Annotated in this window: 45 protein-coding genes and 1 tRNA gene (2 of these 46 only partly in view); 41 read left to right on the forward strand and 5 right to left on the reverse strand. The window is 44.1% G+C overall.

Features of this window, described 5'->3' with window-relative positions:
* A protein-coding gene (gene tamL / locus H9626_RS12110) for a translocation and assembly module lipoprotein TamL (protein WP_191710619.1) crosses the window boundary here: on the forward strand, positions 1-1,518 show its 3' portion. It extends 807 nt beyond the left edge of the window; only the last 1,518 of its 2,325 coding nucleotides appear in the window; the start codon falls outside the window, past its left edge; it ends in the stop codon at positions 1,516-1,518.
* Between the two features lie 328 nt (positions 1,519-1,846).
* Here the strand turns inward: tamL and H9626_RS12115 are convergent, their stop codons facing one another.
* Both H9626_RS12115 and H9626_RS12120 read right to left on the reverse strand, forming a co-directional pair.
* The gene (locus H9626_RS12115) at positions 1,847-3,865 is read right to left on the reverse strand and encodes a RagB/SusD family nutrient uptake outer membrane protein (RefSeq protein WP_191710620.1); all 2,019 of its coding nucleotides are present in this window, start codon (positions 3,863-3,865) and stop codon (positions 1,847-1,849) included.
* Positions 3,866-3,882: 17 nt separating this feature from the next.
* Positions 3,883-7,191, reverse strand: coding sequence for a SusC/RagA family TonB-linked outer membrane protein (locus H9626_RS12120; protein ID WP_178255825.1), 3,309 nt, complete (start codon positions 7,189-7,191; stop codon positions 3,883-3,885).
* 373 nt (positions 7,192-7,564) lie between these two features.
* Between H9626_RS12120 and H9626_RS12125 the strand changes: the two genes are divergently transcribed.
* The 25 genes from H9626_RS12125 to H9626_RS12245 all read left to right on the forward strand — a co-directional run bounded on the left by H9626_RS12125 (position 7,565) and on the right by H9626_RS12245 (position 38,504).
* Complete coding sequence (locus tag H9626_RS12125; protein WP_178256231.1) at positions 7,565-8,365, forward strand: peptidylprolyl isomerase; 801 nt, start codon at positions 7,565-7,567, stop codon at positions 8,363-8,365.
* The gene (locus H9626_RS12130) at positions 8,362-9,600 is read left to right on the forward strand and encodes a M16 family metallopeptidase (protein WP_191710622.1); all 1,239 of its coding nucleotides are present in this window, start codon (positions 8,362-8,364) and stop codon (positions 9,598-9,600) included. The genes H9626_RS12125 and H9626_RS12130 overlap by 4 nt, the downstream gene beginning before the upstream one ends.
* A 23-nt stretch (positions 9,601-9,623) precedes the next feature.
* The gene (locus H9626_RS12135) at positions 9,624-10,949 is read left to right on the forward strand and encodes an MATE family efflux transporter (protein ID WP_191710623.1); all 1,326 of its coding nucleotides are present in this window, start codon (positions 9,624-9,626) and stop codon (positions 10,947-10,949) included.
* Positions 10,950-10,952: 3 nt separating this feature from the next.
* Positions 10,953-13,487, forward strand: coding sequence for a hybrid sensor histidine kinase/response regulator (locus H9626_RS12140; RefSeq protein ID WP_191710624.1), 2,535 nt, complete (start codon positions 10,953-10,955; stop codon positions 13,485-13,487).
* 169 nt (positions 13,488-13,656) lie between these two features.
* Positions 13,657-13,729: transfer RNA gene (locus tag H9626_RS12145), tRNA-Pro, on the forward strand.
* Positions 13,730-13,945: 216 nt separating this feature from the next.
* Positions 13,946-15,292, forward strand: coding sequence for a trigger factor (gene tig, locus H9626_RS12150; RefSeq protein ID WP_191710625.1), 1,347 nt, complete (start codon positions 13,946-13,948; stop codon positions 15,290-15,292).
* 140 nt (positions 15,293-15,432) lie between these two features.
* A complete protein-coding gene (gene clpP / locus H9626_RS12155; protein ID WP_191710626.1) occupies positions 15,433-16,104 on the forward strand; it encodes an ATP-dependent Clp endopeptidase proteolytic subunit ClpP in 672 nt (223 codons plus the stop codon).
* 50 nt (positions 16,105-16,154) lie between these two features.
* Complete coding sequence (gene clpX / locus H9626_RS12160) at positions 16,155-17,405, forward strand: ATP-dependent Clp protease ATP-binding subunit ClpX (RefSeq protein ID WP_191710627.1); 1,251 nt, start codon at positions 16,155-16,157, stop codon at positions 17,403-17,405.
* Between the two features lie 129 nt (positions 17,406-17,534).
* Entirely contained in the window at positions 17,535-19,718 is a 2,184-nt protein-coding gene (gene recQ, locus H9626_RS12165; protein ID WP_191710628.1) for a DNA helicase RecQ, read from the forward strand.
* Positions 19,719-20,229: 511 nt separating this feature from the next.
* A complete protein-coding gene (locus H9626_RS12170; RefSeq protein ID WP_191710629.1) occupies positions 20,230-21,042 on the forward strand; it encodes a MotA/TolQ/ExbB proton channel family protein in 813 nt (270 codons plus the stop codon).
* A gap of 69 nt (positions 21,043-21,111) precedes the next feature.
* A complete protein-coding gene (locus tag H9626_RS12175; protein WP_191710630.1) occupies positions 21,112-21,717 on the forward strand; it encodes an ExbD/TolR family protein in 606 nt (201 codons plus the stop codon).
* Positions 21,718-21,737: 20 nt separating this feature from the next.
* The gene (locus H9626_RS12180; protein ID WP_191710631.1) at positions 21,738-22,391 is read left to right on the forward strand and encodes an ExbD/TolR family protein; all 654 of its coding nucleotides are present in this window, start codon (positions 21,738-21,740) and stop codon (positions 22,389-22,391) included.
* Between the two features lie 27 nt (positions 22,392-22,418).
* The gene (locus H9626_RS12185) at positions 22,419-23,234 is read left to right on the forward strand and encodes an energy transducer TonB (protein WP_191710632.1); all 816 of its coding nucleotides are present in this window, start codon (positions 22,419-22,421) and stop codon (positions 23,232-23,234) included.
* A gap of 15 nt (positions 23,235-23,249) precedes the next feature.
* Complete coding sequence (locus H9626_RS12190) at positions 23,250-24,203, forward strand: PstS family phosphate ABC transporter substrate-binding protein (RefSeq protein ID WP_191710633.1); 954 nt, start codon at positions 23,250-23,252, stop codon at positions 24,201-24,203.
* Positions 24,204-24,219: 16 nt separating this feature from the next.
* Entirely contained in the window at positions 24,220-25,704 is a 1,485-nt protein-coding gene (locus tag H9626_RS12195; RefSeq protein WP_191710634.1) for a tetratricopeptide repeat protein, read from the forward strand.
* Between the two features lie 219 nt (positions 25,705-25,923).
* Entirely contained in the window at positions 25,924-27,858 is a 1,935-nt protein-coding gene (locus tag H9626_RS12200) for an ABC-F family ATP-binding cassette domain-containing protein (protein ID WP_191710635.1), read from the forward strand.
* Positions 27,859-27,884: 26 nt separating this feature from the next.
* Positions 27,885-29,924, forward strand: coding sequence for a M13 family metallopeptidase (locus H9626_RS12205; RefSeq protein ID WP_191710636.1), 2,040 nt, complete (start codon positions 27,885-27,887; stop codon positions 29,922-29,924).
* Between the two features lie 198 nt (positions 29,925-30,122).
* Complete coding sequence (gene xseB / locus H9626_RS12210) at positions 30,123-30,338, forward strand: exodeoxyribonuclease VII small subunit (RefSeq protein ID WP_191710637.1); 216 nt, start codon at positions 30,123-30,125, stop codon at positions 30,336-30,338.
* 120 nt (positions 30,339-30,458) lie between these two features.
* The gene (locus tag H9626_RS12215; RefSeq protein ID WP_191710638.1) at positions 30,459-31,478 is read left to right on the forward strand and encodes a branched-chain amino acid aminotransferase; all 1,020 of its coding nucleotides are present in this window, start codon (positions 30,459-30,461) and stop codon (positions 31,476-31,478) included.
* A gap of 39 nt (positions 31,479-31,517) precedes the next feature.
* Positions 31,518-32,129, forward strand: a complete 612-nt coding sequence (locus H9626_RS12220; protein WP_191710639.1) for a DUF975 family protein — start codon at positions 31,518-31,520, stop codon at positions 32,127-32,129.
* 470 nt (positions 32,130-32,599) lie between these two features.
* On the forward strand, positions 32,600-33,187 hold the full coding sequence (locus tag H9626_RS12225) for a DUF3575 domain-containing protein (protein WP_191710640.1): 588 nt from the start codon (positions 32,600-32,602) through the stop codon (positions 33,185-33,187).
* A gap of 25 nt (positions 33,188-33,212) precedes the next feature.
* Positions 33,213-34,679, forward strand: coding sequence for a DUF3868 domain-containing protein (locus tag H9626_RS12230; protein WP_191710641.1), 1,467 nt, complete (start codon positions 33,213-33,215; stop codon positions 34,677-34,679).
* Positions 34,658-35,815 (forward strand): hypothetical protein, encoded by a 1,158-nt coding sequence (locus H9626_RS12235; RefSeq protein ID WP_191710642.1) that lies wholly within the window; start codon positions 34,658-34,660, stop codon positions 35,813-35,815. Before H9626_RS12230 ends, H9626_RS12235 begins: the two co-directional genes overlap by 22 nt.
* Before the next feature lie 56 nt (positions 35,816-35,871).
* On the forward strand, positions 35,872-37,425 hold the full coding sequence (locus tag H9626_RS12240; RefSeq protein WP_191710643.1) for a hypothetical protein: 1,554 nt from the start codon (positions 35,872-35,874) through the stop codon (positions 37,423-37,425).
* Between the two features lie 62 nt (positions 37,426-37,487).
* Positions 37,488-38,504, forward strand: a complete 1,017-nt coding sequence (locus H9626_RS12245) for a FimB/Mfa2 family fimbrial subunit (protein ID WP_191710644.1) — start codon at positions 37,488-37,490, stop codon at positions 38,502-38,504.
* Positions 38,505-38,567: 63 nt separating this feature from the next.
* Here H9626_RS12245 and H9626_RS12250 read toward each other — a convergent pair whose 3' ends face one another.
* Positions 38,568-38,750, reverse strand: a complete 183-nt coding sequence (locus H9626_RS12250; RefSeq protein ID WP_191710645.1) for a hypothetical protein — start codon at positions 38,748-38,750, stop codon at positions 38,568-38,570.
* A gap of 106 nt (positions 38,751-38,856) precedes the next feature.
* Entirely contained in the window at positions 38,857-39,816 is a 960-nt protein-coding gene (locus tag H9626_RS12255; RefSeq protein ID WP_191710646.1) for a hypothetical protein, read from the reverse strand.
* 220 nt (positions 39,817-40,036) lie between these two features.
* On the opposite strand from H9626_RS12255, the gene trmB reads away from it, so the two are divergent.
* Together trmB and H9626_RS12265 are read left to right on the forward strand one after the other, a co-directional pair.
* The gene (gene trmB / locus H9626_RS12260) at positions 40,037-40,795 is read left to right on the forward strand and encodes a tRNA (guanosine(46)-N7)-methyltransferase TrmB (protein ID WP_191710647.1); all 759 of its coding nucleotides are present in this window, start codon (positions 40,037-40,039) and stop codon (positions 40,793-40,795) included.
* A gap of 19 nt (positions 40,796-40,814) precedes the next feature.
* Positions 40,815-41,915 (forward strand): Mrp/NBP35 family ATP-binding protein, encoded by a 1,101-nt coding sequence (locus H9626_RS12265; protein ID WP_191710648.1) that lies wholly within the window; start codon positions 40,815-40,817, stop codon positions 41,913-41,915.
* A 100-nt stretch (positions 41,916-42,015) separates the two neighbouring features.
* Here H9626_RS12265 and H9626_RS12270 read toward each other — a convergent pair whose 3' ends face one another.
* Positions 42,016-44,220 carry a sodium-translocating pyrophosphatase gene (locus tag H9626_RS12270; RefSeq protein ID WP_191710649.1) on the reverse strand — a complete coding sequence of 735 codons (2,205 nt, stop codon included), beginning with the start codon at positions 44,218-44,220 and terminating at the stop codon, positions 42,016-42,018.
* 921 nt (positions 44,221-45,141) lie between these two features.
* Between H9626_RS12270 and H9626_RS12275 the strand changes: the two genes are divergently transcribed.
* From H9626_RS12275 to H9626_RS12335, 13 genes are all read left to right on the forward strand, one after another.
* A complete protein-coding gene (locus tag H9626_RS12275) occupies positions 45,142-45,678 on the forward strand; it encodes a UpxY family transcription antiterminator (protein WP_191710650.1) in 537 nt (178 codons plus the stop codon).
* A 26-nt stretch (positions 45,679-45,704) separates the two neighbouring features.
* Positions 45,705-47,606, forward strand: coding sequence for a polysaccharide biosynthesis protein (locus tag H9626_RS12280; RefSeq protein WP_191710651.1), 1,902 nt, complete (start codon positions 45,705-45,707; stop codon positions 47,604-47,606).
* Positions 47,607-47,639: 33 nt separating this feature from the next.
* Positions 47,640-48,815, forward strand: coding sequence for an outer membrane protein (locus H9626_RS12285; protein ID WP_191710652.1), 1,176 nt, complete (start codon positions 47,640-47,642; stop codon positions 48,813-48,815).
* A 17-nt stretch (positions 48,816-48,832) separates the two neighbouring features.
* Entirely contained in the window at positions 48,833-50,032 is a 1,200-nt protein-coding gene (locus tag H9626_RS12290) for an OmpA family protein (protein ID WP_191710653.1), read from the forward strand.
* 15 nt (positions 50,033-50,047) lie between these two features.
* The gene (locus tag H9626_RS12295; RefSeq protein ID WP_191710677.1) at positions 50,048-51,190 is read left to right on the forward strand and encodes a DegT/DnrJ/EryC1/StrS family aminotransferase; all 1,143 of its coding nucleotides are present in this window, start codon (positions 50,048-50,050) and stop codon (positions 51,188-51,190) included.
* Between the two features lie 256 nt (positions 51,191-51,446).
* The gene (locus H9626_RS12300; RefSeq protein WP_225230987.1) at positions 51,447-51,872 is read left to right on the forward strand and encodes a hypothetical protein; all 426 of its coding nucleotides are present in this window, start codon (positions 51,447-51,449) and stop codon (positions 51,870-51,872) included.
* Positions 51,873-52,215: 343 nt separating this feature from the next.
* Positions 52,216-52,608 (forward strand): hypothetical protein, encoded by a 393-nt coding sequence (locus H9626_RS12305; RefSeq protein WP_191710654.1) that lies wholly within the window; start codon positions 52,216-52,218, stop codon positions 52,606-52,608.
* A 424-nt stretch (positions 52,609-53,032) separates the two neighbouring features.
* Entirely contained in the window at positions 53,033-53,443 is a 411-nt protein-coding gene (locus H9626_RS12310) for a hypothetical protein (RefSeq protein ID WP_191710655.1), read from the forward strand.
* Positions 53,444-53,564: 121 nt separating this feature from the next.
* Positions 53,565-53,954, forward strand: a complete 390-nt coding sequence (locus H9626_RS12315) for a hypothetical protein (RefSeq protein ID WP_191710656.1) — start codon at positions 53,565-53,567, stop codon at positions 53,952-53,954.
* Between the two features lie 407 nt (positions 53,955-54,361).
* A complete protein-coding gene (locus H9626_RS12320) occupies positions 54,362-55,528 on the forward strand; it encodes an AAA family ATPase (RefSeq protein ID WP_191710657.1) in 1,167 nt (388 codons plus the stop codon).
* Positions 55,525-56,148: a hypothetical protein gene (locus tag H9626_RS12325; RefSeq protein ID WP_191710658.1), complete on the forward strand. Its 624-nt coding sequence runs from the start codon at positions 55,525-55,527 to the stop codon at positions 56,146-56,148. Before H9626_RS12320 ends, H9626_RS12325 begins: the two co-directional genes overlap by 4 nt.
* Before the next feature lie 14 nt (positions 56,149-56,162).
* On the forward strand, positions 56,163-57,032 hold the full coding sequence (locus H9626_RS12330) for a hypothetical protein (RefSeq protein WP_191710659.1): 870 nt from the start codon (positions 56,163-56,165) through the stop codon (positions 57,030-57,032).
* Positions 57,020-57,671, forward strand: partial view of a radical SAM protein gene (locus H9626_RS12335; protein WP_191710660.1) — the 5' portion only. 455 nt of this gene lie beyond the right edge of the window; only the first 652 of its 1,107 coding nucleotides appear in the window; it begins with the start codon at positions 57,020-57,022; its stop codon lies beyond the right edge, outside the window. Before H9626_RS12330 ends, H9626_RS12335 begins: the two co-directional genes overlap by 13 nt.

The raw sequence follows: 57,671 nt of genomic DNA on the forward strand, positions 1-57,671 counted from the left end.
GAGCAACCTGTCGACTCGTTGAAGCGGCGTAACTTTACCGTGTATTACGCCGGAAAGAAACCGGGCATTCGGTATGGCGTATTGCGCAAACGCTTTCTTTACCGTAAGGGCGAGTTGTATTCGCAGACACGTCAAGACTATACGCAAGAGGCTTTGGCACGTTTGGGCATATTTAAGTTCAATGAATTTCAATACACACCTCGGCACGACGGCTCGGATACGCTGGATATCCGGGTAAATTCGGTGTTCGACCTTCCTTACGACAGCGAGCTGGAGTTTAATGTCACTACCAAAAGTACCAAACAAACCGGACCCGGAGCTATATTTAAGCTATCTCGCAAGAATTTCCGGCGTATGGGAGCTTCATTGAATTTGGAATTGAAAGGTTCGTATGAGTGGCAGACCAGCTCTACGGTGGATGGCGAAAGCTCTGTCATGAATTCGTATGAACTGGGGGCGGCATTGTCGCTGAACTTTCCTCGCCTTGTCCTTCCGTGGGTACGTAATCGGGTTAATCCTTTCTTGTATCCTTCGGAAACGAACTTCAAGATTTATGTCGACCAAGTAAACCGTGCGCGTTATTTCAAGATGCTTTCTTTTGGTGGAGAAGTGTCGTACAGTTTTCAGCGGTCGCGCAGTGTGAAACACACCGTTACGCCGCTTCATTTGGCGTTCAACAAGTTACAGCATCGCACGGCACGTTTCGATTCCATCGCTGCGCAGAACCCGATGTTGTTCAACAGTCTCGACGACCAGTTTATTCCTTCCGTATCTTATACCATTACTTACGATAACAGTTACCGGAAAAAGAAGAACCGTATATGGTGGGAGAACTCTGTGACTTCTGCCGGAAATGTTACCTCGCTGATTTACGCGGCTTTCGGTAAGAAGTTCAGTGAGCGCGACAAGAAGTTCCTCGGAACGCCTTTTGCCCAATTCCTGAAGTATTCTTCCGAGCTACGTTACCTGCATGAGTTTAACGAGTATCATCAGCTTGCCGCCCGCGTGATGGGAGGTGTGATTTGGGCTTACGGAAACAAAACCATCGCTCCGTATAGCGAACAGTTTTACGTAGGGGGTGCCAACAGTATCCGTGCGTTCACCATCCGTTCCATTGGTCCGGGACGTTTCCATCCGGCGGAGAATGCGAACTATTCGTATGTCGATGAGACGGGCGATATCAAGTTGGAAGCAAACTTGGAGTACCGTTTCCGCATCCTGTCGAACTTCTTGGGCGGTAACCTGAACGGGGCTGTCTTTCTTGATGCCGGAAACGTTTGGCTGATGCGTAAGGATGAGGCTCGTCCGGGAGCAGAGTTCACGCTGAACCCTTTTTTCGACAGCATAGCAGTGGGTACGGGTATCGGTATCCGTTACGACCTTTCTTTCCTTGTGCTTCGTCTTGACTGGGGTATAGCCCTTCACGTTCCGTACGATACGGAAAAGTCCGGTTATTATAATATTCCCAAGTTTAAAGACGGTATGGGAATACACTTTGCCATCGGTTATCCGTTCTGAGGTTGAACCGTTACCTTCGGAACATCGCTGGGCGGAAGATTTGCTTGGATCGTTAACGTTGGTCAGTGTATTGTTTTTGAGCGAGCAATATATGCCGTGGGGCTGGGCAGCCTTGATTTCTATTGTGTTAAACCTCGTATTGTTTGCACGATTTTGGACTCCCCGCCGCAAGAAATAATTCCTTTTCAAAGAACTGAAAAAACGCATCCGCATGTGTCGGCTGACACATACGGATGCGTTACTTGTTTCTACCGCATGTGTATCTCAACACTTGCGGTAGAATTTTGAGCCTGTCACTTGTCTGTAAAACAGGCTCTTAGGTGAAGTGTTATTGTTCGGCAGCCATATCAGTCGTAGTAGGCCAGTAAGGATTCTGATACAACGATGACAAGTCAACCGATGCATTGTCTGAAGCGGTCAGCAAGAACTGACGGATGGGTAACGGGCGGAGGTAGTGAGCCAGATGCCATACGTATCCGTTGCGGAACACGTTGTTGTTCGTCATGTTCTTTTCATACGGGCGAAGGTATTCGCTCAGGCTGCGGTTGGATACGTTTGCCGATACGCTTCCGTCATCAACGAATGTTCCTCCGTAATTCCAGCTTTCCATTGGCGTGTTCCACAGGTGGAAACCTTCTACGTGGTAAGGTTCGTTCTTCATTTGGTCGAGCGCGCGCCAGCGGGTCAAGTCCATCCAGCGTAATCCTTCAGCCATCAGTTCACAACGGCGTTCGCGGCGGATATTGTAAAGAATCGGGTCGGTCAGTTGTACGCCGGCTGAGTAAGAACCCCAGTCCAAGCGTTCGTTTGCCATGTTGGTAGCATCAATCGTAACCTGCGGGTCGACAGCATTTCCTGTAAATCCGGCAGCCGTACGGATAGCTCTCCAGTAAGTCAGAATCTTGTCGGATAATGTCTGTGTACGCTCGTATTCAGCTTCCATATAGTTGAGCAGTGCTTCGGTAGCGCGGAAAGTAATAGAACCTACGTAACCACCGTTTCCAGCAGTCAAAGCGCGGTCGAATGTTCCACCCTTGCGAATCGCATATCCCGTAGAGTATCCCCATTCTCCGTCACCACGCAGGATAGACGGTACGGGTTCGGTAGTAACTCCCTGATCGCCCGACGTATCATCCATGTTTTTGAACAAGTTGGTTTGTCCCGGTTCTTTCAGGAATATCTTCAGGCGCGGGTCGGCGTGTTGTCTTACCTCGCTGATGGTTTGGTCGGAATACGCAAATCCGTCGTGCGAAGCATAAATCGGTCTGCCGTCTTCCATTACGAAACTTTCTACCATGCTGCGTGTCAAGCCGATGGCATAGTTACCACGTGTTACGGCAACTTCTACGTTATTTGTAACACCCAGACCCTTGCTGTATTCTCGCCACAGCAATACATCGGCAAAGCCCGACATGTCTGTGCTTCCGAACATGCTGAAGTAAGGATTGTCAGGGTCAGATTCCGATTGAGGTACTGTTCCGGTGTTTTGCGTAAGGCTTCCGATGTATTTGTCGGCAACCTCCTCTGCACTTTCCGATGCTATCTGATAGAAGTATTCGATTTCGTTATCAATACTTCCCGACGGATATTCATAATTGGCATTATAGTCTTTCTCCTTGCCGGGCCATCCTTCGCCGTTGGGGACGAACGGAGTTCCTTTGAAGTATTTCAACCATGAAGCCTCGAACAGGGCGACACGTGATTTGACAAGCGTGGCAACATCGGGCGACAAGCGGTTTTTACGGGTATCGAAGTTGTCGGTCATGCAGATGCGTGCGCTATCCAGATCGTTGATGATGAAGCGTGCCACCTCGTTACGCGGACTGCGTGTTGAGGCTGCCACCAAGATGGCATTATCGTCGGGCAAAGCCTCCTTGATAATCGGCAGGTCGCCCCACTTTTGGAGCATGGTGAAATAGCTGTAAGCGCGGAAGAAATAAAGTTCTCCGATGTACTGAAGGATATTCTGTTCTGAGCCGGATATTTCGCCGTTATAATAATGTCCGAGTATCGTGTTGATAGAATAGTTGATATTCCGGATATTGGTCCAGCTCCAGTTGTCGCTATCATCCAAACCTACCAGCCACTGACCGGTGGCATATTTTCCATCGGCAGAAAGCCCCGTTTGGTTATCCGTATTATTGTCATTACCAAATGTCCCGTAGCTCCAAGAACCGTGTGAAGGAAGAACATCAGCATAAAACTTGTTACAAACAGCCTGAAGTTGGTCTTCCGTCTGATAATAATCTTCGGGAATTACATAAGAAGGCGGCTGCTTGTCTAAGAAATCTTCACAAGAAACAAGCGTGGTCGCTAATAAAGCGATAGATATATATTTTAGTTTCATAATCGTATTCCTCTTAATTAAAATGTAATGTTTAAGCCACATGATAAAGTTTTTGACAACGGATAGGCGTTACCGTTACCACCGTTACCTCCGGCAATGGTTTCAGGGTCAAACTGAGAGGCAAGGCTGGTGCCTGTCCACAAGTTTTCACCGGAGAAGTAAACGCGAAGATTCTGGATTCCCCAGCGGTTTGTGAGGCGTGCCGGGAATGTATAACCAATCTGTAAGTTTTTCAGACGGATATAAGCTGCGCTTTGCAGGTAACCCGTTTGACATTGCTGGTTCTTGTCGCTATACAGCGGACGCGGCAGATAAGAGTCGAGGTTTACGTCTTGGTAACCGTTTTGTACTGACCAGCTGTTTTCATCACGGAAATAATCAGAAACGGCTTCCAGTCCGGTAGCCCACCACTGTCCGTTGCTTGCCGCACCAAACAAGTAAGTACTTCCCTGCCAGTAATCACGTTTACCTACACCTTGGAAGAATACGCGGACATCAAATCCTTTCCAGCTTGCATTCAGGTCGAGACCGAAGAGATAACGCGGCGTGCTGTTTCCAATCACCGTACGGTCTCCCGTATCACCCAATGTTCCCGAACCTCCTGAGATTCTTCCATCGCCGTTGGTATCTGCATACATGATATCACCCGCAGCCCATGATGAACCTAAGGCATCTTGTCCTCCGTTAGGCAGAGTAGCCAAGTGGTCCGCCATTTCTTGGTCTGTCTTGGCAATTCCAATCGTGGTATATCCCCAGATTTCGTTGATGTAACGTCCCGCGATGTAAGTATCAACGGCATTGGTCGGGTTATTCGGATAGCGCAGAATCTTGGTACGTGCATCTGCTACGTTGAATTTGATTCCGTAAGAAAGTCCGTTATCCAAGCGGTCGTTCCAACCGATAGAAAGTTCCCAACCCGAAGTACGCAAGTCGGTATTGTTGGTTACCGGGACATCAGTACCCAAGATAGCCGGAAGTTCGGGAGCGTTACCCACCATGTCTTTGGTATTACGAACGTAGTAATCGAACGAACCGGTCAGACGGTTATCAAACAATCCCCAGTCAAGACCAACGTTATACGATTCGATGGTTTCCCATGTCAGTACCGTAGAAACAAGTCCCGGAGCCGTTGCCGTATTCGGTTTCACCCCATTCATCAGCCATGAACCGTCAGAAGCACCTACTGTCATGGTTTGGAATGTCTGATACCAGTTCGTTGTATTTTGGTTACCTAACGAACCGTAAGAAGCACGCAGTTTCAGTGTACCAACGATATTGTTAATCGGTTCGAAGAAGTTTTCGCGTGCGATATTCCATCCCAAAGATACAGACGGGAATGCCTTCCACTGATTTCCCTTACGGAAGCGTGAAGTACCATCGGCACGCAGGTTGGCTTCAATCAGATATTTGCCGTCGAAGTCATAGTTTACACGGGCGAAGAAACCGGCGGTAGTCCATTCATTGCGCGAACCGTTTACGTCCGGCGTAATGGGATTTCCGTTCACATCCAGTCCGGTAGTCAAGTCCACTTCCGATTTATCGGGGAACATCACACCGTTGTTCTGCAATCCGAATTGAGTTTGTTTCAAATCCTCGGCTTGGAAACCACCCATTACATGCAAGTTATGCTTGTCGTTAAATGAATGCGTGTATTCCGTATAGGCTTGGAAGTTGTAATAATTCTCTTTGTAGTAATCTTCGTGAACGTTCGAACTATCTGTATAGCGGTAAGGATTACCATTGATGTCGTGGTTATATTGCATCTGGCTGTCCCAGTGACGGTTTGCCGAATTAATATGATAGTTGAAATCAATGTGTGTAATCCAGTTCTTGATCGGTTCGATTTGGAAACTGATTTGGTGGTACGTATCATCGGTCTGTGTTTTATCTACACCACCTTCTGCCAAGCCCAAAGCCGGAGACGGAGCCGAGAAGTAATACCCGTTGCGGTCGTACAGCGGAAGAATCGGCCATCCCTGACGTGCCATATCGTTATACAGACTTTCAGTCAATGTAGCCGGACGCTTGTAATCCTCGCGAGTAAAACGCATGGTATAGTTAAACCGTAACCATTCGGTGATTTCCGAGCCAATCTTAGCCGTTGCGTTGAAACGTTTCAAGCCTTCTTCTCCCAGCTCCATGAAGCCGCCCTGATCAAGGTAGTTGAACGAAGCATAATAATTCAGCTTTTTCGTTCCGCCGTTTACGCTGAAGTTATGTTCTTGAGAGAACGTCCATTTTTTATATATAGCGTCATACCAGTCTACATCATCGATACCGTTGGCATATCCATCCAGCCACTGTCCGTTTTCGTTAGCTCCGATGCTGTATAAGATAGTTCCGTCTTCTGTGATGCGTTGTCCCGGTCCGTAAGGCTGTGCATTGTGGTAAGCTACGATTTGATCCATACGTTCCGGAGTGAAATATACGCCGTTACCTCCGTTGGCAAACGTATCGTTCATCCAGCTGGCGAAATTCACCGAGTTCATCATGTGATTCATGTTTACCGGCGTACCCCAGCGGAAACTGTTGTTATAGTTCACGGTTGTTTTTCCTTCCGTGCTGCCCGATTTGGTTGTAATTAAAATCACACCGAAGGGCGCACGCGAACCGTAAATTGACGAAGCTGCCGCGTCTTTCAAAACCGAAATGCTGGCAATATCCTGCGGGTTGATGGTATTCAGGTCGCCTTCCATACCGTCGATCAATACCAGCGGGTCTCCGCTTGTTCCTTGTCCGATGGTGGTTGTACCACGTACGTTAATGCTCGGCGTGTTTTCCAAGCTACCGTTGGTTTGTGTAATCTGCAATCCCGGAACCACACCTTGAAGGGCTTGAGTAACGTTGGTAACCGGACGCTGAGCGATTTCTTCCTGCGTAACCACACCTACCGCACCGGTAAGGTTTACTTTCTTTTGCGTACCGAAACCCACTACTACCACTTCGTCCAATACTTCAGTATCTTCTTTTAAGGTAACATTGATGGCTTTTCCCGGTTCTACTTTAATTTCTTGTGTTTTAAAGCCGATGAAAGAAATCTCCAACGTAGCGCCCGAAGATACGGATAGAGAAAAGTTTCCGTCTAAGTCTGTAACCGTTCCGTTTGTAGTACCTTTCTCAACTACGCTGGCTCCGATAACAGGTTCGCCCATAGCGTCTCTTACTGTTCCGCTGATTGAAACTTTGTTTTGGAGGGATGATTGCGTAACGGGAAATGATTCCGACGCAGCAAATACAGATGCTGGGCTTGCTATGAAACCCGCAGACAGCAACAGGGAATAAAGGACAGCCCGTTGCCGCTTGTTCATCAATACATCGTTTCTCATGTTTTTCAAGTTTAAGATATGTGATTGTTAATTCGACGCAAAGCTATTAAATTTTTGTATAATTGGATAAATAAAAATCAAGCAGAATTAGTCGAAAATCGTTCAAAGAAGAAGGGCTGGCAATCATTTTAATAGGGTGAAAATTGTGCATTACAACCCCTGAAAAGTTTGTCGGGATGAAATTTTATTTCTATTCGAAACGTTGGCAAACGCTATGGGATAGACTTGGTAACACATGCGGATGCGTTTTGGGCATGTAAAAAGGAAGGCAGACATGCTGATTCTTCGCGGTAAAAAACGTATTTTTGCAGGCAAACAACCGTAGAATATGAAAAAGGTATTTTTTTTATTATTAACCCTGACGGCTTGGAGCATGGCGGTATGCACGGGCTGTCAACAAAAAAGCAATTCCATGAACAAGGGAGATGAAACGTTGGTAAAGTTTGAAACCACAGAAGGAAACATTACGATTAAACTGTATAATGAAACGCCGAAACATCGCGATAACTTTATTAAGTTAGTAAAAAACGGTACGTATGACAGCACTTTATTCCATCGCGTGATTAAGAATTTCATGATTCAGGCAGGCGACCCGAAGAGTAAGGATGCGGCTGATACGGCAATGTTGGGAAACGGTGACGTGGGTTACACGATTCCGGCAGAAATCAATCCGAAATTTTTCCATCGCAGGGGAGTGCTGGCGGCTGCTCGTCAGAGCGATGAAGTGAACCCGAAACGCGAATCATCGGGATGCCAGTTCTATATCGTGACCGGAAGAAAGTTCAGCGAGGCGCAGTTGATTGACTTGGAAAACCAGTTGAATGAATCTCGCGTAGGCGAAGTATTCAATGAGCTGGCTCGTAAGCACATGAAAGAAATCTACAAGATGCGTCGTGCGGGCGATAACGACGGTTTGCTGGAACTGCAAGACAAACTTGAGGCAGAAGCACGTGCCCAAGTGGATAAAGAGCCGGCGTTGCAGTTCAGCAAAGAGCAAGTTCAAGCCTACACCACGGTAGGAGGTGCGCCCCATTTGGATGGAGCTTATACCGTATTCGGTGAAGTGACAGAGGGCATGGACGTGGTTGATAAAATAGGAAACGCGAAGACCGGCCGTGCCGACCGCCCGGTGACAAATATTCGAATACTTAAAGCAGAGGTGTTGGAAAAATGATTCAAGTAAACCGACATACGCTTGCCAACGGGTTGCGCATCGTACATAATGAAGATAACTCGACACAGATGGTTGCTCTGAACATACTTTACGATGTAGGTGCCCGCGATGAAGACCCTGCACATACAGGCTTTGCCCATCTGTTCGAACACCTGATGTTCGGTGGCTCGGTAAACGTGCCCGATTATGATACGCCCGTGCAGAATGCAGGAGGCGAGAATAACGCATGGACGAACAACGACATTACGAATTATTATATAACCTTGCCTTACCAAAATGTGGAAACAGGTTTTTGGCTGGAAAGCGACCGTATGTTGAGTCTTGATTTCTCTCCCCGCAGTTTGGAGGTACAGCGTCAGGTAGTTATCGAAGAGTTTAAGCAGCGAAACCTGAACCAACCCTACGGAGATGCTTCCCATTTGCTTCGGGAAATGGCGTATCAGACTCATCCTTACCGCTGGCCCACCATCGGGAAAGAGATTAGCCATATAGCGAATGCCACACTTGAGGAAGTGAAAGATTTTTTTTTCCGCTTTTATGCGCCTAATAACGCGATTCTTGCTGTGACAGGACATATTTCGTTTGACGAAACAGTCCGGCTGGCTGAGAAATGGTTTGGCAGCATACCGTCGAGAGATGTCCGTGTACGTAAGTTGCCCGAAGAAACACTCCAGACCTCGATACGCCGCATGACGGTAGAGCGTCCTGTTCCGGTTGATGCTTTGTACATGGCGTTTCACATGTGTAACCGCCATCACGCCGATTATTATGTCTATGATATGATAACCGATGTGTTGTCGAGCGGACGTTCCTCCCGTTTCATCCGCTCGCTTGTACACGACCGGAAACTGTTTACTTCCATCGATGCCTATATATCGGGCAGTTTGGACGAAGGGTTGATATTCGTTACCGGGAAACCGTCGGAAGGGGTGACGCTGGAACAGGCGGAACATGCTGTTTGGGAAGAACTGGAACGCTTGAAAACCGTGCCCGTAGCCGAAGTGGAATTAGAGAAAGTAAAAAACCGCTATGAGAGCGAACAGATATTCAATAATATGAATTATCTGAATCTGGCTACCAATCTGGCATACTTTGAGCTGGTTAATCGGGCAGAAGATATAAATGATGAAGTAGGCAAGTATCGGTCGGTAACAGCCGCTCAGATTCAGGAGGTGGCAACTCGGTGTTTCGTACCGGAAAATTGCAGTGTACTTTATTATAAGAAGCAATCATGAACTTATACCAAAAAGTGTAACAAATGAAACAATCTCATTATCGGGCGTTGCTTGAATTGGGCCTGCCTATCGTTGTGGGGCAAATAGGAGTGATAATCTTGGGTTTTGCCGATACGCTGATGGTAGGTCATCATAGTTCAAACGAACTTGCTGCGGCAAGTTTTGTGAACAACATGTTTACGCTTGCCATTATCTTCAGTACCGGATTTTCGTACGGGCTGACTCCCGTTGTGGGAAGCCTGTTCGGTCAAGGTAAGAAAGAAGAGGCGGGGAATGCTTTGAAAAACAGTCTCGCCGCAAATACGCTGTTGGCAGTTATTGTTTGCATGGTAATGTTTGCCCTTTATCAGAATATAGGCCGCTTGGGGCAGCCGGAAGAACTGTTGCCCTTTATGCGTCCTTATTATCTGGTATTGCTCGTTTCGTTGCCTTTTGTATTGTGGTTTAACGGGTTTAAGCAATTTACTGATGGCATTACCGATACGAAAGTGTCTATGTGGATTTTATTGGGCGGAAACCTTTTGAACATTATCGGCAACTATATTCTGATTTACGGTAAATTGGGGATGCCTGAAATGGGGCTGACGGGTGCCGGTGTGTCCACGCTCGTATCCCGTATCCTGATGGTACTTGCCTATCTTGCACTGTTTTTCGGCACGTCGCGTTACGACGTGTTCAAACGCGGATTCCATCGTGGTAAAGTAAACCGTAAGGATTTTATGTTGCTGAACAAATTGGGACTTCCCATTGCCGGACAAATGGGGATGGAGACGGCTTCTTTCAGTTTGAGTGCCATTATGGTAGGATGGCTGGGTAGTACGGAGTTGGCGGCTCACCAAGTTATGATTGCCGTATCTCAGGTCTGTTTCATGATGTATTACGGAATGGGTGCGGCCGTTTCTGTACGTATCAGTAATTTTTACGGTCAGAAAGACATTACATCGGTAAAGCAAATAGCCAATAATGGATTCCACCTGATGTTATGCCTGTTGGTGCTAACCTGCATTCCTATTTTTTGTCTGCGCCATTATATCGGAGGATGGTTTACCGACGATGCAGCCGTCAGTGTAATGGTTGTCCAGTTGATAATTCCCTTCCTTATCTACCAGTTCGGTGATGGATTGCAAATCAATTTTGCGAATGCTTTGCGAGGTATCGCTGATGTACGCCCGATGATGTGGTGCTCGTTTATTGCCTATTTTATCATATCATTGCCTGCGGGCTATCTGTTTGCCTTTGTCTGCGGGTGGGGAATTACCGGAATCTGGATGGCTTTTCCCTTCGGTTTAACCTCGGCAGGCATTATGTATTACCTGCGTTTCAGGTATAAAACAAAGAAAGGAGTCTGAGTTATGCTTTCTACTTCCTCGAAAATCGCTTGTGGATATATATTGCTCATAGCCCTGCTTTTGGGCGCTATCGTGTATATCTATCGCCAGATGAATTTGCTGATAGAGCCTGCCGGTGTGGAAGAAAACATCAACAACCGCAGGCATACTACCCACCATCTGATCAGCAAGCTGTATGAGGCAGAAATCATAGGGCAGACGCTTCACGTGGGACGAATTTATGAGTATCCGCGTTACAAAAAAGCAATGAAGGAAGTAGGCATTGCTCTTGATAGCCTTCAGGCACAGTTGACCGACACGTTGCAACAAGCCCGTTTGGATACGGTGCGTACGCTGCTTCACAATAAAGAGCAGAATATGAGGCTGGTGCTGGAGGCATTGCGTCAAAGTCCACCCGACGAACTTTACCGGCAGCAATTGGATAGTCTGATTGCTCAGCAAGACTCTATATTGAAAAATGCAACTCATTTAAGAAGAAAGGTTATCACTCACCAAAACACTTACACGATTCATCATCGGCGGAAGCCTTTTTTCAAACGTGTAAAAGATGTGTTTGCTCCGGGAAAGGCGGATTCAACTTTGGTGAATAACGTGATAGAGGAAGTTTATACCGATACGATAGACGAAGTGTTTAACCCGATAGACACCATCGCTAACATGCTGACCGGAATACACGATAAGGTGTTCCAGACTCGGCAGGAGCAACAACGCATGTTGACCAATCGCACAAACCGTTTGCATATTGCCGGCACTAATTTGAGCAAACGAGTAAACCAGTTGCTCGAAAGTATTGAGCAGGATGAATTGTCTGCTGCCTACCACCGTTTGCAGCAAGATCGGTCAATTCGTCAACAGGCAGCTCAAACAATGGGCATTATAGCTACACTGGCAGTTATTTTGGTATTGGTGTTTTTTATCATTATCTGGCGCGACCTGACACGCAGTAACCATTATCGCCGTGAGCTGGAAAAATCGAAACTATATGCCGAAAACCTGCTTGTAGCCCGCGAGAAGTTAATGTTGACCATAACTCATGATATCAAAGCTCCGGCAGGGTCTATCATAGGATATATAGACTTGCTTGTCCGGCTTGTGAAAGACAAGCGCCAGTTGTTCTATTTGTCGAACATGAAAAGTTCGGCTAAGCATCTGCTTGATTTGGTAACTTCGCTGCTTGATTATCACCGCTTGGAAGCGGGAAAAATGGACTTACACTCCGTCGTGTTTAATCCTCATGAATTGTTTGGAGACATTTATAACAGCTTTTTGCCGCTTGTAGAGAAAAAAGGTTTGGAATTAAACCTGAAAGAAAATCTTCCGGCATCGCTGAATGTAGAAGGTGACCCTTTCCGTATTCGGCAGATAGCCGAAAACCTGCTTTCTAATGCTTTGAAGTTTACAGCAGCGGGCAGCATAACGCTGACGTTCGGTTATCGGACCGGATGTCTTGTTTTTAGCGTAGCCGATACCGGATGCGGAATGAACCGTCAGGAACAAGAACGCATATTCCAAGAATTTACCCGGTTAAGCAGTGCGCAAGGGCAAGAAGGCTTTGGGCTGGGATTGTCTATTACTAATAAGTTAGTAGACCTGTTGAAAGGAAACATAGAGGTGGAAAGTTCACCCGGTGAGGGCAGTACCTTTAAAATATCCATTCCGTTGCCGCTTTCGGATAACGCTCCCCTATCAGAGCCGAAAGCATTTGTTCCTATCCGTGCAAGTAGAGCGCTCCGGATTCTTTTGATAGATGATGATAGAATTCAGATGAATCTTACAGAAGCCTTATTAAATAATGTGCTTGCGGCGCGTGATTCGGGGAATAAACCGGAGATATACTGTTGTGAACAGCCCGCAGAGGTTTTCGATTTATTGCATGAACACGTTTTCGATGTTATATTTACAGATATTCAAATGCCGGCAATGAACGGATTTGAGTTGTTGCGTAGCTTGCGCTACATGAATATACCTCAGGCAAAAAATGTTCCGGTGGTAGCTATTACGGCGCGTGGCGATTTGACTGAAGCCGATTTCCGGGAGAAAGGTTTTTCCGGCATGTTACAGAAACCGTTTAATCGCTCCGATTTGCAGCAGGTGCTGACGGAGGTCCTTTCGGGAATAACATTGGCTGAAAAACAGACTGCAACTTCGGCTGCGGATGAAATCTCCTCCGATGCTTCCCAACCTGCGGAAAAAACTCCGTTTAATTTTTCATCTTTGACAGCCTTTTCTGAAGATGATGCTGATGCTGCCGGTGAAATCCTTCGGACATTTGTTCTGGAGACAATGAAAAATGTAAATCAGATGAAAAAGGCTATTGAAGAAAAGAATATGGAAATGCTTTGCGGGATAGCCCACAAAATGTTGCCTACTTTTGTAATGATTGATGCGAAAGAGGCTATTCCTTCCCTCCGGTGGCTGGAAAGCAAGCGGGGAGAAACTGATTTCCAAGAGAAAGCCGGGGAAGAAGCTCGCAAGGTGATAGACGTAGCGGAAAAGATTATTGCTTGCGGCAAAGACCTCGAAAAACGCTACCGTTAGCGTTTTTTAGCTTCCCGGAAAGCTAAGAATAATGTATAAAGACAACCTCTTCGTTGGAGGAAAAAGAAGAAAAAAACAAACAAAATAAAAAAATATTCTTGTTTTGTTTGGTAGTTCAAAAAAAGTCCTTACCTTTGCACCGCAATTCAGAAGAAAAGCAAACAAAAATCGGAATGTAGCGCAGTTGGTAGCGCACTACGTTCGGGACGTAGGGGTCGGGCGTTCGAGTCGCCTCATTCCGACAGCAAAGAGCGATAAGAGAAGACTTCTTTTATCGCTCTCTCTGTATTTTGCCCCTATACGGTCCTTTCAAGCGAGTCTGGCTGCGCTTGTGTACTGATTATCCTTTTTATATTTTTTAGCTTGACTGTTTGGTAATTGTGAGATTAAACACTATTTTTGCAACCTCTTTAGTCATAAATTGGAAAATAGTAATAATTAAATAAATAAGTTCGGAAATGAATATTTCATTGCAAAACGTAGACAAGGTAAGCGCGCTGCTTACTGTTCAGATTGAGAAAGCTGATTATCAGGAAAGAGTTGATAAGACTTTGAAGACAATCCGTCAAAGAGCAAATATGCCCGGCTTCCGTAAAGGTATGGTTCCGATGGGGCTGATTAAAAGACAATACGGAACTTCTGTATTGGTGGAAGAAGTTGACAAACTGATGCAAGAAAAAGTGGGCGAATACATTCGTGATAACAAAGTAAACATGCTGGGTACTCCGCTGCCTAAAGAAAGCAATGCCAACTTTGAAACAGACGAAAATTTTGAATTCTCTTTCGATATCGCTTTGGCTCCGGAATTTGAATTAGAATTATCGAATGCCGATACGGTGGATTATTACGATATTGAAGTGACAGACGCTATGGTTGACCAGCAGGTAAAAATGTATACGCAGCGTACGGCTAAATATGACAAGGTGGAAGAATATCAGGAAAACGATATGTTGAAAGGTTTGCTGGCTGAGTTGGATGAAAATGGCAACACGAAAGAAGGTGGCGTTCAGGTAGAAGGTGCTGTAATGATGCCTACTTATATGAAGAACGATGACCAAAAAGCTATTTTCAACGGTGCGAAAGTAAACACGGTGCTGGTATTCAATCCTTCGGTTGCTTTTGATAATAATGATGCAGAATTGGCTTCTTTATTGAAACTGAAGAAAGAAGAAGTAGCAGAACATAAAGGTAACTTTAGCTTCCAGATTGAAGAAATCACTCGCATGATTCCGGGTGACTTGACTCAAGAACTGTTCGATCAGGTATTGGGCGAAGGCAAGGCTCACAATGAAGAAGAATTCCGCGCTCAGATTAAAGAAGCGATTGCAAAACAATTCGAATCAGACAGCGATTATAAATTCTTGCTGGATGTTCGTACTTACACAATGGGTAAAGTGGGCAAGTTGGAATTTGCAGATGGCTTGATGAAACGAATCATGCTGGAAAACAACAAAGAAAAAGGTGAAGAGTTTGTAAATGAAAATTACGAAAAGAGCCTTGAAGAGCTGACTTGGCATTTGATTAAAGAAAAACTAGTGGCTGCAAATAATATTAAAGTAGAGCAGGCTGACATCAACAACATGGCTAAGGAAGCAACTCGTGCACAGTTCGCACAGTATGGTATGATTAATGTGCCCGATGAATTGTTGGAAAACTATTCAAAAGAAATGTTGAAGAAGCGTGAAAGTGTAGAAGCATTGGTTAACCGCGTGATTGAATCGAAGTTGGCTGAGGCTGTGAAGACTCAAGTAACGTTGAATCATAAAGCTATTTCGGTTGAAGATTTCAACAAGATGTTTCAATAAAAAGTAAATCGTTTTATTAACGATTTCCGACTGAAAAATTATTCTTAGGCACGGCTTGCTTGGATTTCTTGGTTTTTATTGAAGAAAGACCTTGTAACTTCTTGTAACCCGTGCCTAAAAACCATAAAAGCATTATAAGAATGGACGATTTTAGAAAATATGCTACCAAGCATTTGGGAATGAATAGCATGGTGCTTGATGACGTTATCAAGTCGCAAGCGGGCTATTTGAATCCTTATATATTGGAAGAACGTCAGTTAAATGTAACTCAGTTAGACGTGTTTTCCCGATTGATGATGGATCGTATTATTTTTCTTGGTACGCAGATTGATGACTATACAGCAAATACGCTGCAAGCACAGTTGCTGTACTTGGATTCGGTCGATGCAGGAAAAGATATCTCTATTTACATTAACTCACCGGGCGGGTCGGTATATGCCGGGCTGGGTATTTATGATACGATGCAGTTTATTACCAGCGATGTTGCTACGATATGTACGGGCATGGCTGCTTCGATGGCCGCCGTCTTGTTGGTTGCCGGAAAAGAAGGAAAGCGCTCTGCGCTTACTCATTCGCGCGTAATGATTCATCAGCCGATGGGAGGCGCTCAAGGTCAGGCTTCTGATATTGAGATTACAGCCCGTGAGATTCAGAAACTGAAAAAAGAACTTTATACGATCATTGCAGACCATTCGCATACGGATTTTGACAAAGTGTGGGCCGATTCTGACCGCGATTATTGGATGACGGCTCAAGAAGCGAAAGAGTATGGCATGATTGACGAGGTGCTTTCTCGCAAGCCGGCGGTATAATTTCTTTGTAGAGATTTTTTGCATTTGATATAAATAAATGTATAAGCAAATTGGAAGATAAAAAAACATCGAAAAACAAACGGCGTTGCAGTTTTTGCGGTCGGTCGGAAGATGAAGTAGGCTTTTTGATAACAGGAGTAAATGGATGTATCTGTGACACTTGCTCTGAACAGGCATACGAAATCGTTCAAGAAGCCTTGCACCAGCATGGAAATAGCTCTGCCGGAAACTTGAATTTAAAAGAACTGCCTAAACCTAAAGATATTAAAGAGTTTTTAGATCAATACGTTATAGGGCAGGATGATGCCAAACGTTATTTATCGGTAGCGGTGTATAACCATTACAAACGGTTGCTTCAGCCTAAAGATGAAAACGACGTGGAGATAGAAAAGTCGAATATCATTATGGTAGGTAGTACGGGTACGGGAAAAACCCTCTTGGCACGTACGATTGCCAAGATGCTTCACGTTCCTTTTACTATCGTTGACGCTACCGTATTAACCGAAGCCGGTTATGTAGGAGAAGATATCGAAAGCATTCTGACACGTTTGCTTCAGGTTGCAGATTATAATGTAGAGGAAGCGGAGCGCGGCATTGTTTTCATCGATGAAATCGACAAAATAGCCCGCAAGGGAGATAACCCTTCTATTACGCGCGACGTGAGTGGCGAAGGTGTACAGCAGGGATTGCTGAAGCTGTTGGAAGGTTCTGTTGTAAATGTGCCTCCACAGGGTGGACGTAAGCATCCGGAACAAAAACTGATTCCGGTCAATACGAAGAATATCCTGTTTATTTGTGGAGGAGCATTTGATGGCATTGAACGTAAGATAGCCCAACGCTTGAATGCAAACGTAGTGGGATATAGTGCTGTTAAAGAAACGGTAAAAATAGATAGAGGCAACTTAATGCAGTATATCGCGCCTCAGGATTTGAAGTCGTTCGGTCTGATTCCTGAAATCATAGGACGTCTGCCGGTATTGACTTATCTGAATCCTTTAGACCGGACGGCCTTGCGTAATATCCTTACCGAGCCTAAAAACTCAATCATAAAACAATATGTCAAACTGTTCGAGATGGACGATGTAACGTTGGAGTTTGAACCCGAAGTCTTTGATTATATTGTAGATAAAGCGATAGAGTATAAATTAGGCGCGCGTGGCTTACGTTCCATAGTAGAAACGATAATGAACGATACCATGTTTGAGATACCTTCTCAAAATGTGCATAAGTTTGTTGTAACGTTAGATTACGCCAAAGAGCAGATGAACAAAGCTAATTTGTCGCGTTTGCAAATGGCATAATCAGAAAAAATCATTGAAAAAAAGACTTCTTCGGTAAAATATTCTCCGAAATATTTGTGTAATATGGAAAGATGTTTATAACTTTGTTACAAGAGTAATAAAGATGTTCACTTAAAAACAAAGGGAAATATGACGGAAAATATCAACTTAACCGAACAACTGAAGAAACATTTCGGCTTTGATACTTTTAAAGGAAATCAAGAAGCCATTATTCGTAATCTGTTAGCAGGAAAGGACACGTTTGTCCTTATGCCTACGGGCGGTGGAAAGTCGTTATGTTATCAGTTGCCTTCTTTGTTAATGGAAGGAACGGCTATCGTTATATCTCCGCTTATCGCTTTGATGAAAAATCAAGTGGATGCGATGCGTAACTTCAGTGAAGAAGACGGCGTTGCGCATTTTATAAACTCTTCGCTTTCCAAATCGGCTATTGAACAAGTCAAATCGGATATTCTGGCGGGAAAGACAAAGTTGCTTTATGTAGCTCCTGAATCATTGACTAAAGATGAGAATATCGCTTTTCTAAAGAATGTAAAAATCTCGTTTTATGCAGTTGATGAAGCACATTGTATATCGGAATGGGGGCACGACTTCCGTCCTGAATACCGTCGGATTCGTCCGATTATAAATGAAATCGGAACAGCTCCGGTTATAGCATTGACAGCTACGGCTACGCCGAAAGTAAAGATGGATATTCAGAAGAATCTCGGAATGATGGAAGCAACGGAATTTCGTTCTTCTTTTAACCGTCCGAATTTGTATTACGAAGTACGGGCAAAGACGGTAAATGTAGACCGGGATATTATTAAATTCATCAAGCAAAACGAAGGAAAGTCCGGCATAATTTATTGTTTGAGCCGGAAAAAGGTAGAAGAATTGACAGAAATCCTTTTGGCAAACGATATTAAGGCACGTGCATATCATGCGGGGATGGACTCTGCGACACGTAATGCCAATCAGGATGCGTTTCTGAAAGAAGATATTGATGTCATCGTTGCTACGATTGCTTTCGGTATGGGAATTGACAAGCCGGATGTTCGTTTTGTAATTCATTATGATATACCTAAAAGTCTGGAAGGGTATTATCAAGAGACCGGACGCGCAGGACGTGATGGAGGAGAGGGGTTGTGTATAACCTTCTATTCGAATAAAGACTTGCAAAAGCTGGAGAAATTTATGCAAGGTAAACCTATTTCAGAACAAGAAATAGGCAAGCAGTTGTTGCTCGAAACGGCTGCTTACGCCGAGTCTTCAGTGTGTCGTAGAAAAACTTTGTTACACTATTTCGGAGAAGAATATACGGAGGATAATTGTGGTAATTGTGATAATTGTTTAAATCCGAAAAAACAAGTGGAGGCTCAAGATGCATTATGTGCGGTGATTGAAACAATCATTGCTGTTAAAGAGAATTTTAAGCAAGATTATATTATAGATATATTATTGGGTAAAGAAACATCGGAAGTCTTGGCTCATAAGCATGAAGAACTTGAAGTCTTTGGCTCTGGAATGGGAGAAGACGAACGGTTGTGGAATGCGGTTATCCGTCAGGCTCTCATAGCCGGGTATCTTGATAAAGATGTAGAAAACTACGGGCTGTTGAAAGTGACCTCTGCCGGACATAAGTTCTTGAAAAAACCAACTTCTTTCAAGATTGTAGAAGACATTGACTTCGATGAAGAAGAAGTAGAGGAAACACCGATGAGAGGTGGCGCTTCATGTGCTGTCGACCCGGTTCTTTACTCAATGTTGAAAGATTTGCGTAAGAAAATGTCCAAACGTCTGGATGTTCCTCCTTATGTTATTTTTCAAGACCCCTCTTTGGAGGCAATGGCTACTATTTATCCGATTACGCTCGAAGAACTTCAGAACATTCCGGGCGTGGGAGCAGGTAAGGCGAAACGGTACGGTCAGGAATTTTGCGAGTTGATACGTAAGCATTGCGAAGAAAATGAAATCGACCGTCCGGAAGATTTGCGCGTAAGAACGGTAGCCAATAAGTCGAAGCTGAAAGTATCCATTATTCAAAGCATTGACCGCAAGGTGGCTTTAGATGACATTGCTTTAGCTAAGGGTATCGAGTTTAGTGACCTGTTGGATGAAATAGAAGCGATTGTCTATTCGGGTACAAAATTGAATATTGATTATTTCTTGGATGAAATAATGGACGAAGACCACATGCAGGATATCTATGACTATTTTAAAGAGTCGACGACCGATAAAATAGAAGACGCCATGGAAGAGTTAGGTGATGAATACACTGAAGAAGAAATACGTTTAGTGCGTATCAAATTTATTTCGGAAATGGCAAACTAAATGGTCTTTCAGTCTGTAAAGCATATTTGTAAAAAAGTATTAAGCCAACTGATTCGATTGGAATCGGTTGGCTTTTTTGAAAATAGAGTTGACTTAAGGCTTATTTTTACTCTATATCTTCAAATTTGTCTAAAATTATACTTTTTTGATTTTGATATTTCATGAAATTATTCTTTCTTTGTGTCGCAAAAGTATATACTATTATTATGGAATGTGAGATTATTAAAGCTGTATTGATGTCAACTATTGTTTTGTCATGAAAATGCAACAGACACGAACAATTCCATATAATAATGTTATAAAGAGAATCCATGTAAATACTTTTGTATTTGTGTGGGAAAGAATAAATGTTTAGATGTGTTGGGCTGGTTACTTTTATTCGGTGTTTTGTTAACCGGGGTATAGAACTAACCATTCCTTATTTTTTTGTATTGAGTATTTATTATACCTAAATATTAAAAGTGTGAGTTAAGTATTTTTTTATAGACCAAAACAATTAATTTTTATTTTTATGGAAACTAATAACAAAAAAAAACAGGGATTTAAAGGAATTGAAGCTGCTGGTTTAGTTATTATCGCATGCTTTGTTGTTGCTTTGTGTATTTACAAATTTGTGTTGGGTGATCCTTCAAACTTTATGAACAATGACCCGAACAACCATCCGCTTCCGGGCAACATGCTGGGTACTATCTACAAAGGTGGTGTTGTCGTGCCTATTATTCAGACTTTGCTGTTGACTGTAATTGCATTGAGCGTTGAACGTTATTTTACTATCCGTGCTGCTTTCGGCCGTGGTAAATTGGTTAAATTCGTAGCTCAAATCAAAGAAGCTTTGGCAAAAAATGATATGCAGGCTGCTCAAGCATTGTGCGACAAGCAACGTGGATCTGTAGCAAATGTAGTAGGTGCAACTTTGCAGACTTACCGTGAAATGGAACAAAACACTGAAATGGATAAAGACCAGAAGGTATTGGCTATCCAGAAGTCATTGGAAGAAGCTACTGCATTGGAAATGCCGATGTTGCAGCAGAACTTGCCGATCATTGGTACTATTACTACACTGGGTACTCTTTGCGGTTTGCTTGGTACCGTTATCGGTATGATTCGTTCATTCGCCGCTTTGTCTGCTGGTGGTGGTACTGACTCAGTTGCGTTGTCAACCGGTATCTCTGAAGCCTTGATCAACACTGCATTCGGTATCTTGACTGGTGCGTTGGCAGTAATTTCTTATAACTACTTTACTAATAAGATCGATAAATTGACTTACAGCCTTGACGAAGTAGGCTTCTCTATCGTACAGACATTCAACGCTACCCATAAATAATCCGAAGGGACTAACGGTAGGTCTCTCGTGTAGACGAAAATAGTATAACTAATTTTTAAATAGTTAATTATGGGTAAAGTTCAAGTTAAAAAGAAGTCCATGTTTATCGACATGACTGCCATGAGTGACGTGACCGTGCTGTTGCTTACTTTCTTTATGTTGACAGGTAACTTCATTAAGAAAGAACCGGTACAGGTTGTTACTCCGGGTTCGGTTTCTGAAATCAAGATTCCGGAAACGAACATTTTGCAGATTCTTGTCGAACCGAGTGGCAAGATTTTCATGAGTCTTGACAAACAGCAAGATATGGCTGCAACATTGGAAGCCGTAGGAAAGGAATATGGTTTGACATTTACTCCTGAAGAGATTAAAAAGTTCTCTGTATTCCAGACGTTCGGTGTACCGATGAAGAATATGAAACAATTTCTTGCACTTCCGGGCGAAGAGCAGGATAAAATATTGAAGAATTACGGAATTCCTTGTGACAGTGTGGATAATCAGTTCAAGTCTTGGATACGTAATGCACGCATAACAAACCGTGATTTGCGTATCGCCATCAAAGCTGATCAAAGTACTCCTTATTCTGTTATTAAGAACGTGATGAGTTCTCTTCAGGATTTGAAGGAAAACAGATACAATCTGATTACTTCATTGAAAAAAATGTCTGACGAATAAAATTAAAGGAGAAGTTAAAAATGGCTGAAATACAAGATAATGGTGGAGGCAAAAAAGGGAAAGGCTCGAAGCAGAAAAAGATGACTGTCCGCGTTGACTTTACGCCGATGGTGGACATGAACATGCTTCTGATTACTTTCTTTATGCTGTGTACCTCTTTGAGCAAGCCTCAGACGATGGAAATCAGTATGCCTACCAATGATGAAAATATTACGGAGGATCAGCAGAATAAGGTAAAAGCTTCGCAGGCTCTTACGTTACTGCTCGATGCGAATAATAAGCTTTATTATTACGAAGGCGAGCCTAATTATGAAGATTATACTTCTTTGAAAGAAACTGATTACACGGCTGACGGCATACGTAAGGTGTTGCTTCGCAAAAACTACGATGCTGTGAAGAAAGTGGAAGAGTTGAAAGTAAAGAAGGCTAATTTGGAAATTACTGAAGAAGAGTATAAAAAACAAGTTTCTGAAGTAAAAAGCGCGAAAAATACGCCGACAGTTATTATTAAAGCGACAGACAAGTCTACTTACAAGAATCTGATTGATGCATTGGATGAGATGCAGATTTGCAGTATCGGTAAGTACGTGATTGTTGATATTACAGACGGTGACCAATTCTTGATTGATAACTATAATTCAAAAGGTCAGCTGAGTAGTAATGCTGTAAGTTGAAATGTGTAACACCTTAAAAAGAAAAATATGGCAAAAATAGATTTGATTTCTTTGGAATGGTGTGAACTCATTTTCAAAGATAAAAATAAAGCGTATGGCGCATATAAAATGCGTCGTGATTTTGGTAGACGTCAGTTGGCTGCTATCATAATTGTGATTGTAGTCGCAGCTGTCGGATTCTCTCTTCCGCGATTGATAAAGATGGCTATTCCTGAAAAAGAAGAGGTTATGACGGAAGTTACTCAACTTTCTCAATTGGAAGAGCCGGAAGTGAAGCAAGAAGAACTGGTAAAGCCGGTTGAGCAAATTGCTCCTCCTCCCCAGTTGAAGAGTACCATTAAGTTTACTGCTCCGGTTATCAAGAAAGATGAAGAAGTAGCAGACGAAGATGAATTGAAGAGTCAGGATGAATTGACTGAATCTAAAGTGCAGATTTCTATTGCCGATGTAAAAGGTAACGACGAATTGAACGGTAAGGATATTGCCGATTTGCAAGAAGTTATTACTCAGGCTCCTGAAGAAAAAGAAGAGCCTTACACGATGGTAGAACAGATGCCGCAATTCCCGGGCGGACCGGCAGAGTTGTTGAAATACATTGCTAAGAACTTACATTATCCTGCTATTGCTGCAGAAAATGGTATTCAAGGTCGTGTTATTTTGCGATTTGTCGTTTCTGCTGAAGGTAATGTAGAAAATGTACAAGTATTGCGTTCTTTGGACCCGTATTGTGATAAAGAAGCAATCCGAGTAGTTCAATCATTGCCGAAGTGGATTCCGGGTAAACAGAACGGACGTAACGTTCCTGTTTATTACACTTGTCCGATTGTATTTAAATTGCAATAAATTAAGTATACGTGTATGAAGAGAGGTGCGCTTTTGTTGGCTTTATTTGTCGTTTTTTTAGCTTCTTCTTGTCATGACGCTCAAAAAAAGAGCAGTAAAGGTAGTGAAGAAACCTTGTATTCGGGTAATATAACGATTGCGGTGGATGAGTCTTTCAAACCTATCATGGAAGAAGAATTACAAGTCTATCGGGCGTTAACACCTGAAGCTGTAGTAACTCCTATCTATTGCAGTGAAGTAGAAGCTATTAATCTCCTGTTGAAAGACAGTGTGCGTCTGGTTATTGCTAACAGGCGTTTGACTGATGAAGAAATAGCCTCTTTTCATGCACGTAAATTCTTTCCCGAATCAATTCGTATGGCCGTTAGTGGCGTTGCTTTGATTGTCAATCGGGAAAATCCGGATTCTTTGATTACGGTAGAACAATTTCGTAATGTCTTGACAGGGAAAATAAAGACATGGAAAGAACTGAATCCACAGTCTGAGTTAGGAAATTTGCAAGTAGTCTTTGATAATCCAAACTCAGGAACGATTCATTATGCCATCGATTCGATTTGTCGAGGGGTACAGATGGCTTCCGATTTGAAGGCTCTGAAAACAAATGAAGATGTTATAAAATTTGTATCTGAAACACCGGAGGCAATCGGAGTAATTGGTGCTAATTGGATAGGGAATGATGCCGATACGACCCGTCTTTCTTTTAATGAGTCTGTTAGGGTGATGGCTGTAAGTAAAATGTTGAGAGCAACAAAAGAAAATAGTTTCAAGCCTTATCAAGCCTATCTTGCGTTAAGAAGTTATCCGTTGACACATGATGTATTTATCCTGATTAATGATCCGCGTGGGGCATTGCCTACAGGGTTGATGACTTTCTTGACGAGTGATAAAGGACAACGTATTATTTTGAAATCCGGTATCGTGCCAGCAACTCAGCCTGTTCGCTTAGTGAATGTAAAAGATGAATTTTAACAAATTGAGATAGATAATGAAGAATAGAAGTTTAGGTTTTATATGTTGTTGTTTTTTGTTCTCTGCTTCAATGTGGGGACAGGAACCTCTTTCTTCTGACCTGAACCAGCAGGTAACCCAAATCGCTAAAATGATTAAGGATAATCCGAAAGGTGCTGAAGAAGGATTTGATGGTTTGTTAAAGGGAAAGAATAAAAAGAATATTCCTTTGTTATTATCGATTGGAAAAGCATATTTGGATGCTGGAAATACAGATATGGCTAAGGAATATGCTGAACGTGCCCGTAAAGCTGATTCTAAATCTGCATCTGTATATATGTTCTTAGGAGATATAGCATTGGCTGGTAAAGATGCAGGAGCAGCGTGTGGTAATTATGAACAGGCAATATTCTTTGACGAAGATTGTTACGAAGCTTATTATAAATATGCACGTGCGTATGCAGGGGTGAATCCTCAGCTTTCTGTTGACATGTTGATGAAGCTGAAAGAGAGACATCCGGAAGAATTGAATGTCGATCGTGAATTGGCTAATGCTTATTATTTGATGGGTAATTACAGCAAGGCTAAGAGCGCATACGATGATTTCATGCAGAAAGGAACTCCTAACGTACAGGATTACGGACGTTATGCAATGTTGCTTTATTTGAATAAAGATTATCAGCATTCATTGGATATGGCTGGAAAAGGTTTGGCAATGGAAGCTGACAACCATTTGTTGAAACGTTTGATGATGTACGGTTTGTATGAATTAAAGTCATACCCGGCTGGTTTGCAGGCTGCTAATGAGTTCTTCAAAGATCCGAATAATCCAGATTTTGTGTATTTGGATTATTTGTATCGTGCCCGTTTGTATCTCGCAAACGGAAATAACGACGAGGCTATTGCTGAATTTGAAAAAGCATTGAAGGCTGATGAGAAGAAAGAACATCCGGAAGTGGCAAAAGAAATGTCTGATGCCTACGGAAAGATGCTGAAATATCCTGATGCGATTCGTATGTACCAAGTATACATGGATATGCTGGGTGACAAGAAAGAAGTTAGCGACTTATTCTTATTCGGTCGTTTGTACTATCAGGCTGCAGGTGCTTTAGCTCCGACAAATACGGCAGATTCTACTGCAGTAGCAGCGGCTCCTGTTGATACGGTAATGATTAAGAAACAGCAAAATGAATATCTGACACAAGCCGATACGATATTTGCAGAAGTGTCACATCGTGTTCCTGATAACTACTTGGGATATTTCTGGAGAGCTCGTACCAATGCAATGTTAGACCCGGAAACTACTTTGGGTTTGGCGAAGCCTTATTATGAAGCTGCTTTGGCGCAGTTGGAAAAAAATCCGAATGCTTCAAAATCTTTGTTGATTGAATGTGAAAGTTATTTGGGTTATTACTACTTCTTGAAGGAAGAGTACGAACAATCTAAAGTTTATTGGACTAAGATTTTGGAAATAGATCCGGAAAACGCTACTGCAAAACAGGCGATGGAAGGACTTCAATAAGCAGAAAAAGCATAATAATCCTTTAATTAATTGCCAACAGTTCTTGAGGTATCAAGGGCTGTTGGTATTTTTTTGCTTGCATTTTTAATGTATAGCTTACCTTATCTCACCGATATTCTCTTCTTTACAACCTCTCTCTAAGGTTTTTTTCGTTTTTCATGTCTTTTTATTTAATATAAAATCGTAACTTTGCCGACACTTTGTAAAGCAAATACGTGCATGATATCGGTAGAAGAATTAAAAGTGGAGTTTGGCGTTACACCTCTCTTTGAGGACGTCTCTTTTGTTATCAATAAGAAAGACCGCATCGCTTTGGTGGGAAAGAATGGAGCCGGTAAATCTACGATGTTGAAGATTTTGGCAGGATTGCAGCGTCCCACCTCAGGTACGGTGGCCGTACAGCGCGGGGTAACGATTGGCTATTTGCCTCAGGTGATGATTCTTAGTGATACGCGGACGGTGATGGCAGAAGCGGAAATGGCTTTCGAACACATCTTTGAGATGCAGGAGCGTTTAGATAAGATGAATCAGGAGTTGGCAGACCGTACGGATTATGATTCTGAAAGTTATCATGAACTGATAGAAAAGTTTACGCATGAAAACGACCGTTTCCTAATGATGGGAGGAACAAATTACAAAGCGGAAATCGAAAGAACACTTGTTGGCTTAGGATTCAACCGTTCCGATTTCGATCGTCCCACATCAGAGTTTAGCGGAGGATGGCGTATGCGTATTGAGTTGGCAAAGATTCTGTTACGGCGTCCTGATGTGCTGTTGCTGGATGAGCCTACTAACCATTTGGACATTGAAAGTATCCAGTGGTTGGAAAATTTTTTGAAAGTGAGTCCCGGAGCAGTCGTGTTGGTAAGTCACGACCGTGCGTTTATCAATAATGTGACCAATCGCACCATCGAAATTTCTTGTGGGCATATCTATGATTACAAAGTAGCTTACAATGAATTTGTGACACTTCGCAAAGAGCGCCGTGAACAGCAACTTCGCGCTTACGAAAATCAGCAGAAAGAAATTAAGGAGACCGAAGACTTTATCGAACGTTTTCGTTATAAGGCAACCAAAGCCGTTCAGGTGCAGAGCCGCATCAAGCAGTTGGCAAAAATTGTTCCCATAAAGATTGATGAAGAAGATACTTCTGCGCTTCGGCTGAAGTTTCCCCCTGCCGTTCGTTCGGGTAATTATCCTTTGATATGCGAGGGAGTGAAAAAATCATACGGCTCGCATGTGGTATTCCATGATGTCACGCTTACGATTCATCGCGGAGAAAAGGTTGCTTTTGTAGGTAAAAATGGCGAAGGAAAATCTACATTAGTAAAATGTATCATGGACGAAATTCCTTACGAAGGGAAATTGGTAATAGGACATAACGTCCAGATAGGTTATTTTGCTCAGAATCAAGCGCAGTTGCTTGATGAAAACCTGACCGTGTTTGATACCATCGACCGTGTGGCGAAAGGAGATATTCGCTTGAAGATACGCGATATTTTGGGGGCATTTATGTTTGGAGGCGAGGCTTCCGAGAAAAAAGTTAAAGTGCTTTCCGGAGGTGAACGCAGTAGGTTGGCTATGATTAAACTTCTGCTTGAGCCGGTCAACTTTTTGATTTTAGACGAGCCGACCAATCATCTTGATATGCGTTCGAAAGATGTGTTGAAGGATGCAATTCGCGATTTCGATGGAACGGTGATTGTTGTTTCCCACGACCGTGAGTTTCTTGACGGCTTGGTGACCAAAGTATACGAGTTTGGCGGAGGAGTTGTGAAAGAACACCTCGGTGGCATTTACGATTTCCTTCAGAAGAAACAAATGGAAAGTTTAGACGAGCTTCAGTTGTCCCAGTCTCCCTCGACGGCAAAAACAGAGGTTCCGGCAGCAGTAAGTGAGAATAAACTTTCATACGAAGCTCAAAAAGAGTTGAATAAGAAAATCCGCAAGTTAGAGAAACAAATTGCCGATTGTGAAAAAGAAATCGAAGATTTGGAGGGTAAGAAAATCGAAATTGAAACCCGGATGGCAACTCCCGAAGGTGCGGCAGATATGAAACTTTACGAGCAGTATCAACAGTTGAAAGAACAGATTTCGGAGGTGGAAGACCGTTGGGAAGCTGTGTCGCTGGAGTTGGAGGAGATAAAAGAATAAAGAAACACTTTTTTTAATAACGCTATATGAATAAAAAGAATTATGTAATTCTTGCAGCCGTTGCGCTGGCTGCAATGACAGGTTGTGCCGGCCAGAAGGAAGCGAAAAGCACTTCCGGCATTGATCTTGCCAATATGGATACTACGGTATCTGCCGGTACTGATTTTTTCCGTTATGCTTGTGGTGGGTGGAATGACGCTCATCCGCTTACAGCCGAATATTCTCGCTACGGAACATTCGACATGTTGTTTGAAAATAGCCAAAAGCAGTTGCGCGATTTGATTGAAGGGCTTGCTGCTCAGCAGAATAACCAGCCGGGAACACCCGCTCAGAAAATCGGCGATTTGTATAACTTGGCAATGGACAGCGTAACGCTGAACAAGCAGGGTGTGGAACCTGTAAAACCTCGTCTGGATGAAATTGCTGCAATGACCGATAAGAGCCAGATTGTTCCGATGATGACCAAGTTGCTTTACGACGGTATCGGTACATATTTCAGAAATTATGTATATGCCGACCCGAAGAACAGTGCACTGAATATCTTCCAAATGGGACAAGGCGGCATTAACTTGGGTGAAAAAGAATATTATTTGGATAATGACAGCATTACTCTGAACATCCGCGAACAGTATAAGAACTACATTGCCAAGCTGTTTACACTGGCAGGATTTTCCGAAACTGAAGCCCGGCAGAAGATGGCAGATGTGATGGAAATAGAAACTGCCATTGCAAAAGTTTCATTTAGTGCAGCTCAGCTTCGCAACCCGGAAGCAAACTATCATAAGATGTCTTACGATGAGGTGAAGAAAACATTCCCCGGCATTGATTGGGATGCTTTTATGAAAGGTTTGGGACTGGAAAACGTTACTGAAGTGAATGTAGAACAAATCGAACCGATAAAGGAGGTAGACAAACTTATCAATACGCTTCCGCTGTCGAAACACATTGCGTATTTGCAGTATAACCTGCTGGACGCTGCCGCAAGTTATCTGAGCGATGATTTCATAGCTGCCCGTTTCGATTTCTACGGAAAGGTATTGTCCGGACGTCAGGTAAATCAGCCGCGCTGGAAACGTGCTGTAAACTCGGTTGACGGCATGTTGGGTGAACTGGTAGGACAGATGTACGTTGAGAAATACTTCCCCGCAGCAGCGAAAGAGCGTATGGTGAAGCTGGTAAGCAACTTGCAGGTGGCTTTGGGCGAACGTATCGACGCACAGGAATGGATGAGCGACAGCACGAAGGTGAAAGCACACGAAAAGCTGGATGCTTTCCATGTAAAAGTGGGTTATCCGGACAAATGGAAAGATTACTCTGACTTGAAGGTGGAAAAAGATTCTTATTGGGCAAACGTATGCCGTACCGCTGCTTGGAATGTGAAAGATATGTATAGCCGTTTAGGTAAACCGGTAGACCGTGAAGAATGGTTGATGACTCCGCAAACCGTAAACGCTTACTATAATCCTTCTACAAATGAAATCTGCTTCCCCGCAGCCATTCTTCAGCCTCCTTTCTTCAACATGGATGCCGACGATGCAGCCAACTACGGAGCGATTGGCGTGGTTATCGGTCATGAGATGACTCACGGATTCGACGATCAGGGTCGCCAGTTCGATAAAGAAGGTAACTTGAAAGACTGGTGGGCAGAAGGTGACGCCGATCGTTTCCAAGAACGTGCGCAAGTGATGGTCGACTTCTTTAATGGCATTGAAGTGCTTCCGGGACTGTATGCTAATGGACAACTGACGTTGGGTGAAAACCTTGCCGACCACGGAGGTTTGAACGTAGCGTTCTTGGCATTCCAGAATGCAACGAAAGATGCTCCGCTTGGAGTGGTAGACGGATTTACTCCCGAACAGCGTTTCTTCCTTGCTTACGCTACACTGTGGGCAGGAAACATCCGCGACGAACAAATTCGCGTGTACACCAAGTCCGACCCTCACTCACTGGGCAAATGGCGTGTAAACGGAGCGTTGCCTCACATTCAGGCGTGGTATGACGCTTTCAATATTACGCCGGACGACTCGATGTACATTGCTCCCGAAAAGCGTGTGAATATATGGTAATATTGCTATAACGCAGTTTTACGTTAAGAGCTTGTTTGAATTTTGCTCGGCTTTAAAAACAACTTATTGGAAAATTTAAACAGGCTCTAATATACTTGCGCCCCGAAAGTTTTTTACCGACTTTCGGGGCGCATTTGTTTTGTTTTAGGTTGAAAAAACGTACTTTTGTCTGTGTTAGGCTTTTAAAAATAAGAAGATATGGCTGCCAAGAAAGAAACATATACCGAAGCGATGAAGCGTTTGGAAGAAATTGTAAACCGCATCGAAAGTAACGAGTTGGATATCGACCGGCTGGGAGAGAACCTGCGCGAAGCTCAGAAACTGATTAAATACTGCCGTGACAAACTCTATAAAGCCGATGCGGAAATAAAAAAGATGTTGGAGCCCGAAGGGGCGGAAGAAAGCAAAGCATAACGGAGGAGTGAATAATCGGCTCTTCTGAAAAAGATGGAAATAAAGTTGGATTTTGTAAAGATAAAACGTATTTTTGTCCAAACATGTAAGCAGAACTGAAATTATTAAAACAATATAACAATGAAAGAAATTGATTGGGCTAATCTGTCGTTCGGATATATGAAGACGGATTATAACGTACGTTGCTATTATCGCGACGGAAAATGGGGAGAATTGGAACTTTGTTCGGAAGAAACTTTGAATATTCACATGGCAGCTACTTGCCTTCATTACGGTCAGGAGGCATTCGAAGGCTTGAAGGCATATCGCGGCAAAGACGGTAAAATCCGCGTGTTCCGTCCGCAAGCCAATGCAGAACGCCTGCAAAGCACTTGCCGCGGAATCCTGATGCCCGAACTGCCTACCGAACTGTTCTGTGAGGCTGTGCGCAAAGTGGTAAAGGCAAACGAACGTTTCATTCCGCCTTACGAAAGCGGTGCTTCATTATACATCCGTCCGTTGCTCATCGGTACGGGCGCACAGGTGGGTGTTCATCCGGCGAGCGAATACCTGTTTGTTATCTTCGTTACTCCGGTAGGCCCGTACTTTAAAGGCGGTTTCGCTACCAATCCTTACGTAATCATCCGTGAGTTCGACCGTGCCGCTCCGCTCGGAACAGGTACATATAAAGTAGGCGGTAACTATGCAGCCAGCCTGCGTGCCAATAAGAAAGCTCACGACTTGGGTTATTCTTGCGAATTCTACCTCGATGCCAAAGAGAAGAAATACATCGACGAGTGTGGCGCTGCCAACTTCTTCGGTATCAAGAATAACACGTACGTTACACCGTTGTCTACTTCCATCCTTCCGTCTATTACCAACCGCAGCCTGATGCAGTTGGCAGAAGACATGGGCATGAAAGTTGAACGCCGTCCCATTCCGGAAGAAGAACTGTCTACTTTCGAAGAAGCAGGAGCTTGCGGAACGGCAGCCGTTATCAGCCCCATTGAGCGCATCGACGATTTGGAGAACCATAAATCATACGTCATTGCGAAAGACGGCAAACCGGGACCCATCAGCGAAAAGCTGTATCACAAACTGCGCGCTATCCAGTATGGTGATGAAGCCGACCCGTATGGATGGGTAATGATGGTGGAATAACCGTAAAGGCATTATTGTTTAACTTTAAAATATATTACTATGAGGAAAAAGTATTCAGAGTTGAGAGAGGAAGCCAGTAAGTCGTTAGACGGCAAATGGATGATGGCAGCGTTGGCTACATTGATTTATATAGTCATTGCAGCCGGAGTTTCCAGCATTCCTTTTATAGGAACAGTTTTGGCGTTTTTGATTGGTTATCCGTTGGTATACGGATACTACATACTGTTGCTTGACGGCTTTCGTGGGGCAGAGAAGCTCGAATTGGGCACTTTGTTCGAGGGATTTAAGGATTATGGCCGGATATTCGGTACAATGTTCCTGATGTTTATTTATCTGTTTCTGTGGACATTGTTGCTCGTTATTCCGGGTATTATAAAAGGTTATTCTTATGCCCTGACTCCTTACATTCTGAGAGATGAACCTCAGTTGAAGTTCAACGGGGCGATAGAAAAAAGTATGCGCATGATGGAAGGACATAAAATGGATCTGTTTATCCTCGATTTGACTTTCATCGGATGGGGACTTTTATGTATCATTACCTTTGGTTTGGCATACTTTTGGGTAGCTCCTTATTTCCAAACCGCCCGCATCGCTTTTTATGAGATGCTGAAGGCAGAGCAGGCAGAAGAAGAACCTGCAACCGAGATGTAATCTTACAGTTACTCTGTATATTTTCAAGAGAGGCCAGACTCGTCGGCAGACGGTCTGACCTCTCTTTTTGTTTGCCTGTTCAAAACTTTAATTGGCTGATGTGATTCAATAAGGATAGCCTTCATTGGGTGCATCTGAGAGAACCAAAAAACGCTTCGGTTAGCGTTGGTTGTTCCATGCGGATGCGTTACTCAATTCTTCCCATAGAGTTTGCTTGTTTTTCGGGTAGCGTTTTCAACCTTTCCCTCCTCCCGTGTGGATGGTTGTTACGCCGGATAAAACCATTATCATGGAAAGAAAATCCAGTAATCCTGCCATTTTGTGTTATCCCCATTTGATGTTTGTACATCTTGATAAATATGTTATCTGTTGTTTATCAATGTGTTATCTGTTGCATGATGTGCATTGCAGAAAAATGAATAAAATCGCTGATGATGTTAATTTTGCACCCAAATAACATATTTTGATATATGATAAAAAAGTATTTCTTAAAATTCATATTGCCGGGAGTTATTTTAATGCTGACATCCTCTTTGTCAGCTCAGAAGCTGGCTGTGAAAACCAATTTGCTTTATGATGCTACGGCAACCCTCAATGCCGGATTTGAAACAGGACTTAGCCCTAAATGGACGCTTGACGTATCGGGTAACTACAACGGATGGAACATGAGTAGTTGCGGATGCCGCAAATGGAAACACTGGATGGTGCAACCGGAGGCACGTTACTGGTTCTGTGAGCGTTTCAACGGTCACTTTCTGGCAATGCACGCACTGGGAGGACAATATAATATGGCAAAGGTGCATTTACCCTTCGGGCTTTATCCGGGACTCCGTAAGAACCGTTACGAAGGCTGGTTTGCCGGAGCGGGTGTGGGCTACGGTTACCAGTGGGTGCTTAACAAACGCTGGAATTTCGAGGCGGAAATCGGAGTGGGGTACGTTTATACGGACTACAAAACCTATCGTTGCTCGCAATGTCCCAAGCGGACGGATAGGGGACACAAGAACTATCTGGGCCCTACAAAGGCGGCCCTGACACTGGTTTATGTCATTAATTGATTTATCTAAAGAATAAGAAATACCTATGACAAATAGAATAATATTATCCGGAATTTTATGGGTAACGGCATTGGTTGCTGCCGCGCAGGTTTCTTATCTTGACCGCGTAGCGGTAGAAACAAAGGCGGTTAGGAAGGTTGATGATAAAGTTACGGTAGATTTGCTGTGGCAGTTTAACGGACTGAAGGTGAACACGCAAAATCAGGCAGAGTTCATACCCGTATTGGTGGCTGCCGACGGTACGGCTGAAACAGAGCTTCCTCACGTTTTTGTAGAAGGGCGCGTGCGCAGATGGGTAAACGAACGCCGCGAACTGTCTAAAGATTGGTCGCCGCGAAACGGAGAAGTGGTACGTCGGCATAAAGGGAAATACATGCCCTTAAATTATCATGCCGAAATACCGTGGGAGGCTTGGATGCACGGTGCAAACATTGAGGTACGCGAGCGCGTGACGGGCTGTGCGAATTGTCTGAACGGATATGCTGCGACTGTCATTGCTCCGTCTGTATTACCTTATCGCACCCCTGATGCTTCTCAATTCCGGTTTGCCTCTTTGGTTACGCCGGCAGAAGAAGAACTGAAAATGCGCTCCATTACTTTCCGTGGGCGATTCCAGTTCCGCCTTGACAAATATGATATTGACCCAGCCTACAAAGACAATTACAAAAAGCTGGAAGAAGCACGCGCGAAGATTGACGAGGTGGCTTCTAATCCCGATTTGAACATTGTCAGTATCGAAGTGGTAGGATATACCTCGCCTGAAGCTACCGTAGCCTATAATGAACGTTTGGCACGTAATCGGTCTACAAGCCTTGTCAACTACATGAAGAAACGTTTCCCCCAAGTGCCTTCTCAAAAGTGGTTTGCCTCTTGGCCTAACGAAGACTGGGACGAACTACGCGAGGCTGTCGAGAAAGATACCTTACTGCCCGGACGCGAACAGATACTGGATGTTATCAGCAAATATCCGGATAATCTTGACCTGCGCGAACAGAAGTTGAAGGAGCTGCGTCCTGCTACCATTTATGAAACGCTTTACCGCAAGCATTATCCGTATCTGCGCCATAACGATTATATCATTCGTTTTGCTGTGCGTCCGTTTACGGTTGAGGAAGCAAGGGTACAGCTCTTAAAACAGCCGGAGCGTTTGAGCGCCGCCGAAATCTATCGTGTGGCAATGAGTTATCCCGAAAACTCTCCGGAAAGGATTCAGGCATTACAGACCGCTGTTCGCCTTTATCCTTCGGATGATATGGCTTTACAGAATCTTGCTGTGGCATACCTGCAAGCCGGAGATCCGCTTGAGGTCTTGTCGTTGCTCGACGGCAGGGCGCATACGGCATCTTTGCAGAATATCGTTGGCGTTGCGCTTATCCATGCCAAACGGTATGAAGAAGCAGGTTTGTGGTTTGAAAAAGCGGCTGCAGCAGGTGCTTCAGAAGCGCGTACAAACTTGCAGTTACTGAACGAATGGATATCACATACCCGATGAAGTATAACAGCGTACAATATTGCATACGTATGGTCATGGCGGCATGGGCTGTTTTGTCTGTGGCGGCTTGCAGTGACAGAAACACCCTTGAGCCTGCGATATCGGGGGCGGACTTGATAATCTGTTTCACGGGTGTGGAACATGCAGACCCAATGTCCGGAACTTTCACGCGCATGTACGACGGCGAAGACATTTCCATAGAATACCGTCAGATTAGCATAGAGTTGACCGATGCACACGGAGTCCGTACCTTTTCTACCACAGAAGGTACGCTCCCGTCATCTGATGAGCTGACACCTCCGGATAACCTCTCGCTTGAGGAATTGCTCGATGGTTGGAATTCGGGTATGGGTAAAGGATTTAGGATTACAGAGGTGGATAATCCCCAAAAGTTGAGTGTATCCATCAATGGAGGGACAGACGAGTTCATGAAGCTCACTCCCGAACTGGTAAATGCAGGACTTGCCGTACCTCTTTATGCCGAAGTCACCCATTTTACTTATACCGCAGAAAGAGACGGACATCCTGTATGTGTATTGGTAATAACGCCGCAACACCGCATGGCGCGACTTGAATTTGCCGGAGTGAAAATAGAAGGTGCAAATTCGTCTTATACCGATGTGGTCTTGCAGGGAGCGTTTCTGAATAACGTCTTGCCGGCTGAGCAGGCAGCAGTTCCCTTGCATTTTGACGAGTGGAACGAAAGATTGCTAACCGGTTTGTCTATGCCGGGTGGTACACCCGAAACGCCCGTTGTTTTGCCCGACTCAAAAGGTTTTGCATTTAATATCTTTCCCACTTATGCACAGACTTCCGACGGATGGAACACGGAAGTAGTGGAACGGTGGAAACAAAAAAGTGGTACCGTAAGCCGCTGGGTACCTTCTTTAACTCTTGTGTTCAATGCCAGACGGAAGGATACCGGAAAAGAGCAGTTGCTTTACGCCGTGGTGACTAAGTATACCGAAAGTAATGGCGAACTGATTGATATGTTCGAGCCGGGATGTATCTATCGTTTTGGAACAGTTACGGTAGATGTGGCAAAAAATCTGCTGGAGGGAGTTGAACCGGTTTCATCCGGAGGTTCGCGCAGTGCCGCGTTATCCGGAGCAGGCTTACAGATACGTAGGCAGTAGCGGCGCAAACAGATTGTTACATAAGCCAATTAAATACAAACTTAAAAAAAACAATTATGAAATTGAAATCAAGCAAATTTATCACATTAGGAGTGGCGACACTGCTGCTGGGTGCATGTCAGAAGAATGAAGTGCAGCTCCAAGACGATAATAGCCTATCGGGTGCAGGAACCCGGATGATGGTATATTTCGGTAATCCGATGAGCGGTGCTTCACGTGGCGATGTCTTAACAGATAAGACACCCGGAGATAAAGGTGAGAATGTTATGGAAGTAACGTACAATAAAGTAGAGTTTACATTGATTGACAAAGACGGGGGACGTGAACGCACGATAACGTTGCAAAACGGTGAGGCGGACAAAGCGAAATTACCCTTAGGCTCTACGGTTGCTGATGCAGATGCGTTAACTGGCCAGATTAACGGAAAAGAGGGAGTGGTATTCGAGGATGTTATTGATCCCAAGAAACTTACCGTGTCTATCAATGATGGAAAAGCTGCACCTATGGTGCTGACCGCTGAGCGTGTTACTTCCGGCTATGCTGAACCCCTTTATGCCGAAACTACTGATTTCTCTAAAATAAGTACTGACGGTTCAAAGATAACTGTGGTGCTAAGTCCGGAACACCGCATGGCGCGTTTGGAATTTAGTGATATAAGTTTTAAAAACTATGATTGCGGGAGTGACTACGAAGCAGCGGAAGCCGAAGTAATATCAAGAAAGAACGAATCGGGATCATCGGAATATACCGGATTGGCAAGTCATTGCGATGGTGATTTCTATTTAACTTATACCAACCTTACTCTGAAAGGAATATTTCTGAATAACTTGTTGCTTGAAGAGGGACGGGAAGTGCCGGTGCATTACGATGGATGGACAGAGGAGAGCGGAAACAACTCGGTTGACCCCGGAAAGGTGAAAGCCGCAACGCCGATATATGTAAATAAATCCTATGAGTATAAATACGAAACAGGAGAAAATGGAACGAAAGGTTCGTCTTACAACCTGAAGAACAATGCACAATACACATTCAGCAATGCTGAAACGTATGGTGCCGACGGATTGAAAATATCATTCAATGAACCGAACCTCCCGGGTTATATTCCGTATTGGGATGAGAACAAGAGTGAATGGGCAAGTACTCAGCAAGATAAGGGCAAAGCATATACCTTTAACATCTTCCCCAATTACAAAGAAACGGATGAAAGCTATAAGAAATGGGATGCCGACGTACAGGCACGCTATTCGAAGAATGCGAATAACGTCAGCCGATGGGTTCCCAATCTGACTTTTGTGTTCTACGATGCTGCTTATGCCAAGAATTGGGACGAAGCGTCGTCTAATGAAGACGAAGACAACCACATACTTCCCGAAGGTAAAGAGGTAGGACATCAGGTCTTTGCCGTGGTAACCAAATATGTCAACATTGCTGACGGAAAAAAGATTGATAAATTCGAACCCGGCTATATTTATCGTTTTACAGGAATGACGATTGACACAAAGAAACATATCGGTACGGATGTAGACGGTCCTCAGAAAGTCGGACTGATCGCCTATGTGAGGGTATTGAAGTGGTCGATAGTAGATGGAGAGGCGCACTTTGCAGAATAAGTGCATCAAGTCCTGATAAGTGATTTTTCATAAAGCTGATAAAAACAAGCCGAAACCGCACAATGAACAAATTTATCTTTGAGCTATGGACAAAGTACCTTCCGGTCGTTATTGGACTTCTTCTGACGGTGTCTGTCACAAGTTGCGTATATGACGATAAGGCGGCAGACTGCGACAACGTGATACTTCGGTTTATATATTATGCCGACGGAGAAGAGAATGTTATTCAGGACTACCTGTATGGCATTGATGTCTATATTTTCGACGGGAAGGGCAAACTGGTGGCCAAAGCTCATCTGACGGAACAAGAGATAAGAGCCGGCACACCATTGGAATTGGACTTGCCTGACGGAACTTATCATGCCGTGGCTTTCGGTAATGACTTTGACAATACGTCGCTTGAGAATATCCTCACTCCCGTCGACCTTGAACGTATCTCGATGTATAATCCGAATAGCGAGAAGCAGACAAACGACCGCAATTATTTCGGAAAGCATACTTTCGAGGTAACTTCGAGTGAGGAGTATTTCCGTCCGGTAGTGGAAGAGACTGTGGAAATGAAAAGTGCACACACCGAGCTGCGTATAGGAGTAAAAGGATTGCCCGGACCGAAGCATCCGGATCAGATGCCTTATTACATCGAACTGTCGGGGGCTGTTCCCGGTATGGATACCAATGGAAATCCCACGGGTAGCGGAACGAACGAGTATCGGCCTGTATTGCGATGGAACCCGGATACGGGAACTTATGTTGCCGAACTTTCTTTCTTCCGCCGAAACGGGCATGGTGAAGACGGGAGAAATCCTGAAGCCGAGCTTGAGCAGACCACGCGGAATATCTATGTCCGGGTATATGCTGCAGACGGCACACCGATGATGGAACCCATTTCGCTGTGGGAATTTCTGCAAAAGAATCTGTCCGGAAAGGAAATCCGTGAAGTGGGTGCGCTGCAAGAGCAGCAACTCGATATGCGGATAGAGTTCTCTTCACCTGATAAAGAGAATCCCGGACTGATTACCTACGTGGTACTTCTTCGGTGGAGTATTACGGATGGAAGTATAGGATTTGGAGATGATTGAGAGAGTATAAGATGTATTAGGAAAGCTCGCGGGGTCGGCAATTCGTTTGCCGGCCTCGCTTTTTTATTTGCATTTGCCCCAAACTTTAATCAGTAGTTGCGATACCGAGGGGGATAGCCCGCAGGCACAAGCGCTGATAAGTCCGGCCAAAGACCTCTCACATCCTAACGCTGTAAGTATAAGCAGGGTTGTTGTAGAGAGAACAACGGCTACAATCATCCATAATCCGAAGCGTTTCCAGTTCATATCATTTACTTTATGTAGTGTGAATAAATACTCTTGTAATAATAGAGAATATAATAGTCAGGTTTTATCGATTTATTGGGGGATAAAACCTGACTTGATAGTTTATTTAAAATTGCATATTATTAATTGCTTTAGCACAAGCATTGTATCGCATTTTTTTGAGTTCTGAATATGTGATTGTTTCTCCATTTGAAAACTTTATATATTCTCCATTTGTACTTATTATCCTATCTTCTAAAGCTCCTACTATGCCATAAACAACACTTGTTCCAGCAGCAGCAACAGCTATTTTGTCCCAAAATGGAATAACCCATTGCCTGCCAATGCGAATGAAATCTATAATACATATACAATCGGCAGCAACGGCATGTCCTATTATTGTTCTAAAGGTAGATTGTTTAATAATATTAGGTACTCCCCATTTACTTATATTTTTATTCCAATATTCTTTAGAACTTTTTGCCACATTTATAGTTGTAGTAATAGCTTCTCTATCTTCTTGAGTTTTAACTTTTCTAGTCCATTTTAAATGGATTTTGTCTATTGCGAAATCTATGGAAGCAGTCGTGTAAGCATTTTTTAGTTCATTTGTTAGTTCATCAAGAAAACCTTCAAGTTCTGGACTTATATCGTTATATGTTTGAGTTAAATAATCTTTTGTGTAGGAAAAATTAGAGTCATATAACATATTGCTAATAGCTTTATATGAGCGTTCAGGGATATCAATATTTAAATAATCATTCACAAAAATTCTTAATTCTTCTCCTGAAAGTTTTTTTAATTCTCCAATCCTTCTATAAGAAGCTGCGTCTGTCTGTCCTAAAATGTTAGTAAAATCTTCTACAGTAATGGTGTTGCTTGCACGTGTATTTAATAAAGGAGAAAAATTAATCGCATTGTAAGCAGCTTCCATACATTCATTATGTATTGCTCCTACCTCCTCTATTTGTATAGAAGAATTCATTTCTGTAGATTTCCCATTTGAAGGAGAATCTATTTCATTATTTTGGCAAGCCCCAAACACTAACGATAAAATACACGTTGTAAAAAATGATGTCTTTTTCATAATTTGTAATTTTAAGAGTTAATATATATTGTTGTTTCAAATATAATTATTTTTTTTAATAAAGCAAACTTGATTTTTGAAAATAAATATTTGTTAAGCGATGGGTAGTTTAGACGTAGGAAAAAGTCGTAACGCACCCCGCTGTTTGTAAAGATTGTAAACTCGTTTTTGTCCGTTCCGCCGAAAATCTGTAATTTTGTCCGCAAACAATTAAAAGATAATGGGAAAAGGTAAATTAGCAAAGTTTGCAGATATGGCTTCATATCCGCATGTGTTTGAGTATCCGTATTCGGTGGTTGATGATGTTCCGTTCGATATGAAAGGAAACTGGAACCGTGATTTCTTTAAAAACGATAATCCGATTGTGCTGGAGTTAGGATGCGGAAGAGGGGAGTACACCGTGGGATTGGCGCGCCGCTATGCCGACAAGAACTTTATCGGAGTAGACATCAAGGGGGCGCGTATGTGGACGGGGGCTACCGAAGCCTTGAACGAGGGATTGAAGAACGCCGCTTTTCTGCGTACGAACATCGAGATTATCGACCGTTTTTTCGCGCCGGGCGAGGTAAGCGAGATTTGGCTCACGTTCTCCGACCCGCAGATGAAGAAGGCTACCAAGCGGCTTACCTCTACTTATTTCATGGAGCGTTACCGCCGTTTCCTTGTACCCGGCGGGGTGATTCACCTGAAGACCGACAGTAATTTCATGTTTACCTATACCAAATACATGATTGAGGCGAACCGCCTGCCGGTAGAGTTTATTACCGATGACCTTTATCATTCGGGCATGGACGATGACATTCTGAGTATCCGTACTTATTACGAACAACAGTGGCTCGACCGTGGCTTGAATATCAAATACATTAAGTTCCGCCTGCCGCACGAAGGAGTGTTGCAAGAACCTGATGTGGAAATCGAACTTGACGATTACCGCAGCTATAACCGCAGCAAGCGGAGCGGACTGAAAACAAGTAAATAGTAATTTATATCTGTTAGATATGACTCTTTATCCGAAATTGATTCTTGACGCACTGGCAACCGTGCGTTATCCGGGAAACGGAAAGAATATCGTTGAGGCGGAAATGGTTGCCGATAATCTCCGCATCGACGGGATGAAAGTAAGTTTCTCGATTATCTTCGAGAAGCCTACCGACCCTTTCATGAAATCGGTTGTTAAGTCGGCTGAGGCGGCAATCCATGCTTACGTATCGAAAGACGTGGAAGTGACGATTGCCACCGAGAGTAAGCAGGCGGCGCGTCCCGAACCGGGAAAGATGCTTCCGCAGGTGAAAAACGTCATTGCCGTATCGTCCGGAAAAGGTGGTGTGGGCAAGTCTACCGTGGCGGCAAACCTCGCCGTTGCCTTGTCGAAGTTAGGTTATAAGGTGGGACTGCTGGATGCCGATATTTTCGGTCCTTCTGTTCCGAAAATGTTTCAGGTGGAAGATGCGCGTCCGTATGCCGAAACCCTCGACGGACGCGATTTGATTATCCCCATCGAGAAATACGGAATCAAGTTGCTGTCCATCGGTTTCTTTGTCGACCCCGACCAAGCTACGCTGTGGCGCGGAGGCATGGCAAGCAATGCGCTGAAACAGTTGGTGGGCGACGCTAACTGGGGCGATTTGGATTACTTCATCCTCGATACTCCTCCGGGAACGAGTGACATCCACCTCACGCTGCTCCAGACGCTCGCCATTACGGGAGCGGTAATCGTCAGCACCCCGCAGGAAGTGGCGTTGGCGGATGCACGTAAGGGAATAAACATGTATACCAACGATAAAGTAAATGTTCCCATCCTCGGCTTGGTGGAAAACATGGCGTGGTTTACTCCTGCCGAACTGCCGGAAAATAAATACTATCTGTTCGGGAAGGAAGGAACGAAACGCTTGGCAGAAGAACTGAATGTTCCGCTTTTAGGTCAGATTCCTATCGTGCAAAGCATTTGCGAGAACGGCGACAAGGGTACTCCCGCTGCGCTCGACGAAAACTCGGTAACGGGCAGTGCGTTTATCGACTTGGCACGTAACGTGGTGGCGCAAACCGAAAAGCGCAATGCCGAGTTAGCTCCTACCGAGGTGGTGCATACGCATAAGTGATACTCCTTTTAAACGCAGATTAACGCGGATTTTCGCGGATTGTTTCTTTTAATAAGCATAACAATCTGCGAAAATCCGCGTTAATTTGTGTTTAGCCCTATCAGAATAAACTCCATGAAACGGTAAGCCCCGCCATTACGATGGCTACCATACTCATCAGTTTGATAAGAATGTTCAAACTCGGTCCGGACGTATCCTTAAACGGGTCGCCTACCGTGTCGCCCACTACCGTGGCGCGGTGAACCTCACTGCCTTTTCCTCCGAAGTTTCCTTCCTCTACGTATTTCTTCGCATTGTCCCATGCACCTCCGGCGTTTGCCATGAAGATAGCCAGCACGAAGCCCGACGACAGTCCGCCGATAAGCAGCCCGATGACTCCCGGAACACCGAATACCAGTCCCGTAGCCACCGGAGCGATGATGGCGAGTAACGACGGGAATACCATCTCATGCTGTGCCCCCTTCGTTGAAATCTGTACGCAGCGGGCATAGTCGGGTTCGGCTTTTCCTTCCAAGATGCCTTTTATCTCGCGGAACTGGCGACGCACTTCCTCCACCATGCGGGCAGCCGCACGGCCTACCGCGTTCATGGTCAGTCCGCAGAACAGAAACGCCATCATGCTGCCTATGAACATGCCCGACAATACTTTGGGATTCATCAGCGTGACATCGTAATACAGCATGAAGTCAGTAAAACTTGCTTCGTGGATGGCAATGCTGAGGTTGTTCGGCAATTCGAGCACGGTAGTGCCCAGACGCTCCAGCCCGATGCGGATTTCTTCGATATACGAAGCCAAAAGCGCCAGTCCCGTCAGGGCAGCCGAACCGATGGCAAACCCTTTTCCTGTAGCCGCTGTGGTATTTCCTAACGAGTCGAGCGCATCGGTACGCTTGCGCACCTCCTCACCCAGTCCGCTCATCTCGGCATTACCCCCCGCGTTGTCGGCTATCGGTCCGTAAGCATCGGTAGCAAGCGTGATGCCCAGCGTAGAGAGCATCCCTACCGAAGCAATTCCGATACCGTAAAGCCCCATCGCCACGTTCGAAAAGTCGAAGCCCGAAGCCAGCCAGTAAGAAAGAATGATACCTGCTACGACGGCGATAACCGGGATGGTGGTCGAAATCATTCCCAATCCGATACCGGAAATAATCACCGTGGCAGGACCGGTTTTTCCACTCTCCGACAGCTTTTGGGTAGGTTTGTATGATTGCGATGTATAATATTCGGTAGAGCGTCCGATGATGACACCCACTGCCAGCCCGATAATCACAGACAGTGAGAGGTTTACCCAATTATTGATATCCAGCAGCCACAGGATGACGAACGTGGCGGCAACAATCAGTGCCGAACTCAAGTTCGTACCCACCGACAGCGATTTCAGCAACTCTTTCATGCCGGCATCCTCGCGCGTACGTACGGCAAAGATACCGATGATGGAAAGCAAGATACCCACGGCGGCAATCAGCATCGGCGCAATTACAGCCTTGAACTGCATTTCCGTATCGCCCGTACCGATAAAGGCAGCGGCACCAAGTGCGGCGGTAGCCAGTATCGACCCGCAGTACGATTCATACAGGTCGGCACCCATGCCGGCAACGTCGCCTACATTGTCTCCCACGTTATCGGCTATCGTAGCCGGATTGCGCGGGTCGTCTTCCGGTATTCCGGCCTCTACTTTGCCCACAAGGTCGGCGCCCACGTCGGCAGCCTTCGTATAAATTCCTCCGCCCACGCGGGCAAACAAAGCCTGTGTCGAGGCACCCATACCGAAAGTCAGCATGGTAGTGGTAATCATGCAAAGTTTGGCGGTAGGATTCATGGCATCGGCAGGAATACACCGTTCCAGTAACAAATACCAGAACGAAATGTCGAACAGCCCCAGTCCTACCACTACTAATCCCATCACCGCCCCGCTGCGGAACGCCACGCGCAATCCCTTGTTCAGCGATTTCTGAGCGGCATGAGCCGTGCGTGCCGAAGCATACGTAGCCGTTTTCATGCCTAAATAGCCCGACAGTCCGGAGAAAAATCCACCCGTAAGAAAAGCAATCGGTACCCAGTGATTCTGTAAGTTAAATCCGTAAGCCATGATAGAAAATAGAATGACCAGTCCGATGAAAACCATCGTAACCACCTTGTACTGTTGTTTCAAGTACGACATGGCTCCCCGTCTTACGTGCGAAGCGATTTTAGCCATGATAGGGGTTCCTTCGCTCTCCCGCATCATTTGTTTGTAGAAGTACCATGCAAGCAGCAGTGCCAAGATAGAAGAAGCAGGTACTATCCAAAAAAGAAATGTTTCCATAAGTAGTATTGATTTTAAAAAGCTGTTTCAAAGATAAGAAAACCAGTGGGAAAACAGATGGCGGGAGATGAAAAGAATGTTTAAAAGCCGGCGGGTGCCTGTTTAATTATATTAATGTATGTGGGCGGAAATCAGGGCGGGGAGGTTGGTGCGCCGAAAGACAGTGAAAGCGCGGGATGACAAAACTGCTTTATCGGTTTTCTATTCGTTTTTTTCGGGCTTATGTTTTATGACCCACCTTGCCGGGTTGTATAACCCGCCACGGTGAGTTATATAACCCACCAAGCTGGGTTATACGACCCGGCAGGGTGGGTTATAAATATTGTTTCGTACAAACCTGAAATTCTTTTGATAAAAACCGAAAAACAGACCCAATAAGTTTTAAATGAAACAATAGCCTGTCTGTTCGGGGCATGAGGCAAACATTCGGCAAGTATGAAATAAGTTTACAGGAAAATCTTGTTGCCGTTTTTCGCCGATGAAGGTTGGAAACAGGTATTTTCCCCTCAAATTTTGCTTTAATATTTTAGTTTCAAGGCATGAATCCTGATGGTCGACTTTGTATTGCCGTATGTTCGACTATATTGTGTTTTTGATTGAATTTTAGTTTATTTCCTATCATTTTGCTTTGTATATATGTGTTTTTGTTATACTTTTATTTGTATTTTCGTAAACTTCTGTATATCCCCTCTCAAAAAAATATAGATTTTATCATTTAGTTTATAAATAATTATTATATTTGCACCGTAGTTGTTTAATAGATATCTTATACGGTAAGGAGAAATAAGCATATTAAAATAATTCTCTCAACAAATGTCTATTAAAGATAAATTAATCGTAATTGATTGAAATATAGGGACATACTTATATTTCAAAGCCCCAGAGGTATGCCCTTTTCTTAAATCTGTATCTACTTTTTCTATGAGCAAACTGGAGGGAAAAGTGTGGTACGCCATGCGTGCCACTTACCGAAGGGAGTTGGATGCCAAAAAACTTTTGGAAGAACAGTCCATCCAAGCCTTTGTTCCCATGCGTTACGAGCTCCGTATAAAAGGAAAACACAAAAAACGCGAAATTGTTCCGGTAATTCACAATTTAATTTTTGTTTATGCGTATCCGTCTGAAATTCAGAGCGTAAAAAAAACAATTCCATACCTCCAATATATGATGGATTTTCGCGAAGGAAACAAAATTATTGTGCCGGAAGAACAAATGCGTCGGTTTATTGCTGTTACGGGTACGTATGACGAACAGCTGATGTTTTTCAAACCTGAAGAACTTAATTTGTCGAAAGGTACAAAAGTGCGGGTTCGCGGTGGTGATTTCGAAGGACAGGAAGGAATCTTTCTGAAAGTGAAAGGTGCGCGAGACAAGCGTGTGGTTATCGCCATTCAGGGCGTGATTGCCGTTGCATTGGCGACCATCTCTCCCGATTTGATAGAAGTCATATCTGAATAACGTATAAATTCATAGAATAATCTGGCATGTTGGGTTTGAAGACTACACATATCGGCTTTCTCAGCCGTTATGTAATTTGGATTGTGGATAGCCTGCTATCCGTATTCTCTACTTATTTTTGTTTTTTGTTTTTCCACTATTTGCTGGAACTTGAAATCGCTACCCGCCAATCGTTGCAGTTATTGTTGTTGGCGATAGTGGTCAGTTTCTTGCTTACGTGGATGTGTCAGACGTATAGAGGCATTATACGCCATGCCACGCTTGCCGAACTGATGCGGATCGTTTACGCGATGCTGCTGAAGGCGGGCTTTTGGTTATGTGTGGCTTATGGCACGCAAGAATATGTGGGGCTATTTATTTATTCGCAGGTTATAGCTGATTTTATTTGTTCGGTCTTTTTGCTGATGTTCAGCCGCACGCTGATTGTCAGCTTCTATTATAATCTGTTACGGAAAATAGGCAATACGGCTCCTAACACATTGGTTTATGGCACTTCGGAGGCGGCTATCAGTCTAGCTAATTACTTGCGGAACGATAAAGAAAATGCTTACCATGTCATCGGGTTTATTACGCGGGACAAGCAGATGAAAGGTTCGCGCATCTTGGGGTGTTCGGTTTATTACATCCGGAAACAGGAAGAGTTGAGTCATTTGCTCGAAACGAACCATATAAAGTATATCCTGTTTACGAACAATGCCGACCTTCATGTCGACGAAGACTTGCTGTCGTACAGCATCGAGAAACAGATTACCCTGCGCATCGCTCCGCTGATGGAAGGCGAAGACGGGTTGTCGAAGCGTATTCAGTTGCGCGAGGTGCAAATTGAAGATTTATTAGGACGTGATGAAATAAAAATCAATTTAAGCAATATCCGCAAAGAGTTGTCTACCCGTACGATTATGGTTACGGGAGCTGCCGGAAGTATCGGTAGCGAGCTTTGCCGGCAACTGTGTAAATTCAATCCCAAACAGTTGATTTTGTTCGATTTTTCGGAGACGGCTACTTATCAGATTGATATGGAGTTACGAAAGAAGTTCCCGAATAATCGGATTCTTTCTGTTATCGGTGATGTCAGAAACAAGCAGCGGGTAGAGTCGCAGGTGAAACAGTATCGTCCCGATATTATTTTCCATGCCGCTGCTTACAAGCACGTGCCTTTGATGGAGGAATATCCTTGTGAAGCGGTGAGGGCTAATGTTTTAGGCACGCAGAATGTGGCAGATGTTGCTGTTGATTGCGGAGTGGAGAAGTTTATTATGATTTCTACCGACAAGGCGGTTCATCCCAGTAGTGTAATGGGGGCTACCAAACACATTGCGGAGATGTATGTGCAGAGTTTGGGAAATAAAATCAAATCGGGCGGGCTTAAAGGTAAAACTTGCTTTATTACCACTCGTTTCGGAAATGTGCTGGGCAGTAACGGCAGTGTAATTCCATTGTTCCGCCAACAGATATTGGAGGGCGGTCCGGTTACGGTAACCCATCCCGACATAATCCGCTATTTCATGACCATTCCCGAAGCATGTAGATTGGTGCTCGAAGCTGCTTTCTTGGGTACAGGAAACGACATTTTTATTTTCGACATGGGTAAGCCGGTGAAGATAGCCGACCTTGCTCGCCAGATGATTCGGCTTTCGGGCTTACATCCCGATGAGGATATTAAAATAGAATATACCGGATTGCGTCCGGGAGAAAAATTATACGAAGAACTGCTGTATAAGAAAGAGGATACGACATCTACCGACAATTCGAAAATATTCCGGGCAAAGAGTATTGAGGTAGATTACGACAAGATGAAAGAGCGCATCGGTAAGCTCATTGAAATAGCTTGTACCGACAACAAGGAGGAAACCGTGCGTATGATGAAAACGATAGCGCCCGACTACGTCAGCCAGCACTCGGTTTACGAAAAATTAGATACGATTTAATCCATATATGTTTAATTTTAAACTGTATTTATCATGAAAATGAAAAAGAGAGTTTATCTCGCATTGATGATGCCTTTTCTTTGTTTCGTAGGAGGGGCAGCTCAAGAGGTAACAGAAGGAGTCCCGGTGGATGAAAACCCAAACCTCGTGTTATGGGAAGATTCCTTAGTGGATAACAAGCCTGTTTTGAACCCGACCAAATTCTGGGACAACTGGTTCATTACGGTAAACGTGGGAACGTTTTATAACTTGGTAGACAACGGGGGAAGTGCTAAAGCCGGAAAGATGTTTCAACCTGCTGCCGGCTTGTCTGTTGGTAAATGGATTTCACCGTGGGGTGGTTTCCGTTTGATGGGTATGTGGGGTAGAGGCGCCGGACATACTAATCCGCAGTATGTAGGAGACAACTACTACCACTGGAATATCATTAACGGATATGGTGATGCTTTGTTTAACTTGCACAACTTGTTTGGCGGTTACAAGGAAAACCGTAAGTTCCAGTTGATGGCTTTGGCCGGTATCGGCGTTGAACACGTTGAAAGTTTTAATGTGAAAGGAACAAATATCACGACGGAAAAGAATAACCTGTTAGGTTTCCGTACCGGTTTGCTGGCTTCTTTCCGTTTGAACAAGGCGTTGGCGTTCAACCTCGAAGCCTCTATCAACATGTTAGACGACTCGTATGACGGACAAGTGTATGATAATAAATGGGACATGCACCTCAACTTCTTGGCCGGTCTTGTTTACCGTTTCAAGAATCATGACGGAACACGTCAGTTTACATACGCACGCCGTAACGAGGAAAAATACGCTATCTTGAACGACGAAATCAACCGTCTGCGCAGAGAGGTTGAAGCAATGAAGAAAGCACCGGCTGTAAACGTGGTAGAAAAAGTAGTGAAGAGTAATCAGACAACTGTCTTGATTTCGTTCGACGCAAATTCAACCAAGATTAACCGCTTGCAGGAAGTCAACGTTTATACGGCAGCCGAAGCTATCAAGAAGATTGAAAACGGTGATTTGTACATTACTCCGGCATCTAACATTACGGATACCGATTTGTTTAACGGACGTGCTAATGCCGTTCGCGATGCTTTGATGAATGAATACAACATCCCGGCAGGACATATCTTCATCGAGCAAGACAGAAAACTGGTTGATTCGCTTGACCCGTCAAAGAACTGCGTAGTTGTTTATATTGTCAAATAATTTTATAAGCTAATAAGATGAAAAAACTAATTATATTGGGTTTGGCTGCTGCGCTTGCTTTGCCTTCATTTGCTCAGGCGGAGAAGAAAGTAGACATAGCATCGATTAAGGCAGACTCTGTTACTGTATTAAAGCCTTATAAGGCAAAAGATAACTGGTTCTTCGGTGTATATGCCGGTACGAACTTCTCATTTGGCGAAAATACTCGTTTTAACAAGGGTAAGATGTTTGGACCGAGTTTCGGACTTTCAGTAGGTAAATGGTTCTCACCGGCTGTCGGCGCGCGTTTGCGTTGGGCTATCCTCCAGCAGCACCACATGGTGAATACTGAAATGGAAGCTGCATATCCTAACCTTGACCCTGTTTACAAACATGGTATGACTTCGGTATTCTTCGATGGTTTGTTTAACTTCAATAACATCTTCAGCCGTTACCGTGAAGATTCACGCTTTAATGTAATCGGTGTGCTCGGTATTGGTTTCAACTCTGCTTTCGGCTTTTCTGATAACTCGGCTGACTGGACTAACACGGGTTATGAAATAGATACCGACGGCGGTACTTACTTGGCTATTCACGCCGGTTTGATGTTGAACTACAAGCTGAACAACGCTATCGACCTGAACCTCGAAGCTACTTATAACGCTACCGACGATGCTTATAACGGTGTGCGTTATGACCGTAAGTACGATGGTTATATGTATATCGTAGCCGGTATGACTTGGCACTTCAAAGATCAGTATGGCGACCGTCGTTTCCATTACGTAACGATGACCGACCAAGCTAAGATTGATGAGTTGAACCGTCAGATTAACGACCAGCGTGCACAGCTCGTTCCGCCTCCTCCTGTAACGAAGGTAGAAGAAAAGGTGGTAGAAAACAAAGTGCTTAACATGACTGTATCGTTCATCATCGATAAGTATAACATCACCGACTTGCAGAAAGACAACGTGAAGGCAGCTGCTAAATATCTGGAAGACCATCCGGATGTGAACTTGATTATCACCGGTTATGCCGATGTTCAGACTGCTTACCCGGCATACAACTTGCGTTTGTCTAAACGTCGTGCCGAAGCTGTTTATAACATGATGGTTGATGAATTCAACGTTGATCCGTCTCGTATCCGTGTAGACTATAAGGGTGATACCATCCAGCCGTACCAGAAGAAGAACGAATGGAACCGTGTTGTAGTATTCATCACCGAACCGCGTAACAAGTAATAAATAGTATTCTTAATCATGAAGCGTATCCTTTTGTCATTGGCTCACATGAGCGGCAAAGAGGAAGAGTTTATCCGCGAAGCGTTTGACTCCAACTGGGTAGTTCCGTTGGGGCCGAACGTAGATGGATTTGAGCGCGACCTTGAAGCATGGATCGGAAAGAAAGCGGGGCGTGAGGTTCATGTCGTGGCTTTGAGTTCGGGAACAGCTGCCATTCATCTGGCTTTGGTCATGTTGGGCGTAGGGCCCGGCGATGAAGTGATCTGTCAGAGCTTTACTTTTGCGGCTTCTGCCAACCCGGTCTGCTATCAGGGCGCCACGCCTGTTTTCGTCGACAGCGAACCGGATACGTGGAATATAGACCCTCAGTTGCTGGAAACAGCGATTGAGGATCGTTTGCGCAAAACAGGGAAGTTGCCGAAAGCCATTATCCCCGTTCATCTGTACGGTACGCCCGCCCGCATGAACGAAGTGATGGACGTTGCCAACCGCTACGGAATCCCCGTGGTAGAAGATGCTGCCGAGGCAATCGGCTCGGAATACGGCGGACGCTATTGCGGCACGTTCGGGCAGTATGGCGCACTTTCGTTTAACGGCAACAAGATGATAACCACCAGCGGTGGCGGTGCCTTGATTTGCCCCGACGAAGCATCGGCAGCCCGCGTAAAGTTTTACGCTACACAGGCTCGCGAAGCCTTCCCCTACTACCAGCACGAGAAAATCGGTTATAATTACCGACTGAGTAATATATCGGCTGGCATCGGACGCGGACAGATGTTTGTACTCGACGAACACATCGCCCGTCGGCGTGCGATACACGGTCTTTACGTGGAAAAGTTAAAAAACACACCGGGCATAACGGTGATGCAACCACGGTCTACGGTAGATTTATGTCCTAATTATTGGTTGAGTACCATCTTGGTAGAACCGGAACAGGCAGGCTTTACGTATCAAGATCTTTCGGCACGTCTCGCCGAGGCGGGAATCGAAAGCCGTCCGCTATGGAAGCCCATGCACTTGCAACCCGTGTTCCGCAATGCTCCCGCCTACGTAAACGGGGTATCGGAATCACGATTCCGGCAAGGTCTTTGCCTCCCGTCAGGCCCGTTGGTAACCGACGATGATGTGGATAAAATCGTGGAAATAATAAAAAATTGATAAATTATTAATGTTTAATCCTTCTAAGTTCCGAGGGAACTTTTAAGTTCACACGGAGCTTTCGGAACAAGAAAAGTTTTGATAATCAGGTTTTATTAAGTGATTATTTATTGTGGATAAGTAACAGAAAGTAAATCTGTTACCCTCTCCATTTAAGCTGTAAGACGCATTCGCTAACTAAGTTCCCTCGGAACTGTTTGCGAATAAATCAAGGCGCAATTCTGAACTAAATTCTCACGGGATTTAGATTAAGATAATGGAGATAAAAATAATGAAAAAAGCGTATGTAAAACCTATAATGGAAAGTGAAGCATTCGTGCCTCAAGCCTATATAGCTGCTTGTGGAGATAGTGGTACTGATTATATTTTTACTTGTGATGCTGGAGGAGGAACTCCTGGCAGTGTTTATCAAGAAACTAATGGTCGGGATGGACTTCAAACAAGAGGAGGATGGGGATATCGTGCAGACCGTGAATTAACTGATTGGAGTTGGAGTTATTTTTATGCTTGTAATGAAGGTCATATAGCTTCATCTACGGATGATTTTTTGAATGGTTATTATTGTCCGAATGGTAATACACGTAATGCCCAACGAGTTGTTATTTGGCGTGGTGAACATGGGGATGACATTCACTGTACCACTAAGCTTGACAAAAATACTTGGGAAACTGCTAAGTCCTAATTAATTCAGCCTTGTAAATCAAAACTTTCTATTCACTTTTCATGTTCCGAACCAAAGAAAGATTAAACAGAAATAACAAAAACAGAGAAATCGAATTTATTAATGTTTAATCGTCTAAGTTCGCGAAGAACTTGGGCTTTCTTTACTGACAAAGAGACTCTATACGTTCTTGGAAACTTTATATACGAATAAAATACTGTAAAGTATAATGTTCTAATAATCAACTCTATCTTGATAGAATGCGAGTATAAGTTCTTCGCGAACTTTGCTCCACTCTATCCGATAGATGCGATTATAACTCTTTTTCGGGGTTTAGACAAACTTTCAAAAGGAGATATAGAACATGAAAAAAGCGTATGTAAAGCCGAGCATGGAAAGTGAAATGTTTCTCCCAAATACTTACATTGCTGCTTGTGAAATCCTTTCTACATGGAGAGTAAAATGTAATGTTCCTGACGGTATTGGATATTATGAAACTAATGGCATACCGGGATATCAACGTGGTAGTTGGAGAGAGGAAGGAGATGAGTATATAGCAAGTGGTAGTGGATGTGGTACTTGGCACGAAGGTGTTAATACTGAACCTAAGGCTAACGCTATGTGGCAGGAATCTAGGAGTGGTAAATATTATCCTGTATTTTTTTGGGAGCAATGGACTGGAGGATGGTTTACCAGTCCTGAACATTTTTCAAAAGTAGAAGATGCAGAATGGGAGCATGAAAAGAACCATAGCTAAATCTTAACTTTCCCAAGCAAACAAAAATAGAGTTTCACATAAGTCAGTAAAGATAAAAACGAGAAATCAACTTAAAATTATTAACCATTTAGTACGTTAATTTTATAAGAACTTTACGTTTGAGTCTTTATTGACGAGAATTTTGATAAAACGTAAGTTCTGTCCGAATGGAGCCTTGCAAAGTTCGGATAGAACTTAACGGTTTATCAAGCTGATATAACTTTTAGAGATGTACATCGGCATGATTAGCTAATCACAAATAGTTGTAACATGAAGGAAAAGAAGAACTTTGTGAGAAAAGTTCTATCCGGACTTTCAAGCCAATCAAAAAAAGTACATCCTTTCTAAATAATTATTTCAGACCGTCAACGCGGATAAGAGCCTAAGGCACTCATAAAGCGAGCGTACGAAAATTATTTAGGATATGGAAAAGAAAAGAGCGTATGTGAAACCAAGTTTGGAAAGTGAAGCGTTTGTTCCCAATACCTATGTAGCTGCGTGCGGAGATAGTGGTACTACTTATAAGTTTACATGTGATGCCGGAGGTGGCAAAAGTGGTACTGTTTATTTGGAAACAAATGGGCGACCCGGTTTGCAAAAAAACAGTGATCAATATTTAAGTGGTTATCATGCTTGTGGAACTACTCATGAAGCAGATAGTGACGATCCTTTCTTAAAGGGGTATTATGTTACCGAAGAGTATGTTGGTTTTTGGCCTTTCGGACATTATGAAGAGCAAATTACAGATGTAATTGTTTGGAGAGGTCCTTATGGTAATAATACTCACTGTACCACTAACCTTGACCAAGATTCTTGGGAAACAGCAAAATCATAAAACTAAAAAACATTCGGCTTCACTTCGAGTAAGCGAAGCCGAATTATCAAAATTCAACAAGAGAAACACAAACGTAAACCTTCTTATTCCATTAACGTGCTGATGAATAAAAAGCAAGAATATGGAAAAGAAAGCGTATGTAAAACCAAGTTTGGAAAGTGAAACGTTTGTTCCGAGCGCGTATTGCGCGATATGTTTTAAAATAGCATGTGAAGCAATGGGAGATGATAAGTTTGATAGCCGTTGTGAACATACTTTAAAGGGTTGTGGTACAGCAGATCATCAAGCTATACGAGAAAATAGCAATGGAAATCTTTCTATGTGGGAGAATAGTGTTGATCAAGGCTGGTTACGATGTGATGTTACCTCTCCTAATCCTTTTACGTGGGAAAATATTCAGAGAAATGGAAATCAGGTTATATGGAGAACGTATGCAAAAAACGGCGATGGTAGAGTTTGGACTCATTATGGACATGCCTATCGTGATCAATCCACTTCTAATGCTTCCTGAAATATAAAATAGCAAAGCAAGAATCTGTTTTTTAATTCTCTGTTTATATATCCCGAAAAACGCTACCGTTAGTGTTAAGAAATTCATGCGGATAAGTTACCCGATTCTATTCGGAAGACTTATCCGTTTATCGAATAGAATTTTTCGGGGCGGAAGAAGATGAAGTAAAGTTTTGAATACCTGTTATTTGTCAATGTAGGGGCGTATGGCATACGCCCGAAAACAGCCACGTGGATAAACTCGCGCATTCAGGGCGTATGCCATACGCCCCTACAAGGCAAATACAGATGTTTATAGGCGCTTTAAAATTTAACTCAGCTGTATCAATGTTACTGATATAAGTTCTTTTATTGGCGAATATTTGAATCTGAAGAATATTTCCTATCTTTGTAGAAAAGGAATGATATATGCTTATTTCGACTATAACACTATATAACTGGAAGAACTTTCAGCACTGTGAAGCTCACCTTGCCGACCGTTGCTTTATCGTAGGTGCAAATGCTACGGGGAAATCAAACCTGCTCGATGCCATTCGTTTTTTACACGATGTGGTGAAGCAAGGAGGAGGACTGCAAACCGCCGTAGATGACCGAGGCGGGATAACCCGAATCAGATGTTTGTCTGCACGTAAGCGGACGGATGTAGAAATCGGGGTAGAGCTGAAAGAATCGGTAAGCGGAGAGGTTAAATGGAAGTATGTGTTGGGGTTCAGACATACGGGAGGCGGCATCCGCAAAAGTCAGGTAAGCATCGTGACCGAACAGGTCTATTCTGCCGAGGCAGGCGGCTATGTTCTTAACCGTTCGGCAGAGTCGGAAGGCGAAGATGAAGAAACACTGAAATATACGCATCTGGAACAAGCCAACGCCAATCAGAAATTCCGAGAAGTGAAAGACTTCTTCCTGCAAGTAGAATATTTGAATATCATTCCGCAACTGATTCGCGAGTCGGACGGCAGGCAAGGCGGCAAAGACGATTATTACGGACGTGGTTTTCTTGCCCGGTTGTCGGTGCTGAATGAGGCGACACGGAATTCATATTTAAAGAAAATAAACGAGGTAGTACGGTTGGCAGTTCCGCAGTTGAGTGAACTATCGTTCGCAAAAGACGAAAACAATATGCCTCATTTGGAGGCTCGTTACCTGCATTGGCGGGCGCAAGGAAGCAAGCAGCGTGAAACCCAGTTCTCCGACGGAACCCTTCGCCTGATAGGTTTTCTGTTTGCTTTGCTCGACGGCAACGGCGTAGTGCTTCTTGAAGAGCCGGAAATAAATCTTCATCCGGGGATAGTGGCACACATACCCGAATTTATCGCCCGTATGCAGCGTTATAAAAACAGACAAGTATTGATAACCACGCATAGTTACGATATCCTGTCGGACGCGGGAATCGATGAAAATGAAGTGTTGCTGCTGACCGCAACCGATGAGGGAACGCAGGTAACGAACATTTCAAATGAGGAAGATATTTGCAACGTGTTAGGAGCAGGATTCTCCGTGGCCGATGCCTTGATTCCGCGTACCAAGCCTGACGGAATAGATGAGTTGGGGACAATAAATCTGGCTGCTGAATGAAAAACGTATATATCGCAGGCGAAGACCCCGTAACACGTGAGATAATTTACAGGTTGTTGAAATACTGTTCGCCGGATTTCTATGTGATTCAGGAATTGCCGGCTCGCGGGAGTGAAATAAAAAACAAAATAGAATCCTTTAATAAATTGGCAGCCAGTCAGCCGGTTATCTTGCTGACTGATTTGGATACGGACGATTGCGCCCCGTGTACGAAACGCAATCTGCTGAACGGATTGGTTCAACATCCGAACTTCCTGATAAATGTAGCAGTAGATGAGGCGGAAGCATGGTTGATGGCAGACCGTGTGAACTTTGCCGACTATATAGGAGTTCCGGTAACCGATGTACCTCAGGCGTGTTTACAAAAACAGGGTGGCATGAAGCCCTTGATGGAAGTTTCCTGCCCGCTGAAGTCGTCTTATTATCTGACTCACAGTATAGCACCTCATTCGGCAAAAGAAGAAATCCGCAGCCAAGTGGCGGCAACCGGAAAAGGCTGTAAAGGAAAAGAATACAATACTGCCATGCTTCCGTTTATTCGGGAAAAATGGGACATAGACAATGCCCGTCAGCACTCTGACAGCTTGTCGCGGATGATAGACCGCGTCAAAAAAATATAATCATTCATACACAAATGCTAAAACTAACCATCGGCAAACTAAACATTCAGTTAAACGGAGTGGATGCCGAGCAGATACCGGACAACACGCTGTTGTTCCGTTCCGACTTTCAGGGAGAAGCCGATTTGACCTATACGATTCGTATCGGCGAAAATCCTCCGGTTATTTCATCTCCGGTTATTTACCGCGCAAAAGACATCATGGTGTTCGGAAAGCCCGACGGCTTGGAGGCACGGTTGCTTTATATGCCCGACAGCCGTGATTGTTATGCGTATTACGAAGAAATCAGTGAAAAAGAAATTAATATATATGTCAACGGGGCTTATCTTAATCATCTGAAAATTGATACGATATTTATCTCCCTGTTGGCGCTCGAACGCCATGAGGAGCGGCGCGGGGCGTTTATCCTGCATTGCGCTTACATGAGCTTCGACGGAAAAGCTATTTTGTTCAGCGGTCCGAGCGGCATCGGAAAATCCACACACTCCGGCTTATGGTGCAACGAATATCCCGACCGTACCTGTGTGCTGAACGGAGACAAATGCCTGCTTACGATGGACGACGGTCGGCTGTTTGCCAACGGTTGGCCCGTATGCGGTTCAAGCGGTATCTGCCAAAACGAAAGACGCGAAGTGGCGGCAATCATTCTGTTGCAGCAGTCCATGATTAACCAGTTCATCGAAGAAAAACCGATGCGAAACTTCAAACAACTGCTGGCACAGATTACGGTGAATTACTGGAACAATCAGTACACCGACGATGCGATGAATTTCATCGAAAGCCTTTTGCAGCGGACGGGATGTGCCACGTATGCCTGCAACATCAGCAGCGAGGCAGTTGTCACCTTATATAATAAATTGAAGGAAAAGCGATGGATTTGTTAGACGACGCAACCAAAGTAGAGAAACGTTTGGTAGCGAAGGCTACGATGGCGCGTGTACCTATTACTGCATCTTTCGAACTTACCCCCTGTTGTAACTTGCAGTGCGACATGTGTTTCATCAGCATGAAGCACGCCGAGATGAAGGCACACGGCGGATTGAAAGACTTGGATTTCTGGCTCCGGATAGCAGCCGAACTGAAAGAAATGGGGACACTGTTTATCCTGCTTACCGGAGGCGAGCCGTTGCTCTACCCGCATTTCAAGGAACTGTACCGCTCGCTGCGCGAGATGGGATTTATCCTGACGCTGAACACCAACGGAACGTGTATTGACGAAGAAGTTGTTCAACTATTTCAAGAGAACCGCCCGCGGCGTGTCAACGTAACCCTTTACGGAGCCAGCCGGGAAACTTACGAAACGCTCTGTCATCGTGCCGATGGCTTCGACCGCTGCATGAACGGACTTACGCTGTTGACAAAAAGCGGTATCGATACAAAGCTGAACGTAAGCATCGTAAAAGAAAACCTGCATGACTTTGAAGAGATATTAGCCATAGGAGACCGTTTCGGCATTCCTTCGGTGGTAAACGGTTATATGTTTCCCTGCTCCCGCTCCATCCGGAAACAGATCGGCGTAATCG

Source organism: Phocaeicola faecium, from assembly GCF_014837055.1.
GTDB classification, from domain to species: Bacteria; Bacteroidota; Bacteroidia; order Bacteroidales; family Bacteroidaceae; genus Phocaeicola; species Phocaeicola gallinarum.

Coding starts and splice junctions, on each gene's coding strand:
- H9626_RS12170 (WP_191710629.1), top strand. CDS start 20,230: ATGGAAACTAATAACAAAAAAAAACAGGGATTTAAAGGAATTGAAGCT.
- recQ (WP_191710628.1), top strand. CDS start 17,535: ATGACGGAAAATATCAACTTAACCGAACAACTGAAGAAACATTTCGGC.
- H9626_RS12190 (WP_191710633.1), top strand. CDS start 23,250: ATGAAGAGAGGTGCGCTTTTGTTGGCTTTATTTGTCGTTTTTTTAGCT.
- H9626_RS12225 (WP_191710640.1), top strand. CDS start 32,600: ATGATAAAAAAGTATTTCTTAAAATTCATATTGCCGGGAGTTATTTTA.
- H9626_RS12265 (WP_191710648.1), top strand. CDS start 40,815: ATGACTCTTTATCCGAAATTGATTCTTGACGCACTGGCAACCGTGCGT.
- H9626_RS12175 (WP_191710630.1), top strand. CDS start 21,112: ATGGGTAAAGTTCAAGTTAAAAAGAAGTCCATGTTTATCGACATGACT.
- H9626_RS12330 (WP_191710659.1), top strand. CDS start 56,163: ATGCTAAAACTAACCATCGGCAAACTAAACATTCAGTTAAACGGAGTG.
- H9626_RS12205 (WP_191710636.1), top strand. CDS start 27,885: ATGAATAAAAAGAATTATGTAATTCTTGCAGCCGTTGCGCTGGCTGCA.
- H9626_RS12310 (WP_191710655.1), top strand. CDS start 53,033: ATGGAAAAGAAAAGAGCGTATGTGAAACCAAGTTTGGAAAGTGAAGCG.
- H9626_RS12240 (WP_191710643.1), top strand. CDS start 35,872: ATGAAATTGAAATCAAGCAAATTTATCACATTAGGAGTGGCGACACTG.
- H9626_RS12280 (WP_191710651.1), top strand. CDS start 45,705: ATGTTGGGTTTGAAGACTACACATATCGGCTTTCTCAGCCGTTATGTA.
- H9626_RS12180 (WP_191710631.1), top strand. CDS start 21,738: ATGGCTGAAATACAAGATAATGGTGGAGGCAAAAAAGGGAAAGGCTCG.
- H9626_RS12120 (WP_178255825.1), bottom strand. CDS start 7,191: ATGAGAAACGATGTATTGATGAACAAGCGGCAACGGGCTGTCCTTTAT.
- H9626_RS12245 (WP_191710644.1), top strand. CDS start 37,488: ATGAACAAATTTATCTTTGAGCTATGGACAAAGTACCTTCCGGTCGTT.
- H9626_RS12200 (WP_191710635.1), top strand. CDS start 25,924: ATGATATCGGTAGAAGAATTAAAAGTGGAGTTTGGCGTTACACCTCTC.
- H9626_RS12270 (WP_191710649.1), bottom strand. CDS start 44,220: ATGGAAACATTTCTTTTTTGGATAGTACCTGCTTCTTCTATCTTGGCA.
- H9626_RS12115 (WP_191710620.1), bottom strand. CDS start 3,865: ATGAAACTAAAATATATATCTATCGCTTTATTAGCGACCACGCTTGTT.
- H9626_RS12230 (WP_191710641.1), top strand. CDS start 33,213: ATGACAAATAGAATAATATTATCCGGAATTTTATGGGTAACGGCATTG.
- H9626_RS12235 (WP_191710642.1), top strand. CDS start 34,658: ATGGATATCACATACCCGATGAAGTATAACAGCGTACAATATTGCATA.
- H9626_RS12320 (WP_191710657.1), top strand. CDS start 54,362: ATGCTTATTTCGACTATAACACTATATAACTGGAAGAACTTTCAGCAC.
- H9626_RS12185 (WP_191710632.1), top strand. CDS start 22,419: ATGGCAAAAATAGATTTGATTTCTTTGGAATGGTGTGAACTCATTTTC.
- tig (WP_191710625.1), top strand. CDS start 13,946: ATGAATATTTCATTGCAAAACGTAGACAAGGTAAGCGCGCTGCTTACT.
- H9626_RS12250 (WP_191710645.1), bottom strand. CDS start 38,750: ATGAACTGGAAACGCTTCGGATTATGGATGATTGTAGCCGTTGTTCTC.
- H9626_RS12315 (WP_191710656.1), top strand. CDS start 53,565: ATGGAAAAGAAAGCGTATGTAAAACCAAGTTTGGAAAGTGAAACGTTT.
- H9626_RS12130 (WP_191710622.1), top strand. CDS start 8,362: ATGATTCAAGTAAACCGACATACGCTTGCCAACGGGTTGCGCATCGTA.
- trmB (WP_191710647.1), top strand. CDS start 40,037: ATGGGAAAAGGTAAATTAGCAAAGTTTGCAGATATGGCTTCATATCCG.
- H9626_RS12285 (WP_191710652.1), top strand. CDS start 47,640: ATGAAAATGAAAAAGAGAGTTTATCTCGCATTGATGATGCCTTTTCTT.
- H9626_RS12125 (WP_178256231.1), top strand. CDS start 7,565: ATGGCGGTATGCACGGGCTGTCAACAAAAAAGCAATTCCATGAACAAG.
- H9626_RS12290 (WP_191710653.1), top strand. CDS start 48,833: ATGAAAAAACTAATTATATTGGGTTTGGCTGCTGCGCTTGCTTTGCCT.
- H9626_RS12135 (WP_191710623.1), top strand. CDS start 9,624: ATGAAACAATCTCATTATCGGGCGTTGCTTGAATTGGGCCTGCCTATC.
- xseB (WP_191710637.1), top strand. CDS start 30,123: ATGGCTGCCAAGAAAGAAACATATACCGAAGCGATGAAGCGTTTGGAA.
- clpP (WP_191710626.1), top strand. CDS start 15,433: ATGGACGATTTTAGAAAATATGCTACCAAGCATTTGGGAATGAATAGC.
- H9626_RS12220 (WP_191710639.1), top strand. CDS start 31,518: ATGAGGAAAAAGTATTCAGAGTTGAGAGAGGAAGCCAGTAAGTCGTTA.
- H9626_RS12195 (WP_191710634.1), top strand. CDS start 24,220: ATGAAGAATAGAAGTTTAGGTTTTATATGTTGTTGTTTTTTGTTCTCT.
- H9626_RS12300 (WP_225230987.1), top strand. CDS start 51,447: ATGGAGATAAAAATAATGAAAAAAGCGTATGTAAAACCTATAATGGAA.
- H9626_RS12275 (WP_191710650.1), top strand. CDS start 45,142: ATGAGCAAACTGGAGGGAAAAGTGTGGTACGCCATGCGTGCCACTTAC.
- H9626_RS12305 (WP_191710654.1), top strand. CDS start 52,216: ATGAAAAAAGCGTATGTAAAGCCGAGCATGGAAAGTGAAATGTTTCTC.
- H9626_RS12255 (WP_191710646.1), bottom strand. CDS start 39,816: ATGAAAAAGACATCATTTTTTACAACGTGTATTTTATCGTTAGTGTTT.
- H9626_RS12140 (WP_191710624.1), top strand. CDS start 10,953: ATGCTTTCTACTTCCTCGAAAATCGCTTGTGGATATATATTGCTCATA.
- H9626_RS12215 (WP_191710638.1), top strand. CDS start 30,459: ATGAAAGAAATTGATTGGGCTAATCTGTCGTTCGGATATATGAAGACG.
- H9626_RS12325 (WP_191710658.1), top strand. CDS start 55,525: ATGAAAAACGTATATATCGCAGGCGAAGACCCCGTAACACGTGAGATA.